This is a genomic window from Luteimonas yanweni, from assembly GCF_039548475.1.
GTDB lineage: Bacteria > Pseudomonadota > Gammaproteobacteria > Xanthomonadales > Xanthomonadaceae > Luteimonas.
Window position 1 is genome coordinate 1 of record NZ_JBCLVC010000018.1, and the last position, 56,502, is coordinate 56,502.

The following is a 56,502-nucleotide window of genomic DNA, read 5'->3' on the forward strand; positions in this document are numbered from 1 at the left end:
TGCCGATCAGCAGGCAGATTGAAGAGCTTACGACCCAGAACGTCATGCTGTTTCCCGGGAAGTACGCCATGACCGGCGCGAACGCGACGCCCCGGACAATGTAGATGGCGGTGATTGCGCAGAGGGCGGTACGGCGCAACGGCAGCTTGCGAATCACGCCGGCTCCGGACAGGGCGTAAGCACTCCACACAGCAAGAACGCCGGCAATGACCAGGGTAACGACGGTGGGATACCAGTGGCCGGCCAAATGCAGCTGCGCCATCTGCTCTCCGGCGCCCAAGAGCCGAAAGAGCGGAGCGCCTACCACCAGACACGCCAGATGCATGAGCGCGGCGAGCCCGCTAAGGGCGGCGCCCACTACCAGAAGCTTGTTGGTCGAACTGGCCATGTAGCTCCCCAGCGGCCTAACACCAGAGTTAAGCCGAGCAGCGTAGTGCAGCGAAACACATGGCAAGCTTTACCTGCCATGTGTTTTGCGGAACGAAGCGGATTCGGCTTGAACGACTCGTTAGGCCGCCGCTGCCCAGCACCTGTGCCTGACCTGCGGTGACCCAACCCCTGAGCCGAACAGTACAACAAGTCTGGCCGGTCAGCCCGGGGCTGGAATCTGCCAGGCCGAAGGGATGATGTTGCAGCTCGCGCGGCCCAGAAGTCTCACCGCACCTTGGCCGAAGCCGGTGCGGCAGGTCGGATCTTACGGAGAGTCGCGCCTGTCCGAAGCCGAGGTGCTGCAGCGCTGACTGCCGATGCCTGCACCGCGCGTGCGAGGTGCAAACGCTGCGGATAGACAAGGCGCTACAGATCGCCTGGAACCCGGCAACAACAGTGCGGGAAACAAGGCCTAACGCCTGAGTTAAGCCGCGCCGCGAAGCGGCGTCGGCTTGGATCGAATTGTTAGGCCTCAACCAGCGTGGTTCGCCGACCTTTTGAACGATCGGCTATGGCTCACGTTGCTTCATACGATCGTCAGCAGTGCTGACAAGGTCGCTGCATATCTCAGCATTCTTACCCGTAAACGCCTCCGAAAGCCCCAAGCCTATTCGCGCTCCCTCAGTAAACTGATCCGCTGTTAGGATTACGCGCATGCCCACACGATTTACCTCAGGAACACCGTCTTGAGCCCGTACATGGCCAAGCATTTGTTTTGAAGCGAGTTCAAACATCGCCTTGGCACGTCCCGGTTCATCGCAATGCCTCAGTCCACCGGCGATCACCAGATCTCCCTTGCCCAGTTCAAGCACTTCGTTAATTGAATCAAAGTCATCATGTTCTTGTGCGGAAATGGTTGACGAGGAATCTGCGGCTGCTTGCGCCGCCACCGCAGCTTCCAAAGCTCCGCCGGCTGTTTCATCTATTGCCCCATGCTGCCCTTGCTGGCCTGCTGAGCTGTCGACGGGAGTCGGAAACTTTGCGCGGCACGCCTCGCGAACCGTGACGACGGCCGCCTCGGACGTTGAACCGCTGACATTTTCTAGCACACAGTCTTCGTATCTGTCGTACTTGTCGCTGGTGCAGCCGGCAACGATGAAGAGGGCAGAAGCAGCGATGAAAAACCCTTGCCTTTCTTTAATTGGCATACCTTGAGACCTCCGTTGGGGCCTAACACCTAAGTTAAGCCGAGACGCGTAGTGGAGCAAAGCACATGGCAAGCTGTACCTGCCATGTGCTGTGCGTAACGAAGCGGCTTCGGCTTGAACGCATTGTTAGGCGGCTGCCGTCTACTTGGCCAACTCATCTGACACGTACTCTGAGATCTCTCGCGTGTTCCTGACGAACTCCGCCTCAAGATCGACCCCGCATTTGTTGGCCAGCACCATGATCGACCAAAGGCAATCCGACAGTTCATGGCCGAGCTTTGCCTGATGCTCATCGATCGTTCGGACACCCGCGTGAGCCTGGACTAGCTTGGCCAAGTCACCGACGTCTCCCATGAATCCAAGAGCGAGCTCCTGAGTGCTCCAGGCGCGACCCCAACGCTTGACCTCTAGTTGCTCGTAGAGGTCGTTGAGCTGGAGCGCTGCTTTTTCGAGATCGCTGAATTTCATCTTATGCCGCCTAACACCTAAGCTAAGCCGCGCCACAGCGGGGCGTGAAGCACATGGCAAGCTGTACCTGCCATGTGGTTTGCGCCCCGATGCGGTGTCGGCTTGAGCGCATTGTTAGGCCGCCGTTTGACAGCATAGGCAGTCCTAAACTTTGCACTTGTGGCGTGCCATTGAGCTTGCGATTGCCTCATAGCTCTCCGGTTGACTCACCAGTGCGCTACTCAACTCCGCGCAGATCTTGCGGTGCGACATTCTCTTCAGTGTGCCACCGAGAGAGCGGTCTTGGAAAGTAACTTGGAGCGCGGGCTCCCTTACTATTTTGTCCGGCCTCTCGAGCGGTCCCTGGCGAAACTCCATGGAGGCCGTCGGCAGGGAAAGATTGAGCTGGCCTTGGCCCATTGACTCATCGGCCACGTGGGCCTCCACGTCGCCTTGCGCTTCCGATGCTTGAGCCTTCCGAACTCGCACTTCAGGCCGGATCTCCTGATCCGAAACTCCGGATGCAACAGGAGGTTCGCGTTCTTTGTCTGGAGCTTTGTCCCGCTCTATCCAGACAACTTGCAACGAAGCGACCTCGGTGCCAATTGTTGCTCTTCCAGCTCGGTCAGCGAAGATGAGCAACAAGACGGCGCCACACACCATTGCCACAGCAGCAATCGCGGAAACAGCTCGGTCTGAGCAATCACTTGTCGATGCGAATCGAGACAGTCCCGCAGCCCTCCATGGCGGCCTAACGCCTGAATTAAGCCGCGCCGCGAAGCGGCGTCGGCTTGAATGAATTGTTAGACCTCGCAGGTTAACAAAGTAAGTGCAACACCCACGCCACCCGGAAAGGAAAAGGTGAGCTGGCAGACTGGGGAGGACTTCTCCGGCAAGAGACGATCCTTCATGTACAGCCAGCTCACCCAAGGTGAAAGATACACGCTGGGCGTCCTCAATCGACACGGCCTCACCGGCCGCGCCATCGCCCGAATCATGGACCGCGACCCGAGCACGATCAGTCGCGAGCTGCGGCGCAACGCCTGCCACGCCACCGACGGCGCCTACCGGCCCAGCAAGGCCCAGGAGCGAACCAACGGCCGGCGGCGGCGCTCCCGGCGCGTGAAGCAGCATGACCCCGGTGTTTTCGAGGCCATCGAGGACCTTCTGCGAAGCGAGCACTGGAGCCCCGAGCAGATCGCGAACTGGCTGGCCGACAACAACGTGGCCAGGATCAGCCACATGACCATCTACCGCCACGTGCGCAGCGACGCCAGGCGCGGTGGCACGCTCCGGAGCTGCCTGCGCCAAGGCGGCAAGCGCCGACGCAAACGCACGTTCGGCCCAGAGAAACGCGGCCGCCTGCAGGGCAAGCCGATGATCGACACCCGACCCGAAGCCGTCGAGACTCGCGACGAAGTGGGCCATTGGGAGGGAGATACCGTCATGGGCTCGGTCACCGAGCGCGACTGCCTCCTGACCCTGGTCGAGCGCAGCACCGGCCTGGCTCTGGTCGCCAAGCTGCCGCATCGAACGACGACTGCAGTGAACCGGGCTGCGCTGAAGCTGATCCGCGAAAGCGGCCTGCCGTTCAAGACCATTACCTGGGACAACGGCACCGAGTTCCATGGCTACAAGGAACTCGAGCAGACCGCCGACATCCGTTGCTACCTCGCCTACCCGCACCGCCCATGGCAACGCGGCAGCAACGAGAACTTCAACGGTTTACTACGACAGTACTTTCCCAAACGAAGAAGCCTTGCCAAAGTACGACAAGGCCACTGCGACACCATCGCCCACAAGCTCAACCACAGGCCCAGGAAACGATATGGCTACAAGTCCCCGATCGAGCGACTCGAAGAACTACTCGGGGTGTTGCACTTCGCTTGTTAATTCACCCCTATGCAATCCTGAGGCCCATAAATGAGATCATGCACTTGCCACGCATGAGCACAAACCCGTCCGGAGACGATCCTCCTGGTCCGAGATGCGGGCTATCAAACTCGCGGAGTTCGTCGCCTGGCCGGTACAGATCTCTCATTTGTATCCAGCCCCTATGGGCGTACGCGAAAGGCACCTGCGGCACCGCCGGATTGCGAGCGGCAAAGCGCAGCCCCAAGCTTTCAAGTTCCGAGACTGAGTAGTTTTGAGCGAGAAGGCGGTAACCCGATGGCAATGGCTCGCAGCTGCCTTTGGCACTCGTCTCAGGATCGACTATAACTGCGGCAAGGAAAAGTGAGATTGCCCAGATCTTGGTCATAGGCCTAACACCAGAGTTAAGCCGAGCAGCGTAGTGAAGCGAAACACATGGCAAGCTTTACCTGCCATGTGTTTTGCGTAACGAAGCGGATTCGGCTTGAACGACTTGTTAGGCCGCCGCTGCCCGGCACCTGCGCCCGATCCGCGACGGCCCAACCCCTGCGCCGAACAGTACAACAAGTTTTGCCGGAGAGAGTGGCCTGGCACCCGGCGCGAGCGGAGCCAAGACGGTCAAGTCGCGCGGCCAAGAACTCCCACCGCGGCCCGCACGAAGCCGACTCGGCAGGTCGAATCTTGCCGAGGGTCGCGCCTGTCCAAAGCCGAGGTGTGCACGCGTGCCTGCCGATGCCACTCATCGCGCGTGCGAGGTGCAGAAGCCTTGGATGAGCGAGATGCCAGAACCCGCTTGGACCTTGCCACCGACAGTGCGGGACACAAGGCCTAACACCTAAGTTAAGCCGGGACGCGTAGTGGAGCGAAGCACATGGCAAGCTTTTTCTGCCATGTGCTTTGCGGAACGAAGCGGCTTCGGCTTGAACGCATTGTTAGGCCCCACCCGCGTCGTCAGCGGCCTCTGGTCTTGGTGGGAAAAGTCCGCGCAACTCTGAGAAGTCGCCGTTTGAACGTTGTGCGACATCTGACCATGCCTTTGCGAATGCAGGTCTCTTGAGGTTTGAGGCGATCCCATCCTGCCAGAACTTCCATGTCTTATCTGATACTCGGCCAGTCTGGCGGAGGAAAGCCTGCTGATTGCAGAGGTCAAAATATCTATAGAACTCGTCGAACTTGTCGGACTGCTCAGCGTCACTGAGAGACTCGCCGAGCAAGGCCTTAACTGGAAGAGTCGCTGCGATATCTCGATACTCTTTGGCGAGCGAATCTTCGAAGGTCGTGATGGCTTGTCTTTTCGAAAGCACCAGTTGCCATGCTGCCACCATCACCGCTACAGCGGTGGCAACATTTGCGACTGCGGAGAGAACTTCGAGCATCTACGTACCCTTAAGTGGGGCCTAACACCAGAATTAAGCCGCGCCGCGAAGCGGCGTCGGCTTGAATGAATTGTTAGGCGGCAGACTGTCAATCATATGGATAACTGACACTGCGCCAGTCACAAAGCAGCCTGCCGCTCTCTACGCCTTGTCGGATGGCTTCAATTTTGCGGCTGTCCGCAGCATAGACGGTCACCCGGGAGCCCCCAGATGCTTCCGGGACGAGCTTGTAGCCCATGGGCGTGCCATGAAAGACACCGTCTGTTCGCACTGCCACCCAGCTAGAGCCGTCGGCCCAATCACCGACTTCGAGCGTGTAGTCGTAAGTGCTGGAAACGCCGACCATCGAGCCTCCGACAGGCGATACTGTTGTAAGGGTCTTCTGATCCTTGCCGCATCCACTTGCGACAGCCAACCGGGTTAGTTCAGCGGGAGGGAGCGCGGAAACAAACTCTACGAGCTTCTTCTCCTTGCGGAGCTGAAGCTCAACCATTTCCTCTGTTGGACGGTCGGCAAGCGTCACACAACCAGGCAACGCTGCCACCAGTACTAATACCGCGACTTGCTTCATAACTGTCCCCTGTCGCCTAACACCAGAATTAAGCCGTGCCGCGAAGCGGCATCGGCTTGAATGAGTCGTTAGGCGGCGCACCAGAGTGCAATGCCGCCGATAACGAACAATACCAGCCACGACAAGTGCTTGCCTCGGGTGAGGAGCAACGGTAGGACCCCGGACGCGACGAAGGTGAGTCCGATGATTTGGAGCATGCCGGACACTGTGAGGTCGCCGCGACCGGCATGCACCAACAGCGCAGCAAAGCCGAACCACGCAACGGTGGTGATGTGCCAAGCGAAGCGCAACGTTCGGGTCGTGAATTCAGAGCTGCCGAATAGTTTTGGCAGATCACTGCGGTGAAATAGGCGGGTGAGGATGTAACGCTCGCCGAGGACAGAGTGGGCCGCGCCGAGTGCTACGGCGAAAACTGCTGCGGTGTTGAGAAGTCCTGCCATAGCCGCCTAACACCTGAGTTAAGCCGAACCGCGTAGTGGAGCCAAAGGCATGGCAAGCTGTACCTGCCATGCCTTTGGTGTAACGAAGCGGTTTCGGCTTGAACGAATTGTTAGGCCTCACAGCCGCATGCCCAGCCATATGACTGCCTCCGTAGAGCCAGACACGATGGGTGTGAGAACCTTTGACGAGAATGTACCAGCCTGGACGTGGTTAACGGAATGGTCGTGGTGCTGCCGCTCCTCCGCGACTATGGCTGAGATGGCGGCAACGGCTGCCGGGTCGCTGCTGCGCAAGTTGACGAGCTGTTGCTCTAGATGCCGAAGCACTACGCTCTCAACGGCTACCGTTGTGGCTGCAATGGCGTTTGCCCCGAGCAAACCGGAAATGGCCCCAAGTACGAACCCGCCAACGCCACAGAGCCAATAGCTGCGACAGCGGCGCTGCCCGCGACGCTGCAGCTCAGCAGCAAATATTGCTCGATGCCGTTGCTCGTGTGCGCGGAACTCGGCGAGCTCTGGGGTCATCTGGCGCGCAGTGAACCGGGCCATGATGATCTGGGCTGTGTAGATGCAGGTGGCGCCATGCTCGCCAGCATGATTGACCCTAATGATGCGGTTACCGAGGTCTGTCATGTGAGGCCTAACACCTGAATTAAGCTGCGCCGCGAAGCGGCGTCGGCTTGAATGAATTGTTAGGGCTCACTTGCCCGAAACCTGTGACCAATTGGTTCTCCAGAGAACCGCAGGACCAAGGCATCTATGAGAAGCAAGCAACCCGTGACTAGCGCCAGCACTAAAGCGTAACCGGACAAGACAATCAAGGCGTCGCATAGCAGCGCAACAAGGATCACGAAAAGCGTAGCGCCACTGACCGGCAGGCGCTTAGCAGCTGCTAAGACTGCATGAAATATGCCGAATACGTTCAGCCAGCCCGCGATGCACGAGCCGATGAACGCTGTCGCGGTACGTAGATCGTAGCTGTACGCAATCACCGCAAACAGGAGCGCAGGGCCTGCGACAGTCTTTAGTAACCCGGCTTGCGGCATACGTGCCATGTGAGCCCTAACGCCTGAGTTAAGCCGACTTGCGTAGTGGAGCCAAAGCCATGGCAAGCTTTCCTGCCATGGCTTTGGTGTAACGAAGCAAGTTCGGCTTGAACGAATTGTTAGGCGACGGCCTTGACGGTGGCCGTTTGCCCGTTGGCTTGAACGGACGCAATGCCAGCGTCGCGTGAGGCAGCCGACACATACATTTGGCTGGTTCCGATCACCTGGTGATTGGCAGCCTTAAGCGTGAAGTAGGACTTTCCGTTGCTCGATTCCTTCTTCTCGTACCGGGAAACGTCGGCTGAGTTTGACTGCACAGATGCAATGCCATTCTCTGCCGAGTCCTTTGACTTGTAGAGCTCGCTTGTGAGGATGGTTTCAGCGTTGCCAGCTTTTAGAACGAAGCGGAACTGCCCATCTGAGCTATTACCAAGTTCGAACCAACCTGCCATGCCGTTCTCCTTGTCTTGCGGTGGTGGAAATCGAGTTGCGGTGAAGTGTGTGAGACGCCTAACACCAGAGTTAAGCCGTGCCGCGAAGCGGCATCGGCTTGAATGATTTGTTAGGCATTAGCTCACTGGAGCTCGTATCTGACAAACCTGTTCCATTCCTCAATCGAATCTTGCGCCGCTCGCTGGTGGTTGCGGATCGCACGATCTTGCTCTTCTACGAAGTCATCAATGCAACTTTTGTATCGCTCCACTTCCATCTTGAAGTTCTGGATCTCAAAGTCAGAGTTGAACTGGTGCGGCTTGTAGGGCTTCGAGCAATAGTCAGATGGCGGAACCCTATCCGCCTGAGCCGGTAGTGCTGCAATAGCTAGCACAAGCCCGATTGCCAGATTTGCGAGTCGCATGAAACCTCCCCCTGAGGCCTAACACCAGAGTTAAGCCGTGCCGCGAAGCGGCATCGGCTTGAACGACTCGTTAGGCCGCCGTTCCCTGGCACCTGCGCCCGACGTGCGGCAGCCCAACCCCTGAGGCGAACAGTACAACAAGCGCCGTGTCTGGTGCTGCCGAAACGCACCATGCGCGCGGCCAAGAACTCTCACCGCGCACGGCCCGAAGCCGACCCGGCAAGTCGAATCTTGCGAAGAGTCGCGCCCGTCCGAAGCCGAGGTGCTGTAGGGCTGACTGGCGATGCCTGCACCGCGCGTGCGAGGTGCAAACGCTGCGGATAAGCGAGGCGTTACAGATTGCCTGGAACCCGACAACAACAGTGCGGGAAACAAGGCCTAACGCCAGAATTAAGCCGTGCCGCGAAGCGGCATCGGCTTGAATGAATTGTTAGATTTGTCACCCTTGACCTATACGATGCGGTCGTATGCTTTTTTAAGGAGAGCAAGGATTGCGGGCGCAGCAGATATTGATATGACTTTAAGGTAATCCTTGCCTTCAGCCCACCTCCAGTCGCCAAGTTCAAATGGGTCAAAGACAAGGATGTAGAACAGTGATACAGCCGCCCAAGCAACTGAAATGAATGTCCAAGACCGAAATGATTGAGGTTGCCGGCGCCACCACCCGACTCTTGTGGCGCTTGGTTTTGAATGGCTACTAACTTTTCTGATGGCGTCAGCCAGCTTCTTCATTTCTGGATTGTCTTCAGACCAATCCCAAGACTTCTTTTTCTTTATTTCATCCTCAGTAGCCTGAAGTCTGTCAAACACATCCATTACTGACTCTGGTGGTTTGTCTTTGGAGTCGTATTGGCCGCTGGCTTTATAGTCTTTTGATATTTGATCGTAGGCAGGCTGTAGGCTATGAGATGGCGCGACGCCAATTGCTAAGTAGGATCGCCACGACTTGCCAATTTTCTCGTCGTCTTCTTGCGTTAGTTCTCTGCTTTCGCATCCCAGCCAGTCTTCTATTACTTTCCAGTCATTTTTAGCGGATTGCTTTGCAGAGGGGTCTTTAGCCAGATCTCGGAGCATCGTGATGAACAGAACGCCAGAGTCAGCCATGAAGTCTGAGCCGGGATCCAAGTTGATCGTTCTGCTTTTGCGGTCGTATGTCATGCCGCCCCCTCGACAATGATTAGACAAATCTAACGCCAAGTAAGCCCCAAAAATGAGGCGGTAAAGTCCACTGGCCGGATTACCGCCCGAAAATGCAGCGGTAACGCATACCGCCCCAAAAACGCCGGTATGCACAGCATCGCACCGATGCCCGCCGCAGCCCCGGCTCCCCGACCCCTACCGTCGAATATCAAGCAACTCCACCTCGAACACCAGCGAGGCCCCCGGCGGGATCGCCCCGCCAGCGCCTTTCTTCCCATACCCCAGGTCCGCCGGAATCAACAGTTCGCGCTTCCCGCCCACCCGCATCCCCGCCACGCCGTCATCCCAGCCGCGGATCACCCGGCCGGCGCCCAGCATGAACACGAACGGCTGCCCGCGATCCACCGAGCTGTCGAACTTCTCCCCGCGCCTGTCGGCGGCCGCCTGGTCGTACAGCCAGCCGGTGTAGTGCACGCTGACCTCGTCGCCGGCCTTGGCAACGGCGCCGCTGCCTTCAATCACGTCAATGCGCTGGAACTCGCCGACGTCGCCGCCGGTATACGGCGCTGGGGTCTTGCCGCAGGCGGCGAACAGGATCAGGCAGGAGAGGACCGCGGCGGCGCGGCTGGGGCGGATCGACATGCGGGGCGGCTCCGTGTGGACAGTGCCGCGAGGGTATCCCAGCTACCGCGGTCGCGGGCCGGGCGTACGGTGTCCGCGCACTCAGCGCTTGAGCGCGGCGGGCGGCACGTCCAGTTCGATCGACAGCGCCAGGTGGTCCGAGAACGCTGCGGGAAAGGCCTGCATGTCGCGGCAGCCCAGGCCGTCGCTCACCAGGATGTGGTCGATCGCCTTCTGCGGCTTCCAGCTGGGGAAGGTGTGCACCATGCACGCCGGCGGCTGCAGGCGGGTCTGGCGGAACAGCGCGCCCATCTCGGGCTGGTCGACGGTGCAGTTGAAGTCGCCCATCAGCACCGCATGCGGGGTGTCGGCCAGCAGTTCGGCGATGAAGGACAGCTGCGAGGCCCGCGACTGCGCGCCCAGCGAGAGGTGCGCCACGGCGATGGTCAGGCCGTCGTCGCCTTCGCCGAACTTCGCCACCAGCACGCCGCGGCCGGTGATGCGGCCGGGCAGCGAGTGCACGGCAATGTCGAGCGGCTCGAACTTGCTCAGCAGGCCGTTGGCGCTGGAGGCGAACTGGCCCACGCGCCGGTTGGGCTGGTGGGTCCAGTAGTCGAAGCCGCCGCGCTCGGCCAGGTAGTGGGTCTGGTTGGTGAAGCCGGAGCGCCAGCTGCCGGGGTCGGCTTCCTGCAGGCCCACGATGTCGTGGCGGCCGGCCAGCTTGGCGATGGTGTCCAGCATGCCGCGCTTGTTGCCCATGGGCAGCACGTGCGACCAGCTGCGGGTGGCGTAGTCGCTGTAGCGGCGGGTGCTGGAGCCCGCCTGGATATTGGCGCTGAGCAGCTTCAGCCGCTGCGGTCCGGCAGCGGCGTCGGCGTCGGTGCCCGGCGCGGGTCCGGGCTGCGCGGGAGCCTGGTTGTCGATGTCAGTCCGAGCCACCGGCCTGGGCCGCCGCGCGCTCGCGCGCGACCAGCTGGTCGGTGATGCGCAGGACGTCCTCGAGGCTGCGGCCGCGAACGCGGTACTTGCCGTTCACCACCACGGTGGGCGTGGCGTCGATGCCGCTGCGGACGATGAACTGCTTGGTGCGGGCGATCTTGGCCTTCACCGCGAAGCTGTCGACGGTGCCCTTCAGCTGGCCCGCGTCGGCGCCCTGCTTGGCCATCCAGGCGATGATGTCTTCGGTGCTGGCGTCCGGGCGCAGGCTGCGCTCGATGTGCATGGCGTTGAACAGCGGCCCGTGCAGTCGGTCCAACACGCCGATGGCCTCGGCGGCGAAGAACGCCTTCGGGAAGTTGTCCTGCTCGTAGAACACGGCCGGCAGGTAGGTGAAGCGGACGTCGCCGGGCAGGCGCTTCTTCCAGGCGGCGACCAAGGGGTCGAATGCGGCACAGTGGGCGCAGGAGTAGGCAAACACTTCCACCACTTCCACCTTGCCCTCCAGCGGCGCGAAGGGCTGGCCGCCGGGGATTTCGATGTAGTCGGTGCCGGCCACCAGGGCCGGGCCCTGGGTGGCGGCCTGCGAGGCGGCGGCCACGGCGGCGTCCGCCGCGGGGTCGGCCGGGGCGCGGTCCGCAGGCTGGCCGGCATCGCTGGCCGCGGGTGCTTCGCCAGCGGCGGCCGGGTCCAGCGCGGGCTCGTCCGCGGTGGCGGACTCGCCCGCAACGGGGGCGGCGGCGGGAGCGGTGGCCGTTGCGGGCGCGTCGGCGGTCGTGGGCGACTCGCCGCCGCAGGCGACGAGCAGCACGCTCAGGAGCAGGGGGGCGAACAGCAGGCGCGTGTTGATCATGGTGTGGGCTCGTCTGGTGCGGAAACGCTGGGATCGGATGTGGCCGCGCGCGCGCGCGCGACCAGCAGGTCGGTGATGCGGAGCATGTCGCCGAAGTTGCGGCCAAGCGCGCGGTAGCGGCCGTTGACGATCATCGAGGGCGTGCCCTGGATGCCGGAGGCGACGATGAAATCGCGCGCCGAGGCCATGCGCGCCTCGGTGCCGGGCGAGCGCATCGCGGCCGCGGCGGCTGCGCGGTCCAGGCCGAGTCCGCCGAGCAGCGTGGCGAACTCGTCCACCGACGCGCCGCGCTGCGGCAGGGACTGTTCGGCGTGGATGGCGCGGTAGACGGCTTCATGCGTCCCTGCGGGCGCGTCCAGTGAATCCATGGCGAAGTATGCGCGGGCGTAGGTGTCGGCCGGCGTGAACGCGGCGGGCAGGTAGCGGAAGGCCACGTCGTCGGCGAGGGTGCGGCGCCAGCGGGTGATGTGCGGCTGGAAGTCGTTGCAGACGTGGCACCAGTACGCGAATACCTCCACCACCTCGACCTTGCCGGGCTCGGCTGCGAGCGGCTGGCCGTTGGCGATGGCGACGTAGTCGCGGCCTTCAACCAGGCCGTCGTCGGCATGCGCCGCGGACGGCAGCGCCGCGCAGGCGGCAAAGGCCAGGGCGAGCAGGGCGGGAAACAGGCGCTGGATCATCGGCATCGGTCCTCGAAACACGAAGCGCCGGCACAGGGGCCTGGCCGGCGCTTCAATTCACGCATGGCGGATGGCGCCGACCCGCGGCCGGCCGCGGTCACGGCGCCTGCTGGGCGTCCGTGGCAGGCGCTTCGGCCGCGGCGTCGCCGGCGTCGGCCGGAGCGGCCTCGGCATCGGCCGGGGCGGCTTCGCCGTCCACCGGGGCCTCGGGCGCGGCGTCGGCCGGCGCGGTGGCGGGCGCCGCCGGTGCCGGCATCTTCGCGATCGCCGCCAGGGTGGCCGCGTCGGGGCGCGTGTGCAGGCCCTGCATGTAGCTGGCCAGCGCGCTGATCTCTTCGTCGCTCAGCTCGGCCGCGACCGAGGCCATGATGTCGAACATGCCGGTATCGCGCTCGTTGGTGGTGCCGGCGCGGTATTCCTCCAGGCGACGCGCGGTGTACCAGGACTGCTGGCCGCCGACGTGCGGGTAGGCCGGGCCCGGGTTGCCGGCGCCCGACGGGCCGTGGCACGCCATGCAGGCCGGGATGCCGCGCTCGAAGTCACCGCGGCGGAACAGCTGCTGTCCGACCTCGTAGAACTTCATGCCCTCGTAGGGGCCTTCGGTGATCAGGGTGTCGTCGGCGATGCCGGCCGAGGACCCCTGGTTGGCGTAATGGGCGCCGACGTCGCGCATGTCCTGCGCCGACAGCATCGAGGCGAAGGGCTGCATGATCGCGCTGGTGCGCTCGCCGCTCTTGAACAGCGCGAGCTGGCGCGCCATGTACTTCTCGCTCTGGCCGCCCAGGTTGGGATAGATCTCGCCGATGGTGGCCTTGCCGTCCAGGCCATGGCAGGCGGCGCAGGTGCCGGCCAGCGTGGCGCCGTTCTGGGCGTTGCCCGGCGTGGTCTGCGCCAGCTCGGCCAGGGCGTTCACGGCCTCCAGCGGCAGGGTCTCGACCGGTTCGGCTTCTTCGAGCGGGGCGACCGTGGTCTGGGCGAAGGCGACGGCACCGACCGCCAGGGCGGTGAATCCGGCGAGGAGGTAGCGGCGGGCGTGACGCATCTGGCTGGACTCCGGGAATCAGGATTGCGGGCAGCGGAAGCCCGCGGTCGCAAGGCCGGTCATTATCCAGTCGCCGGAGCGGGGTGGTCAAACCCGCCCTGGTCGCCCGGTCGTGCGATCCTGTGTCCCATGGCCAATCCCCTTGCCCGCGCCGAATACATGATGTCGGCGCACACGCCCCGCCAACTGCCCCCCGAGGGCGGTTTCGAAGTCGCGTTCGCCGGCCGTTCCAACGCCGGCAAATCCAGCGCGCTCAATGCCCTGTGCCAGCAGAATGCGCTGGCGCGGGTGTCGAAGACGCCCGGGCGCACCCAGCAGCTGGTGTTCTTCAACCTGCCCCAGTACGAGGGCAAGTACCTGGTGGACCTGCCCGGCTACGGCTATGCCAAGGTGCCCAGGGACCTGCAGGCGCACTGGCAGGCCTTCCTGGATGTCTACTTCAAGAAGCGCGAGGCCCTGCGCGGCCTGGTGGTGGTGATGGACATCCGCCATCCGCTGAAGGACTACGACCGCAACATGCTGGCCTATGCCGTGGGCCGCGGCCTGCCGGCGCACGCCCTGCTGACCAAGGCCGACAAGCTCTCGCGCAGCGCGGTCGGCAACGCGGTGCTGGCGGTGAAGCGCGACCTGGCCAGGGAATTCGGCGATACCGTGGGCGTGCAGGCGTTCTCCGGCGAGTCCAAGCTCGGCGTCGACCAGGCCCGCGGCGTGATCTGCAGCTGGCTGGACATCCCCGCCAACTGAGGCACGGCGGCCGCTCAGGCCGCGATGTCGAACAGGGTGCCGATCAGCCCCGAGGCGGCCATCGCGGCCGCGCCCCAGAACATCACCCGCAGCGCGCCGCGCACCGGCGGCGCGCCGCCGAGCAGCGCCGCCCCGGCACCGGTCAGGCACAGCCCGGCCAGGGTCGACGCCGAGGTCGCCACCAGCACCTGCGCATGCGGTGCCAGCATCGCGGTGGCGATCGGCAGCGCCGCGCCACCGATGAAGGCCGCCGCCGAGGCCACCGCCGCCTGCAGCGGTCGCGGCTGCGAGAGTTCGTGGAACCCCAGTTCGTCGCGGGCGTGGGCGGCCAGCGCGTCGTGCGCGGTCAGCTGCACGGCCACTTCGCGGGCGAGGGCCGGCTCCAGGCCGCGTTCGCGATAGATCCCGGCCAGCTCCTCCAGCTCGCGCGCCGGATCCTCGCGCAGGCCCTCGCGTTCAAGCGCGAGGTCGGCGCGCTCGGTGTCGGCCTGGGAATGCACCGAGACGTATTCGCCCGCCGCCATCGAGAACGCCCCGGCCACCGTGCCGGCCACGCCGCTGGCCAGGATCACGCCGGCCGGCGCGCCGGCGGCGGCCACGCCCACCACCAGGCCGGCGATCGAAACCACGCCGTCGTTGGCGCCAAGCACCGCCGCACGCAGCCAGCCGGCGCGGCCGGCGCGATGATATTCGGGAGGTGGCACGGCATGGACTCCTCGGGTCGATTGCGTCGATGGCGGCGACGCTGCAATCCGGCAGCAGCCCCGGATGTTCGCGGGCCAAGGGATATAGTGGCGCACTCCGCGCATGACCGTGAATGGTCGCGCTGCCAACCAGCGTCGATGAGCCCGCCACGTGACCGATCCGAACCCAGCCACCCCCGACGCCCCGATCCGCTCGCGCGATGAACTCGTCGCCTACCTGGCCGCCGGCGGCAAGCCGCCCGCGGACTGGCGCATCGGCACCGAGCACGAGAAGTTCGGCTTCCGCCTGGACGACCTGCGCCCCCCGGCCTACGAGGGCGATCGCGGCATCGGCGTGCTGCTGGAGGGCCTGACCCGCTATGGCTGGGAGCGCGTGGAGGAGCACGGCAAGGTGGTGGCGCTGCTGAAGGATGGCGCCTCGGTCACGCTGGAGCCCGCCGGCCAGCTGGAGCTGTCGGGCGCGCCGCTGGAGACCATCCACGACACCTGCCGCGAAGTGGGCAGCCACCTGTTCGAGGTCAAGGCGGTGGCCGACGAGCTGCGCCTTGGCTTCCTCGGCATGGGCTTCCAGCCGAAGTGGGCGCGCGCCGACATGTCCTGGATGCCCAAGGACCGCTACAAGATCATGCGCGCCTACATGCCCAGGGTCGGCGACCTCGGCCTGGACATGATGACCCGCACCTGCACGGTGCAGGTCAACCTGGACTTCGCCAGCGAAGCCGACATGGTGAAGAAGTTCCGCGTCTCGCTGGCGCTGCAGCCCATCGCGACCGCGCTGTTCGCAGACTCGCCGTTCACCGAGGGCAAGCCCAACGGCTACCTCAGCTACCGCTCGCACATCTGGACCGACACCGATCCCGACCGCACCGGCATGCTCGACTTCGTGTTCGAGGACGGTTTCGGCTTCGAGCGCTACGTCGATTACCTGCTCGACGTGCCGATGTACTTCAGCTACCGCGACGGCGCGGACGGTATCAAGAAATACCACGACGCCAGCGGGCAGTCGTTCCGCGACTTCATGGAGGGCAGGCTGCCGGTGCTGCCGGGCGCGCTGCCGACCATGGCCGACTGGACCGACCACATGACCACCGCCTTCCCCGAAGTGCGGATGAAGAAGTTCCTGGAGATGCGCGGTGCCGACTCGGGTCCGTGGAACCGCATCTGCGCGCTGCCGGCGTTCTGGGTCGGGCTGCTGTACGACGACGCGTCGCTGGACGCGGCCTGGGACCTGGTGAAGGACTTCAGCCTGGCGGAACGCCACGCGCTGCGCGACGGTGTGCCCAGGCATGCGTTCAAGCTGCCCTTCCGCGGCGGCACCGTGCGCGACCTGGCGCTGCGCGCGCTGGAGATCTCCGCCGCGGGCCTGGCCCGCCGCGCCCGGCTCAACGAGCAGGGCCAGGACGAGCTCCACTTCCTCGACCCGCTGGTCGAATTCGCCCAGGCCAACGAGACCCCGGCCGAGCGAAAGCTCGCGCTGTATCACGGCGAGTGGCAGGGCGATATCGATCGCGTGTTCCGCGAGTTTGCGTACTGAGCGGAGCAGAAACGCTCTTCCCACACACCCTGCCGGTGTAGCCTTCAGGCATGAATATCACTGCCGGAAGCCCCGACCTGCCGCTGCGCGAGCAGCTCGATTTTGCCGATACCGACGCGCTGCTGCGCGACGACGTGCGCCGCCTGGGCGCGATGGTTGGCGAGATGCTTGCCGAGCAGGTTTCGCCCGCGCTGCTGGACCAGGTGGAGTCGGTGCGGCGGGCGGCGATCGCGCGGCGCGAGGGCGGGGAGCCGGTGGATGCGCTGGCGGCGGAGCTGGCGCGGGTGTCGCCCGGGAATGCCGATGCGCTGGTGCGCGCGTTCTCGGCCTGGTTCGGTGCGATCAACCTCGCCGAGCGGGTGCATCGCATCCGTCGCCGCCGCGACCACCAGCGCAGCGACGAGGGCCCGCAGCCCGGCGGGCTGGAGGCCGTGCTCGCATCGCTGCATGCCGACGGCGTCGGGCTCGATGAACTGCAGGCACTGCTGCCGCGGCTGTGGGTCGAGCCGGTGTTCACCGCGCATCCCACCGAGGCCGTGCGCCGTGCGCTGCTGGCCAAGGAGCGCGTGATCGTCGAGCGGCTGGTGGCCGACATCGACCGCGGACGCACGCCCGAGGAGCGGCTGAGCGACGAGTCGCGCATCCGCCAGGCGCTGGCCACCACGTGGCAGACCTCCGAAGCGCCGATGCTGAAGCCCACGGTGACCGACGAGGTCGACCACATCGGCCACTACCTGGGCGTGCTGTTCCGGGTGCTGCCGGCGTTCTACGAAGTCTTCGCCGACGCCGTGGAGTCTGCATGGGGCGAGCGCATCGAACTGCCCGACGTGCTGCGCTTCGGCACCTGGGTCGGTGGCGACATGGACGGCAACCCCAACGTCGGCGCCGCGACCATCGAGGCCGCGCTGGCGGCGCAGCGGGCGCAGGTGCTGGGCCAGTATCGCGACGAGCTGCGCGCGCTGGGCCAGGTGCTGACCCAGACCCGCGACCGCGCGGGCGTGGATGCCGGGATCGAGGCGCGCCTGGCGGCCTACCGCGACCTGATGCCCGACGCCGCCGCGAAGCTGCGCGCGCGGCAGGCCGACATGCCCTACCGCCAGCTGATGGAGCTGATGTCGGCGCGGCTGGAGGCGACGGCGAACGAAGACGGGGCCGCGGCTGCGCATGCCTACGCGGGCGCGCCGGCGTTCCTCGCCGACCTCGACATGATCGACGCCAGCCTCGCCAACCACCGCGGCGAGCATGCCGGCCGCTTCGCGCTGCGGCGGCTGCGGCGCCGGGTGACGAGCTTCGGCTTCCACCTGGCGGCGCTGGACCTGCGCCAGGATTCGGCGGCGCACGATGCCGCGCTGGGTGCGCTCGAGGGCATCGGGGACTGGTCGGACCAGTCGCTGGACAGCCGGCTGGCGCGCCTGCATGCCCTGATCGAATCGCCGCGGCCGGCGGTGCCCGGCGCGGAGGCCGCAGCGTCGGCGCTGGACGTGTTCCGCACGGTGACGTCGGCGCGCGCGCGCTACGGCGCCAACGCCTTCGGGCCCTACATCGTCAGCATGAGCCGCACCGCCGCCGACGCGCTGGCGGTGCTGGCGCTGGCGCGCATCGCGGGCTGCGTGGAGGACGGCGAAGTCCCGCTCGACGTCGCCCCGCTGTTCGAAACCGTCGACGACCTGGAAGCCGCTGCCGGCGTGATGCGCGCGCTGTTCGACGATCCCGTCTATCGCCGCCACGTGCGCGCGCGCGGCGACCGCCAGGTCGTGATGCTGGGCTATTCCGACAGCGCCAAGGACAGCGGGCTCATGGCCTCGCGCTGGGCGCTGCAGCGCGCCCAGGTGGACCTGATGCGCCTGGCGCGCGAGGCCGGCGTGCGCCTGGTGTTCTTCCACGGCCGCGGCGGTTCGGTCAGCCGCGGCGGCGGCAAGACCGGGCGCGCGATCATCGCCGCCCCGCGCGGTACCGTCGGCGGCCGCCTGCGGGTGACCGAGCAGGGCGAGGTGATCCACCGCAAGTACGGCATCCGCGCGCTGGCGCTGCGCAACCTCGAACAGATGACCGGCGCCGTGCTGCGCGCCAGCCTGCGCCCGCGCCCGGCGGAGGCGCGCGTGCGCGGCTGGCGCGCCATCGCCGACGTGCTGGCCGCCGATTCGCGCGCCTGCTACCGCGCACTGGTGCACGAGGATCCCGGCTTCAACGCCTACTTCCGCGCCGCCACGCCGGTCGACGTGATCGAGCGCCTGCAGATCGGCTCGCGTCCGTCGCGCCGGCGCGACGGCGGCATCGCCAACCTGCGCGCGATCCCGTGGGTGTTCTCGTGGTCGCAGAACCGCTCCGGCCTGACCGGCTGGTACGGCGTGGGCCATGCGCTGGAGCGCGGCATCGCGCTGCACGGCCTGGAGACGATGGCCGAAATGGCGCGCGACTGGCCCTTCTTCGCCGCCATGCTCGACGACGTCGAGATGCTGCTGGCCAAGTCGGACATCGATATCTTCGAGCGCTACTCGCGCCTGGCCGGTGATGCGCATCCGGCCTTCTTCCCCGGTATCGCCGCCGAGTTCGCCCGCACGCGTGACGCGATCCTTGCGATCAAGGGCCAGGCCGACCTGCTGGACGACGATTACCGCCTGCGCCTGTCGATCCGCCTGCGCAATCCCTACGTCGACCCGATCAGCCTGCTGCAGGTGGAGCTGCTGCGCCGCTGGCGCGAAGGCGGCCGCGAGGAAGGCGAGCTGCAGCGCGCGCTGTTCGCGACCGTCAACGGCATCGCGGCGGGCATCCAGAACACCGGGTGATTCAGGACGCCGGGGCGCTGCCCTGGCGGACGCGGAAGGCGGCCGATGCCAGCGATCTCAGCGCGATCACCGGTTCCAGGACCAGGCCGCTCTCGCCCAGGAACTCTTCAATCGCCCGTGGTTCGTGGTCCACCGCCAGCAGGTCGTCGAAGTACAACAAGGTGCCTGGCTGCAGGCTCGTCGCGAGCCTGCGCAGCACGAAGATGGTGGAGGAATACAGGTCGGCGTCGAGGTTGACGACCAGGTGTTCGTGCGCCGGCAACACGAAACCGGGGAGCGTGTCGCTGAACCAGCCCTTGTGGAGGTGGACGCGGGCATCCTCGATCCGGGGCAAGTGGCCCAGGGTGTCGAACTGCCCCTGCTGCCAGTTCCAGCCCGACTCGGGCAGGCCCTCGAAGCTGTCGAAGCCATGAAGCTCGCTGCGAGGATGTCGAAGCGCGCGACTCCAGTGGCGGAGGCTCTCGCCACGATACACCCCGAATTCCAGGTACAGCGTCTGGCGGTCGGCGACCTCGGCGGCCAACGCGTCGAAGAGTTGCTCCCGCGTCCACGCAAAGCGGGTAAAGCCGAAACCCTGGTTCTTCATCCAGCTCGCAAGCTGGATGTAATGCGTGGCGGTCACCATGCGTGTGCGCAAGCTGCGGGGCATCAGCGCCGTGCCGACGGTCAAGCAGTACTTGAAGCCTTCTTCGAGCCGGTCCGACCACCGCGCTTGCAGGCTGTTCATGGTGTTCTCGTAATCCGTTGCCCCCCGGCCTCAACAACGTTGTCCAGCGGCGGGATCGGTCACTGCCTGGCCGCTGGAGGCGAGTGGGGCGGTCGGCGGGATCGCTGGCGCGGCAAGGGGTATCGTGTGCTCCAGCCAGCAGACACGGGAACAGGCAATGACCGACAGTGAACTTGTCTTCCACACCAATCCGATGTCGCGCGGGCGCATCGTGCGCTGGATGCTCGAGGAACTCGGCGTCCCGTACCGCGCGGTGGTCCAGGACTACGGCACGTCGATGAAGTCGGCGGAGTACCTGGCGATCAATCCGATGGGCAAGGTGCCGGCGCTGCAGCACCGCGGGGTCGTGGTCACGGAGGCGGCGGCCATCTGCGCCTACCTCGCCGACGCCTTCCCGCAGGCGGGCCTGGCCCCGGCGTTCGACGATCCGCTGCGCGGCACCTACCTGCGCTGGATGTTCTTCGCTGCCGGCCCGGTCGAGGCCGCGGTCACCGCCAACGCCCTGGGCCAGCTTCCGCCGCCGGAGAAGGCCGGCTTCGTCGGCTACGGCAGCTACGGACAGACCATGGATGCGCTCGAGCTGGCCGCGGCGTCGGCCTCTCCGTGGCTCCTGGGCGATCGCTTCAGCGCGGCCGATGTCTACGTCGGCAGCCAGGTCGATTTCGGCCTGGCGTTCAAGTCGATTCCGGAGCGCCCGGTCTTCGTCGCATGGGCCGAGCGCCTGCGCGAACGCAAGGCCTACCAGCGTGCGCGCGCCATGGACGACGCGCAGCTTCCGGCCAGGGCTTGAGGGCACCGCGATGACAGCAGCCGGCACATCGGACCAGGTCGCCAGCGGGCCGGTGGTGGCCGCGCTCGACGCTTCGCTGCTTACCCGTGATGTCTGCCGCTATGCCGCATGGGCGGCGCAACGCCTTGCCGCGCCGCTGGACTGCTTGCACGTGGTGGAAACGCGCCGCGCGCGGAGCAAGGCGGGTCCGGTGGCCGAGATCGCGCTGGACGCAGGTACCGCGCTGCTCGACGAGGCCGGGTTTCTGGAGGCCAGCGGTGCGCTCGCGGGAGACGCCCGTGGACGCCTTCTGCTGCAGCAGGCGACCGCGCTGGCACGGCAGTCGCGTGACCTCCCGGTGCGCGCGCTCATGGGCCACGGCCAGCTGGTGGAGGTGCTCGACAGCGCGTCCACCGGCGCCGCGCTGGTGGTCATGGGCCGCCGCGGCGAGCAGTCCGAGTTCGAGAAGGCGCGCCTGGGCAGCCAGGTCCAGCGCGTGGTGCGGGGCGTGGAGCGCCCGCTGCTCGTGGCGCTGCGCGGTTTCAGGGAGATCCGGACCGTGCTCGTGGCCTTCGAGGGCAGCGAGCGCGGACGCCGCCGCCTGGAGTGGGTCGCGCGCAGCCCGCTGCTGGCCGGCCTCGACATCCACCTGGTGCTGGTGGGCGATGGATCCGCACGGCCGGCACTGGACTGGGCGCTGCAGACGCTCGCCGACGCCGGCATGACGGCGGTGGGCAGGATCGTGCAGGGTGATCCGCAGGAGATGATCGGCCTGCATGCCGACGCGGTGCGCGCCGACCTGCTGGTGATGGGCGCCTACGGCCGTTCGCGCATCCACCAGCTGCTCATGGGCAGCACCACCTCGATGGTGCTGCAGGAGACCCGGATCCCGGTGGTGCTGCTGCACTGAGCGCTGCGTTGTCGCAGGGCGGGTCGTGATGACGGCCGCTGCCTCTGCAGCGCGCGCAACGCGTGGGAACAGGCCTCAGGAGGCGCCGGCCGGCAGCCCTTCGCAGGAGCGTGCCAGCAGCGTGGCGAAATCGATGCCGGTGCAGAAGTCGGCGAAGCGCAGGTCGTCGAAGCGCACCTGGTGCACGACCTTGCCGCCCTGCGCTTGGTTGAAGCGCGCGTCCAGCGCCGCCATCACATCGCTGCGGACCAGCAGCGGATGGTTGCCTTCGGCCAGGCGGGTGACCAGTGCGTCTGGACGGGGCAGCGGCGGTGACTGTTGCACGCGGCGGAGGTGCGGTGCCGCTGCGTCCATGGCCTCCCCTGCGGCAGCCCGGCGCGGCTCCGGAATGGTGGACACCGGTGGAAGTTCGAGCACGAAGCTTGCCAGCGGCACCCTGCCCACCACGTTCACCGCCTGCCAGTCGTGGAGCACGCCGGCGGGCGTGTGCAGTGCCACCGGCACCGTCTGCAGGTTATCGGCACCGTGCTCGCGCAGGACGTCGATCAGCTCGCGGTGGAACAGCGGCGTCAGCGCGCGCACCAGCATCAGCGGCGAGGACGTTTCGCAGCGGGCCTGGATCGGCGCGGCCGGAAGCCGCGCCAGCGGCAGGCCGGCGTGCCAGCCGTCGTGCGGACCGAGGTCGAGCGTGTGGATGAACTTGGGCAGGAGCAGGTCGTACATGTCCGGCGCTACCGGGGGGCTGTCTGGCCGCCATCCCGGAACAGCCACAGCATCGCGCGCCGGTAGGCATCGCCGATGCTCGCGGCGTGGGTGCCTTCGGGGAGCACGAGCAGTTCGACGTCCCACGGCGCATCGGGTCGCTGCTGCCAGGTCGCCGACCATTCGGCGGCGTTGCGGACCCGCTCCGGCGTATCCCGCGCGCCGCTGGCGACGACCAGTCGCAGGTCGTCGCGCCGATGGGTGGCGGGCGCGTCGAACAGCTGTCCGCGCGCGGGCGCCAGCGAGGGATTGCTGGCGATCCGTGCCCAGAACAGGTCCGGATCCCGGATCGCGGACCAGAGCACGAAGTAGCCGGCCCGCGACTGGCCGACGAGCACGCGGCGCGCGGGGTCGGCGCGGTAGCGGCGCTCCACTTCCGGCAGCAGCTGCTCGCGCAGGAAGTGGTGGTGGGCTTCGGCACCGCCCTGGTCGGGCGCGGTGTCGGCGCCGGCGGCGGTGAAGTCGAAGTGGCGCTTGTTGACGGACGGATCGAAGCCGCCGTAGGCAAGGCCGACGATGATCGCTTCCGGCAGGCCTTCGTCGTAGCCCAGGAACAGGTGGGTCGGGGCGAGGAGCGGGAACAGGCTGTCGCCGTCGAGCAGGTAGACCACGGGCCAGCGGCGGCCGGGATCGGCGTCGTAGCCCTCGGGCAGGCGCACGTGGACGTGGTGCGTGCGGCCGGTGGCCTCGGCGACCAGGGGGAAATAGCCACCGGCGAGGGCAGGGAGATGGGCGAGCGCGGGCCGGTCGCCCGGACCTGCCCTCTCCGCTGCCGTCGCGCAGCCGCCGATGCAGGCTGCCAGCAAGGCCACCACCATGGCTTCAAGGAACGGTTTCATGTCGGGAATCTAGCACCCGCGCAGCCCCGAGGTGGATGCCGACACGCCTTGGTCATATACTACCCCCCACTATCTGGAGCAGGACCGGCGTGCCCCATTCCCCGGAGGAAAAGAAGAAGGTCCTCGCCCGCATCCGCCGCATCCGCGGCCAGTGCGAGGGGCTTGAGCGCGCGCTCGAGGCCGGCGCCGAGTGCGGACCGGTGCTCCAGCAGATCGCCGCCATCCGCGGCGCGGTCAACGGGCTGATGAGCGAGGTGCTGGAGTCGCACCTGCGCGAGCAGTTCGGACAGGCCGCGCACGACGACGACGAGCGCGCCGGTCGCGTGGCGGAAATGACGGGACTGATCCGCTCCTACCTGAAGTGATCCATCGCACCGGAGTCGCTGCGCCACGCGCGGCGGCCCACCCCCACCGTCGCATTGCAGGAGTTGTGACCATGAAGACCCGTGCCGCCGTTGCCTTCGAAGCCGGAAAGCCGCTCGAGATCGTCGAGCTCGACCTGGAGGGCCCGAAGAAGGGCGAAGTGCTGGTGAAGATCACCCACACCGCGCTCTGCCACACCGATGCGTTCACGCTGTCGGGCGAGGATCCGGAAGGCGTGTTCCCGGCGGTGCTGGGTCATGAGGGCGCGGGCATCGTGGTGGAGGTGGGCGAGGGCGTGACCTCGGTGAAGCCCGGTGACCACGTGATCCCGCTGTACACCGCCGAGTGCGGCGAATGCCTGTTCTGCAAGAGCGGCAAGACCAACCTGTGCGTGGCCGTGCGTGCCACCCAGGGCAAGGGCGTGATGCCCGACGGCACCACCCGCTTCAGCTACAACGGCCAGCCGGTGTACCACTACATGGGCTGCTCGACCTTCGCCGAACACACGGTGGTCGCCGAGGTCTCGCTGGCCAAGGTGAATCCGGACGCGAACCCGGAGCACACCTGCCTGCTCGGCTGCGGCGTGACCACCGGCATCGGCGCGGTGCACAACACGGCCAAGGTGCAGGAAGGCGACACGGTCGCCGTGTTCGGCCTTGGCGCGATCGGCCTGGCGGTGATCCAGGGCGCGAAGCAGGCGAAGGCCGGGCGCATCATCGCCATCGACACCAACCCGTCGAAGTTCGGGCTCGCGCAGGAGATGGGCGCGACCGAATGCGTCAACCCGGGAGACCATGACAAGCCCATCCAGCAGGTGATCGTGGAGATGACCGGCTGGGGCGTGGACCACAGCTTCGAGTGCATCGGCAACGTCGAGGTGATGCGCGCGGCGCTGGAGTGCGCGCACCGCGGCTGGGGCCAGAGCGTGATCATCGGCGTGGCCGGCGCGGGCAAGGAGATTTCGACGCGCCCCTTCCAGCTGGTCACCGGCCGGAAGTGGCTGGGCACCGCCTTCGGCGGGGTGAAGGGCCGCAGCGAGCTGCCGGGGATGGTCGAGGACGCGATGAAGGGCGACATCCAGCTCGCGCCGTTCGTGACCCACACGCTGCCGCTGGAGCGCATCAACGAAGCCTTCGACCTGATGCATGAAGGCAAGTCGATCCGCACCGTCATCCGGTACTGAGCCGGCGACGTGAACGAAGGCGGCGGGAGGGACACGGCCACTGCCACGGGCACGGGCACGCCCACGGGCACGCGCCGCGTCCTGGTGGCCGGCGCCAGCGGCCTGGTCGGGCGCGCACTGGTCGCGCGCCTGTGCGCCGATCCCGGCGTGGCCGAAGTGCATGCGCTGCTGCGCCGCCCGCTGCCGCTTTCGTCGCCGAAGCTGCGGCTGCACGTGGTCGATTTCAGCCGCCTGCCGCAGCTGCCGCCGCTGGACGAAGCCTTCCTCGCGCTCGGCACCACGATCCGCGTGGCCGGCAGCCGGGCGGCCTTCCGTGCGGTGGACTTCGACGCCAATCTCGCGGTGGCCCGCGCGGCGCTGGCCGCGGGTGCCACGCGGATCGGCCTGGTCAGCGCGATGGGCGCGGACTCCGGCTCGCGCGTGTTCTACAGCCGAAGCAAGGGCGAGCTCGAGGACGCGCTCTCGGCGCTGCCGCTGGATGCCCTGGTGATCGCGCGGCCCTCGTTGCTGCTCGGCGACCGCGACGTGCTGGGCCAGCCGCGGCGCCGGGGCGAACACCTGGCGGCCGGCCTGGACCGCTGGCTGCGGCCGCTGCTGCCAGCGCGCCTGCGCGGCATTGCCGCGGAGGATGTCGCTGCCGCGCTGGCCGATGCCCTGCCACAGGCCCGCGGGCGCAGGATCCTCGGGTCCGCCCACATGCAGGGCGCCGTGCTTGGCTGAACCGCCGCCGCGACCATCCATCCACATCCACGCACCAACCTTCCGGAGAATCACCATGGAACGCATCGAACACCGCGCCAGCTTCGGCGGCTGGCAGGACGTCTACCGCCACCGCTCCGAGGTTCTCGGCTGCGACATGACGGTGGGCGTGTACTTCCCGCCGCAGGCTGCCGACGGCCCATGCCCGGTGCTGTACTGGCTCTCGGGCCTGACCTGCAACGAACAGAACTTCATCACCAAGGCCGGCGCGCAGCGCTACGCCGCCGAGCACGGGATCATCCTCGTCGCGCCCGACACCAGCCCGCGCGGCAACGACGTCGCCGATGCGGAAGGCTACGACCTCGGCAAGGGCGCGGGTTTTTACGTCAATGCAACGCAGGATCCGTGGTCGAAGCACTACCGCATGTACGACTACATCGTCGAAGAATTGCCGGCCTGGGTCGAAGCCGATCCGTCGGCCAGCGACCGCCGCGCGATCAGCGGGCACTCGATGGGCGGGCATGGCGCGCTGACCATCGCCTTGAAGAACCCCGGTCGCTACAAAAGCGTCTCGGCGTTCTCGCCGATCGTCGCGCCGTCGCAGGTGCCGTGGGGCGAGAAGGCCTTCGGCGCCTACCTCGGCGACGACCGCGAGGCGTGGAAGCAGTACGACACGGTCGAGCTGGTGAAGACCGCGAAGGAAAGGCTCCCGCTGCTGGTCGACCAGGGCGACGCCGACGAGTTCCTCGACAACCAGCTGCGTCCGCAGCTGCTGCAGGCCGCCTGCGAGGCCGCCGGCCATCCACTGACCCTGCGCATGCAGCCCGGCTACGACCACAGCTACTACTTCATCGCCAGCTTCATCGGTGACCATGTCGCGCACCATGCGGCGGCGCTTCGGGGCTGAGACGCAGCAGCCTTTTTGCTCAGGCTTCTGCCTTTACCCGGTTCGCCAGCCAGAAGTCCGTATACGCGAAGCGGTCATCGCGCAGCACGGTGTCGCCGCGCTCGAGCGTGAGCGGTGCGCTGAACATCGGGCCGTCGCAGACGCAGGTGTGGAACTCGCCGTTCTCGCCGCAGGGGTCGATGTCGGGCGGCAGGGTGTCGAGCAGGGCCGCGTCGAAGTTTCGGCCGGCGAACGCGGAGTCGAGCTGCCGGGTGTCGACGCAGCACAGGGTCGCGCGCAGCCCGCCCGCGATCATGTCGCGCGCCAGCGCCGAGGTGTCACGGCCGAAGAGAGGGAAGGCGGCGGTCCAGCCCAGCCGCGTGCACAGCGCCTCGCGCCAGGCGCGGATATCGGCCAGCAGCAGGTCGCCGAAGGCGAGGCGGTCGATGCCCGGCCAGCGCGTGCGCGCGGTGTCCAGCGCCGCCGCGAAGGCCGCTTCGTAGCACGCGTTGTCGCAGGCTTGGGGAATGCGCGATTCGATCAGCGGCAATCCCGCCGCCGCGGCCTGCGCGCGCAGCACGTCCACGCGAACGCCCTGCATGGACGCACGTTCGTGGCCTTCGGTGATCGTGCAGAGCAGGCCGGGCACGTCGACCCCGTCGCGCCGCATCGCATGCAGCGCCCAGGCCGCGTCCTTGCCGCCGCTCCATGCGAGCAGCACGGGCCGGCGGTCCACGTTCAGCCGGCGCGGACGTCGCGCAGTTCCCAGGCGGAGCCGGCCAGCAGGCGCATGCGGTGCTTGAAGACGTCCCCACGCAGGCTGGTATTGGCCACCAGCTCTATACGCTTCTCGCGCTGGACGCCCTCCACGGTGGCCGCGGGATCGGTGGCGCCGAGCAGCGGGTCGACCTCGTCCGGCTCGTCCTGGGTGGCTCGCCAGCGTTCGAACAGCTGGTCGCCGCGCAGCGCCTCCTGCAGGTCGCGGGCGAAGCCCTCGGCACCGTGCGCGGTGAAGGCAAGTTCGCCCGCTGTACGCGCGGCGGCCGGGTCGGGGATGGCGATGAAGTAGCGGGTGGCCATGGCGGCGTCCGTGGTGTGGCGATCGGGCAAGCTTAGCGACCCGCCGTTAACCTCGCGTTGCGCGGCCTCACGCGAAGGCGTGGTCCCTGGCCGCGAAGCCCACCACCACGGCGCCACGGCCGACGTTGACCATGCCGGTGGTGCTCATCACGCTCTCGAACACGTCCACGTTCTGGTCGACGCAGGCGTCGCGCAGGCGTTCGTAGCCGGGAAGGCCGCGCATCTCGTCCAGGTGGCCGCCGTAGCAAAGCGTGACCGTCGGGGTCATCAGCCCGGCCTGCACGCGGCGCGTGGCGAAGTCGAACATCTTCTCCACCGCGGGTTCGAAGCCCTTGATCTTGGCCACCGGCCCGGTCTCGCCGCGATAGCCGCGCAGCACCGGCTTGATGTCCAGCGCGGTGCCGAGCGCGGCGCTGAGCATGCTGATGCTGCGGTCGCCCTTGGCGCGCGCGCGGTTGCGGATGTAGTACAGGTCTCGAGGCACCAGGTAGCCGTACGTATTCTGCGCCAGCTCTTCCAGGCGGGTGCGGATGCGCAGCGGGGCCTCGCCGGCGGCGCGCAGGCGCGCGGCCTCGACCGGCAGGATGCCCTGGGCGCAGAACAGGTTCTGGGTGTCGATCACGCGCAGCGCGAAGGGCGTGGTGTTGCCCGCCGCCGCGCGCGGCTGCTTGTAGTCGTTGAGGATCATGTAGCTCGCCTTCTGCGCGTTGGAGAAGATCGGGCTGCGTGATCCGGTAATGGTCATGCAGAAGACGTAGTCGTAGTCCACCACCAGGCGCTCCAGGAACAGGTCGCGGATCTGCTCGGGCGTGTACGGGATGGTTTCCGCGCTGGCGCCGCGCTCGGCGATGTGCGACTCGAGGAAGGCCAGCGTCCGGGTTTCGTCGCGGTGGTCGGCCTGCACGGCGTCGCCGATGCGCACGGTAATGGGCAGCAGCTCGACCTGCTCGCGCTCGAGGAACTCACTGGGCAGGTCACACGCTGAATCGACGACGAGGCCAATGCGCATATCGCCGGGCTCCTGGGAAGACGGGGCGATCCTCGCACGAGCCGTGCCGCTGGTCACGCTGCGGGCGTGACGTCGCACACTATCGGGGCGTTCGCCGGGCGCGTGCCCCGGCTCAGCGGTTCGGGGTCGGCTCGCCCCGGCGCCGGGCCTCGTCGGCTTCGAGGCGTTCGCGGTGGCGGATGAACAGCGGTACGCCGATGCCGATGCCGATCATGATCAGCGTGCCGGCGATCAGCATCCAGCCGACAGGGCGGGCGATGACTTCGACCAGGACAGGATGCATTGCGGGTCTCCCGAGGGGTTCGGGGCGATGATCGGCCGCGGCGTGCCGAGGCGTATTGACCGTGGTCAATGCTCAGTCCAGGGCGTCCAGCACCCCGTCGGCGACCCGTCGCGATGCGCGCGGGCCGAGGTGGCCGTAGTCCCAGGTGGTGAGTTCGCCGGGATCGTCGACGTAGACCAGGCAGCCGCGCAGGTCGCACAGCCGGTCCAGCGCGGAAACATGGGTGACGCCGGTGCGCCCGGCCAGCGCGGTGGCCAGCGCCCGGTCGAGGACGCCGGGTTCGGGCAGGGTCTCGCCGCGCAGGCGCTGCGGCACGCGCAGGAAGGGGGCGGCGTCGTAGCGCCGGACCAGCAGCTTCGGCAGCCACTCGCGCCAGCGCGGCGCGGGACCGACCACCACGACCTGGCGCACGCCGGCGTCCTGCATCGCGACGATGGTTTCATCGAGGTCGCGCAGGACCTGGGCGGGGTCGACGTAGTCGTTGGCGGTCCAGTAGCTGAAGAGCACCGCGTACTCGGGCTGCAGCTCGGCGATGCGTGCGATCACCCAGGCATTGCTCTCGCGGCAGAACGGCTTGGCGGATGACAGGTACGGCCTGCAGCCGCTGCGCGTGAACTGGGCCAGGCGCAGGCGATCGCCCGCGGCCTCGCGCAGGCCCGGATAAAGCAGTGCCGCGTGCGAGTCGCCCCAGATGGCCACCATCGGCCGCGCCACCGGACCGGGCGGGTCGACGCACTCGGGCAGGAACATCGCCGGCTCGCCGCTGGCGCCGGTCAGCGAACACCGGCCCTCGCGGCTCGGCGCCCGCCAGTCGTAGCCGTAGTTGGCATAGGCGCGCACGGGCTCGCCGGCGCGTGACTCGACCCCGCGCAGGCCCCACAGCGCCAGCGATGCGAGCAGCACCGCGGCCATCGCCGGCAGCAGCACGCGCAGCGCCGTGCGCGCGGGCAGGCGGCGGCGCAGCGGCCGCTCCACCAGCCACCACGTCAGGCCCGCGAGCGCGAACGCCAGCGCGACCAGGGCCAGGCGCAACGGCGCGCCGATCTCGCCGGTGGCGTGGATGCGGGCGAACGACAGCAGCGGCCAGTGCCAGAGATACAGCGGGTAGCTGACCAGTCCGATCCAGACCACGGCCGGCCGTGACAGCAGCCAGCGCAACCACGGCGCGCCCGGCATGGCGGCCAGCATCAACAGGCAGCCCGCGACCGGCAGCAGCGCGCGCCAGCCGGGGAACGCCACCTGGTCGTCGAAGGCGAAGCAGGCCGCCAGCACCAGCGCGAGTCCGCCCACCGCGGCGGCTTCGGCGAACGCGCGACGCGGCGGGGCCGCCGCCCGCGCGCCCGGCGTCCGCAGTGCCCACCACGCGCCGGCCAGAAGCTCCCAGAAGCGGGTGAAGGGCAGGAAGAAGGCGGCGCTGGGGTCTTTGCGGGTCAGCAGCAGGCAGGCGACCAGCGACAGGCCTCCGGCGAGGACGGTGGGACCGCGCAGTCCCGCGCCCAGGCGGGCGGCCAGTACCAGGAGCAGCGGCCAGGCCAGGTAGAACTGCTCCTCGACGCCCAGGGACCACAGGTGCAGCAGCGGCAGGGTGTCGGCCACGGGCGCGAAATAGTCGGCGTCGGTCCAGAACGCGACGTTGGCGACGAAGGCCGCGGACGCCGCCGCGTGCCGGCCCAGCCGGGCGTAGTCCGAGGGCACCAGCAGCCACCAGCCGGCCACCAGGCAGGCGGCCAGCACCAGCGCCAGGGCCGGGAACAGGCGGCGGATGCGCCGCACGTAGAAGGCGCCGAGCCGGATGCGCCCGCTGCCGGCGAGTTCGTCGCGCAGCAGCGAGGTGATCAGGTAGCCGGAGATGACGAAGAAGACGTCGACACCGACGAAGCCGCCGGGCACCAGGCCCGGGAACGCGTGGTAGCCGATCACCGCGAGGACGGCGACGGCGCGGAGGCCATCGATGTCCGCGCGATAGGCCAGCCCCTGCGGGTGGCCGGCGGCCGTGGTCACCGCTGGCCGGCGGCCGGATAGGCGCGCGGCAGCTCGCCGCGGGCGGCGTCGGGCTCCGCGCGCAGGTAGCGATCGCGCAGTTCGGTCTGGCGCGAGCGCATGTCGATCGCGCGGCCGTCGAACCACACCCGTTGCGCAAGGCTGGCGACGTCCAGCGGGTCGCCGTCCCAGAGCACCAGGTCGGCGCGCAGGCCGGGAGCGATCGCGCCGATCTCGCCGTCGATGCCGAACGCGCGCGCCGGCACCCGGGTCAGGCCGGCCAGGCCGTCCTCCCAGGCCAGGCCGTGGGCCACGGCATTTCCGGCCAGCTGGCGCAGCTTGCGCGCGTTGTGCGAGGCGTCGCCGGCCTGGGTGAAGCCGACCTCGACGCCGGCCGCGCGCAGCACCGCGGCGCTGTGCAGGCTGGCGTGGATGCGGTCGAAATTCGCCGGCAGGTTGTCGAGCGGATCGACGAACACCGGCACCCTGGCCGCAGCCAGTTCGCCGGCCACGCGCCAGGCTTCGCCGCCGCCGCGGATCGCGATGCGCACGCCGTGCTTCTTCGACCAGCGCAGCAGCTGGCGGATGTCGGCGGCGCGGTCCACGGCCACCACCAGCGGGCGGTCACCGTCCATGTGGCGGCGCAGGGTGTCGCGTCCTGCAGGCGTCAGCAGCGCCGCGTGCGAACCGGCGTCGATCCGCCCGCGGGCCTCGTCGACCAGCTGGTCGAGCAGCATCCACTGCGCCGCGCGCGAGCCGCCGCTGAGGCCGGAGGCGCGACTGCCGAGGTCGATGAAGAGCAGCTTCGGGCCCGCCGGCTGGTCGCCGCCGTCCAGGCGCATGGCCGCGCCCTGGCCACCGATGATCGACCCGCCGGCGCCGGTGCCTGCGGACAGCAGGGTGAAGCCGATGCCCTCGACGCGCGCCACCGGCAGCAGCAGCGAGTCCGGGTTGTAGGCAAGGGTGACGTCGAACTCGGGGCGCACCACCATGTCGTGCGCGCTGCCGCCCAGCGCGAGCGTGCCGTCTGTGGTCGCTTCCTCGCCCGACACCTCCTCGATGCCGATGCCGGTGATGCCGCCGAATAGCGTGGGCGTGACCGGCTTGCCGCCGGCTTCGACCACGGTGGCGCCGCTGGCGTCCAGCCCGGTGCCGACCGCGGCGATGCGGCCGTTGCGCACCAGCACGTCGGCGCCCTGCAGGGTGCCGCGTTCGGTGGCGGTGTGCACGGTGGCGTTGCGGATCAGCAGGTCCTGGGCGGCGGCGCCGGCCGGGCCGAGCAGGACTGCAGCGATCAGCAGCCAGGCCCGCACTGGTGGGAGCGGCCAGGCCCGCCGTGGGAGCGGCCATGGCCGCGATCGGGGTGCCATCGAATCGCGGCCATGGCCGCTCCCACAAGGGGTGGTTCCACAGAGGCTGCTTTCACAGGGGCTGCTGCCACAGGGGGTGCTGGCACGATGCTGGCGGCTCATCGGGCGCCTCCCGCGGCGGAGCCGCGGCCGAGCATGAAATCCGAACGCGGTTGGCGCGCGGGGTCGTGGCGGTCGTAGACGGTCGCGCCTTCGATCCAGACCTGTTCGGCCAGCGCGTAGGAGCTGAAGGGATTGCCGTTCCACAGCACCACGTCGGCCATCTTGCCCGGCTCCAGGGTGCCGGTGCGGTCCGCGATGCCCATGGCTTTCGCCGGATTGCGGCTCAGCCAGGTCATCGCGTGTTCGGGGCTGATATCGATACCCGCGCGGCGCGCGTTCGCGATCACCTTCGCGGCTTCCTGGTTGAGGCGCTGGATGCCCTCGTCGGAGTCGGAATGGACGATCGCACAGCCGCCGGGCGCGCGGTCGACAATGGCGATGTTCTCCTGGATGCCATCGAAGGCCTCCATCTTGAAGCCCCACCAGTCGGCCCAGAGCGCGCCGCAGACGCCGTCGCGGCCCAGGCGGTCGGCAATCTTGTAGGCCTCCACGGCGTGGTGGAAGGCCGCGACCTTGAAGCCGAACTCGTCGGCCAGATCGAGCATGGTCACCATTTCGTCGGCGCGGTAGCAGTGGATGTGGACCAGGATCTCGCCGTCCATCGCGCCGGCCAGGGTTTCGAGCTTGAGGTCGCGCTTGCCATCCTTGCCATCGTCCTTCGCGCGTTTGTCGCGGTAGTCGGCGGCGTCGATGAAGGCGGCGCGGTAGCCGGCGACGTTGCCCATGCGCGTGGCCGGGCCGCCCTTCTGGCCGTAGACGCGCTTGGGGTTCTCGCCGCAGGCCATCTTCAAGCCGTGCGGGGCGCCCGGGAACTTCATCGCCTGGTAGCTGGTGGCGGGCACGTTGCGCAGGGTCACGCCGCGGCCGCCGACCAGGTTGGCCGAGCCGGGCAGGATCTGCAGCGTGGTGACGCCGCCGGCCAGCGCGGCGTGGAAGCCGGGATCCTGCGGCCACACCGAGTGCTCGGCCCAGACCGCGGCGGTGACCGGCGAGGTCATCTCATTGCCGTCGCTGTGCGAGCGCGTGCCGGGGCTGGGGTACACGCCCAGGTGGGAGTGGATGTCGATGATGCCGGGCGTGACCCACTTGCCGCTGCCGTCGATGCGGATCGCATCCGCCGGCACATCCAGGCCGGTCCCGACGGCGACGATGACGCCATCGCGCATCAGCACGTCGGCGCCATCCAGTCGTGCGCCCGCACCGTCGAGCACGGTGGCGCCGCTGACCAGCACAGGCGCGCTGGCGATTCGCCGGTAGGTGCTGGGATAGGCGTCGCCGGGCGAGCCGGACGCGCCGGTCGCGGCGGCCGCGGAGTTCCTGCGGTCGCCGGCATCCCCGCGGTCACCCGCCGCGCTGGTGGTTGCGCAGCCGGTGGTCAGCGCAAGGGTGAGCGCCGCGGCGAGCGCGGCCTGTGCCTTCAGTGTCATCGGTGTTCCCCGTGGTTCGCCACCCACCGTATCCGCGCCGGAGGCCTTGCGGCAATGGCCGGAAGTCGGGGGGCGGTCATGGCGGGTATCGCGGCCATGGCCGCTCCCACAAAAGGTCCATGGCCGCTCCCGCAGAAGGGACAGGGTGCTCGCGCGGCGGCCCTGTGGGGCGCAGCAGCCGCGATCCGCGCGGTACCCCTGTGGGAGCGGCTATAGCCGCGATCCGTCATGCCAGAATCAACGCAAACAAGGAGGAACGGATGAAGGAAAAAGAACACATCGTCGAGAACTGGCTGCCGCGCTACACCGGCGTGCCGCTCGACGGCTTCGGCGAGCACATCCTGCTGACCAACTTCGGCGGCTACCTGGGCCACTTCGCGCGCCTGACCGGCGCCGAGGTGGTCGGCATGGACCGCCCGATGCCCAGCGCCACCGCCGACGGCATCACCATGATCAACTTCGGCATGGGCAGCCCGAACGCGGCCACCATGATGGACCTGCTGTCCGCGATCAGTCCCAGGGCGGTGCTGTTCCTGGGCAAGTGCGGCGGGCTGAAACGGAAGAACCAGCTCGGCGACCTGGTGCTGCCGATCGCCGCCATCCGCGGCGAGGGCACCAGCGACGACTACCTGCCGCCGCAGGTCCCGGCGCTGCCGGCGTTCGCGCTGCAGCGCGCGGTCTCGACCTCGATCCGCGATGCCGGCCTCGACTACTGGACCGGCACCGTCTACACCACCAACCGCCGCGTCTGGGAGCACGACGCCGCCTTCAAGGAGCGCCTGCGCGCGATGCGCTGCATGGCCATCGACATGGAGACCGCGACCATCTTCGCCGCCGGCTTCGCCAACCGCATTCCAAGCGGCGCGCTGCTGCTGGTCAGCGACCAGCCGATGATCCCCGAAGGCGTCAAGACCGAAGCCTCCGACGCGCAGGTGAGCACGCGCTTCGTCGAGGGCCACATCCAGACCGGCATCGAGGCGCTGCGCCTGATCCGCCGCCACGGCAAGTCCGTGCGCCACCTGAGGTTCGACGAATGAACGATGCAACTGCGCTGCCCACGGCGGGCGAGGTGGTCGGTTTCTGGCGCGGGGCCGGCTACGAAAAGTGGTTCCGCGGCGGCGACGCCTTCGACGAAGAAGTGCGCCTGCGGCTGGAGGCCGCGCACTTCGCCGCCGCACGCCGCGAGCTGGAAGGCTGGATGGAGGACGCCGAAGGCGCGCTTGCCCTGCAGATCCTGCTCGACCAGGTGCCGCGCAACATCTTCCGCGGCAGCGCGCATTCCTACGCCACCGATCCGCTGGCCCTGCACTACGCGCGGCGCATGACCGAAACCGGGCTGGACCAGGAGGTCGAAGAGGGCCTGCGGATGTTCTGCTACCTGGCCTTCGAGCATTCAGAACGCATCGCCGACCAGGAAGACGCCGTGGCGCTGATGCGCGACCTGGGCGAGATGGCACTCGACTACGCGGTGCGCCATTTCGACGTCATCGAGCGCTTCGGCCGCTTCCCGCACCGCAACCACGCCCTCGGCCGCGCGAACACCGCCGAAGAGCAGGCCTGGTTGGACGCCGGCGGCGGCTTCTGAACCCGTGTGGGAGCGGCCACGGCCGCGATCGCCGCTATAGCGGCTCCCACAGGAATGGGAGCGGCGCTTCGGGGCGGGTGTTGTGGGAGCGGCCATGGCCGCGATCGCCGCTATAGCGGCTCCCACAGGGGCATCAGTAACGCGGGATGCTGCCGTCGACGTGTTCGGACCAGGCGTCGATACCGCCTTCGACGCTGTAGACCTCGCGGAAGCCGAGCTGGCGGAAATGCTCCGCCGCCTGCGCGCTGCGGCCACCGTGGTGGCAGACGAAGGCCAGCGGGGTGTCCTTCGGAAGGTCCTCAAGCGCGCCGGGGCCGGCGTCGAGGGTTGAATGCGGCACCGGCACGGCGGCCTGCGCGCGCTCGTCGGCCGGGCGCACGTCGACGAGGCGCAGGCTGCCGTTGGAGGCGCGCGCCTGTGCGTCGACCGGCGCCAGCGCGCGCACCGCGGGCGGCGCGTTCGGGTTCTCGATCACCAGGCCCTTGCCGCGGGCGTCGTCGGCCCAGTCCACGATCAGGCCATCGGCGCGGCGCGCGGCGGCCACGTCCACCTGCACCGGGATGCCGTTGCAGTCCACGGTGATGGCGTTCGCGTTCGGGGTGGCCAGCGCCAGTCGCGTGCGGAAGTCCGGGGCGATGTCGATCTGAACGGCAAGGTCGCCACCGGCATCGTCGATGGCCTTGCGCAGCATCGGGTGCGCGGCCGGGGTGATGGTGATGGCCGGCGGCGTGCGGTCCGGCGGCGGCAGGCCGACGGCGGCGTGCAGTTCGCCCGAGTTCGCCATCTGCTCGATGATGTCGCTGCCGCCGACCAGCTCGCCGCCGATGTAGAGCTGCGGGATGGTCGGCCAGTTGCCATAGGCCTTGATGCCTTCGCGGATCTCGCCATCGGCCAGCACGTTGATATGCGCGTAGGGGACTTCCAGCGACGACAGCGCGGCCACCGCCTTGGACGAAAAGCCGCACTGCGGCGCCTGCGGATCACCCTTCATGAACAGCACGATGCGGTTGGCTTGCAGCAGCTCGTCGATGCGCTGGCGGAGTTCGGGGGCAAGGGACATGGCGGGCACCGCGGTGTTGTGTGTGGGCCGCATAGGGTACTCCCCGCGCCTCGGCACGGCCTTGACCCGCATCATCGACACGCGGCGTGCGACACGCGACACCGACACGCGACACCGACACGCGCCAGGCGGCAGGCAGCAGGCAGCAGGCAGCAGGCGGCAGGCGACACGCGGCCTGGCCGTGGGCCAAGGGCCAACTTTTGCGGGCCGGGCCTTTGTGGGAGCCGCTACAGCGGCGAATGCGGCAAGCCACTGCAGCCCCGATTCCCATGCCACCATTCCCGGATGCCCCCAGATTCCCGCGATTCCCGCCATCCCACGCTCCACGCCGTTCCCGGCCATCCCCACGCCTGGGCCTGGCTTGCGCTGCTGCTGCACGCCGCCGTGGCCATGGCCTGGTGGCAGCTTGGCTGGCGCTGGGGCCTGCCGCTGCTGCTCGTGCTTCACCTCGGCTTCGTCTGGGGCACGTTGCGGCCCGGATCGAGGCTGTTCGGCCCTGTCGCGACCCGCTTCGACACCGCCGCGCCGGAGGTCTGGCTGACCATCGACGACGGCCCGTCGCCGGACACGGCGGCGATCCTCGACCTGCTCGATGCCCACGGCGCGAAGGCGACCTTCTTCCTTGTCGGCGAACGCGCACGGGCACTTCCCGACCTGGTGCGTGACATCGCCGCCCGCGGCCACGGCATCGGCAACCACAGCCACACCCACCCGCAGGCCCGCTTCTGGGCGCTGGGCCCCGGCGCGATGCGGCGCGAGATCCTCGACTGCCAGCAGGTCCTGACCGGGATCACCGGGACCGCGCCGCGCTGGTTCCGCGCCGTGGTCGGCCACGCCAATCCCTTCGTGCACGCGCCCCTGCGCGAGGCCCGCCTGGCCCGCCTGGCCTGGAGCGCCCGCGGCTACGACGCCGTCGAATCCGACCCCGCGCGCATCACCGCCCGCATCGCGCGCGACCTCGCGCCCGGCGCCATCGTGCTCCTGCACGAAGGCGCCCCGCACGGCCGAAGCGTCGAGATCATCGCCGCGGTGCTTGGCGAGGTGCAGCGTGGGGGCTGGCGGGTGGTGGTTCCGGAAGGGTGAGGGCGCTTGATCCGGCAGCCCTGATCCCACGACCCGGCGATCAGTCCCGTTCCGCCACGATCAGCCAGTTGTTGAACGGGGTGTTCCCGTACAGCGGGCGGAATGCGACGCGCAGCCCCGCGCCACCCAGCCGCGATTCCAGTTCCGCCCGCGTCGGATAACGCTTCGGCACCTCCTGCATCCAGCCCGCGAGGTGCGCCAGGCGATCGGTGATGCGCGTGGTGCGGCCGCGGCGCGTGTCGTCTCCCAGCCCGCTGCGGATCACCAGCCGCGCGCCGGGCGTCAGCATTGCCGCGGCGTCGGCCAGCAGCGCGGCCTGGGCCTCGGCGTCGAGGTACTGCAGCACGTCGAGGATCGCCACGCTGCCCGCGTGCGGCGGCCAGCCGTCGGCCAGGTCGACCACGTCGAAGCGCGCGCCTTCGGCGAGGCCGCTGCGCGCGGCGATGGCCCGGCCGCGATGGATCTTGTCGGCGTCGATATCGACCCCGTGCCAGGGCATCGACTGCCCGTCCATGCGCAGTGCGTGCAGCAGCAGGCCCAGCCCGCAGCCGAGGTCGAGGACCGGCGCCGTGGTGCCGCGCAGCGCATCGAGAACGCCGGGATACAGCGGGTCGGTGCGCAGCTTGGACAACGTGTAGAAGTAGTCGTAGCGGTTGCCATAGAAGCGTGGCGGCAGGAAGGCGCGCGCGATCGTGCGTGCTTCGTCCGGTGGGAAGGGTGCGTCGGCGGAGCGTGCGGTCATGGCGTCGTCCTTGGCGGCTGCAGCAGGTGGCGGGCGACCGGCAGGGCCAGGCGCGTCCACTCGGCGTACAGGGTGGCGGAAGGATGCAGGCCGTCATCGGCCAGCATCGCGGACTCGGCGCCGCGCGTCCGGCTGACCGGCGCGATGTCGACGAAGGCGACGCCGCGCGCCTGGCAGAGGGCGTGCGCGGCGGCGTTGTAGGCATCGAGTTCGCGCGCGATCGCGCCGCGGTCGCGCCCGGACGCGGCGCCGAACGGGGTCACGCCCCAGTCGGGGATCGACAGCGCCAGCACGCGTCCGCTGCGACCTCCGGCAAGGCCGATGCTGCGCTCGAGCAGCGCGGTGAACCCGCGCGCGTAGTCGTCGACATCGCGTCCGCGGTACTGGTTGTTGACGCCGGCCAGCAGGCTGGCGAAATCGAACGGACCCGGCGGGTCGGCGGCATCGATGGCAGCGTCGAGTTCGTCGGTGGTCCAGCCGGTGGCGGCGATGGTCAGCGGGTCTTCGAGCGCGATGCCTTCGGAACGCAGTGCGCGGGCGAGCTGGTGCGGCCAGCGGCCAGCGGGCTCGACGCCTTCGCCGATGGTGTAGGAGTCGCCGAGGGCAAGATAGGAGAGCGGCATCCCTGTCAGGCCGTCGCGGGATTGATCGCGGCTGTAGCCGTTCCCACAGGTGCCGCCTTCGTGGCGGCGCGGCGCGCCAGCACACGGTCGATGCGGCGGAACACTTCGCGCAGCTGCTCCGGTTCGGGCAGCAGGGTGACGCGGAAGTGGTTGCGGTAGGGGACGTTGAAGCTCGACCCGGGCACTACCAGCACGTGCTCGGACTCAAGCAGTTCGAGCGCGAAACCGTGGTCGTCGAAGCCCTGCGCCGCGGCACCGACCACGGCCGGGAACGCGTACAGCGCGCCTGCGGGCACGCGCAGCTCCAGGTGCGGGCTGGCCGCGCAGGCCTCGGCCACGATGCGCCGCGCCTCGTGCAGGCGGCCGCCGGGCGCCACCAGCGGGCCGATGGTGTCCAGCCCCGACAGCGCGGCCGGCACCGCGAACTGCCCCGGCACGTTGGCGCACAGGCGCAACGCGCCCAGCAGGTCGATGGCCTGGCGGTAGCCGCGTGTGGCGTTCGCATCACCCGACAGCAGCGCCCAGCCGATGCGCCAGCCGCAGGCGCGGTGCACCTTGCTCAGGCCGCCAAAGGACAGGCAGGGCACGTCGCCGGCGATCGGCGCCAGCGGCTCGAAGCGCGCGCCGTCGTAGGTGATGCCGTCGTAGATCTCGTCGGCCATCAGCAGCAGGTCGTGGCGGCGGGCGATCGCGGCGATGCGCTCCAGCAGCGCGCGCGGATAGCTCGCGCCGGTGGGGTTGTTGGGGTTGATCAGCACGATCGCGCGCGTGCGCGGCGACACCAGCGCCTCGATCTCGTCGGGGTCGGGCAGGAAGCCGTTTTCCACCCGGCAGCGGTAGTACACCGGGCGGCCGTCGTTGAGGATGGTCGAGGCCGACCACAGCGGATAGTCGGGCGAGGGCAGCAGCACCTCGTCGCCGGGATTGAGCAGGGCGCGCAGGCTGATGTCGATCAGTTCGCTGACGCCATTGCCGATGAAGACATTGTCGGCCGAGGCGCCGGGGGTGCCGCGCGCGGCGTGGTGCAGGGCGATGGCCTCGCGCGCCGCCGGCAGGCCCTGCTGGTGCGCGTAGGGATCGGTGTCGTGGATGTGGTCGGCGATCGCGCGCTGCATGTGCTCCGGCGCGCGGAAGCCGAAGGCGCCGGGGTTGCCGATGTTGAGCTTGATCAGCACGTGGCCTTCGGCCTCGAGCTCGCGGGCGCGGCGCGCGAGCTCGCCGCGGATCTCGTAGCGCACCTCGGTCAGGCGTTCACGGGTGGCGAGCGGCGGCTTGGACATGCGGGACGGTCGGCGCGGGCGGACGGCAGAGACTAGCGGAATTGCCGATGTGAGTCGCCGACGCCGAAGTGCGGGCATTCCGGGACGGCCGTGGGCGGCTGCGGCTCCAGCAGCAGGGCCATCAGGCTTTGCGCCGCGTGGCGGGCGGCCTTGTCAAGCTCCGCGGCGGGCGTGGTATCGCCCACCTCGTAGGTCACCGTTGGCGCGCCGAGGCGGCAGAACGCCCAGTTCTTGAACACCGGCGAGCGGGCGGTGGATGGCTTTTCCTCGATGTCGAAACCGGCCTGCATGGCCGTGATCCACGCGTGCAGCACGCCGCCCGGCGCGCGCGATGGATCCTCGGTCACGGTGTAGAACACGTCGCGGAAGGTGGAGTGGAAATCGATGGCGAAGGCCACGCGGCCTGCGTCGATGCCGCGGGCGTCCAACAGGTCGCGCAGCGCGCGCGTTTCCGGCTGCGCGAATGGCCCCCAGTCGCGGTTGAGGTCGACGCCGTTGGCGTTGCCGCGCCAGTGGCCCTCGACCACGCCGTCCGGGTTCAGCAGCGGCACCACGAGCACGCGCACCCGTTCGCGAAACGTGCGTGCCTGCGGCGTGTCCGCGGCCAGGGACTCTATGAATCCGGTCAGCGCCTGGGTCCCGGTGTTCTCGGGTGGATGCTGGCGCCCGAGCACTAGCAGCACCGGTGCGTCGGTGTCGGCAACGGCGCCGAACTCGAAAACATGCAGCGGGCGGCCCTGGACCGAACTGCCGAAGGTGCGTGGCTCGACGCCGAGCCGCGCGGCGACGTCTGCCGACCACGCCTCGAAGTCCCCGGGCAGGAACGGCGGCTGTGCCGACACGTGCAGCGCGCCCGTTTCGAGCTGCAGCTGCAGATGGGCGACGCCGTCGTCATCGACCCGGTACTCGTCGCCACCGGCCTCGCGCCACTCCCGGCCGTCGGCGCTGAGCTTGGGCACGTAGCGGTGGCGATGGCCGTGGGCATAGGCGAAGCGCAGCTCCAGCGTGCGCGGCGCATCGGCGTGGATGCGGAAGCCATACCAGGCGCTGGGATTGACCGGCTCCGTTTCCGGGGCGATGTCGATGCGGTAGCGGCCTTCACCCAGGCGCTCCACGCCGGACAGCCGCGCCGCGGGTAGCAGGTTGTCGAAGCGGATGCCGTCCGCGTCGAAGCGCCAGGCCTTTCGGACCTGGACCGCCACCTGCGGTACGTCCGCCGGAGCGGCGGCGGGCGGCACGGAGGCCGCCGCCTCCGGCGGATCGATCGGCTGGTGCGACGCACAGCCGGCCACGAGCAACGCCAGCGCGGCGGGCAGCCAGCGGGCGGCGCGCGTGGCCGCGTGGCCGCAGCGGTGCCGGCGTTCTTCGGTGGAAGGCGTCATCTGGAATCCAGTCGGGGGCAGTGACGCGCGATGGTCGCAGGCGCACCAAGGGCTGCCAAGCCGGCAGCGCTGGCGGGCGCTAGAATCGCGGCCATGATCTTCCATCGCCCCAGCGCTTGAATCCCGCCCCCGCCGAACTGCAGGCCATCGGCTGGCGGGCCGGCATCGATCCGCGCTGGCAGGAGGCGATGGACGCGCATCCGCAGGCGCGCCCTGCGCGGGTGGTCGAGCAGCATCGCTCGGGCTACGTGGTGGCCACCGGTCCCGACGACGGCGTCGCGGTGGAGTCGCTGCCCGAGTGGCAGCGGCCGGTCGGATACCGCAAGGGCACGGTGGCGCCGGAAGACCGGCCCGCAGTCGGAGACTGGGTGCTGGTCGAGGACGGCAAGCGCATCGTCGCCCTGCTGCCGCGCCGCAGCGCGATCAAGCGCGGCGCCGCCGGCGAGCACTACCGGCAGCAGCTGATCGCCGCCAACGTCGACGTGGCCTTCGTGGTCTGCGGGCTGGACGGGGACTTCAATCCGCGCCGCATCGAGCGCTACCTGCTGCTGGTGCAGGGCAGCGGCGCGCAGCCGGTGGTGGTGCTGACCAAGGCCGACCTGCCGGGTGCCGACCCGGCCGCGGCGCACGCTGCGCTGTCCGCCATCGAGGCCCTGGGCGTGCCTGCGGTGGCAGTGAACGCGAAGGACGCGGCGGCGGTCGCGGCGCTGTCGCCCTGGCTGCGTCCGGGCGACACCGCCGTGCTGGTCGGAAGCTCCGGCGCCGGCAAGTCCACGCTGACCAACACCCTGCTCGGCAGCGACCGGATGAAGACCGCCGCTGTGCGCGAGCACGATGCCCGCGGCCGCCACACCACCACCCATCGCGCGCTGCTCCCGCTGGCCACCGGCGCCTGCCTGATCGACACGCCCGGCATGCGCGAACTCAAGCCCACCGGCGAGGAAGAACTCGCCGACGGCGGCTTCGCCGACATCGAGGCGCTGGCGGCGCAATGCCGGTTCCGCGACTGCGCGCACGGCCGCGAGCCCGGCTGCGCGGTGCGCGCCGCGATCGCCAGCGGGGCGCTCGACGAAGGCCGCTTCCTCAACTACCTGAAGCTTGGCGGCGAACTCGCCGCCGCCTCGGACCGCCTGGCCTCGCGCCTGGCCGACCGGCAGGTCGCGAAGCTGCCATCGCGCACTCCACAGAAGCGGCCGGACGACCGGTCCGGCAAGCGCTGAGGCGTGGACGCCCGGTCGCCCGAGCTCGCAGGCCACGCCGCGCTCGACGCGCGCATGGTCGCGGCGGCGCGCGGGATCCGGGTGCTGACCTTGGCAAGCTGGCCGGCGACGGTGCAGCAGGAGTTCCTTGCCGGCCTTGCGCAGGGCCGGCTGCGGCTGCCGCGGGTCGGCTATCCCCGCCATGACTTCAGCGATGCCCGCCGCGAACTGCAGGCGATCATGGATGCCGCCGACCCCGCGCATCCGCTCGGTCGCTACCTGGTGGACTCGGCGCGGCAGTGGGACGTGGCCGCGCGCATGCTCGAAGCGCTGGGCACGCCCGCGGCCGGTGCGCTGTCGGTGGCGCTGTACGGCCGGCCGGACGACCCGCTGCCTGGCGGCGGGCCGAGCACGCGCGAGGCCGCGCGCCATTTCATCGCCATCGCCAACGAGCTCGACCGCGAACTGCTGGCGCCGGAGGAGCAGGTCGCGATCTCCGCCACCGCGCTGCAGCTGCAGCTGCAGAACGCGCTCGACGCCTTCTTCGGCGGGCGCGTGGTGGCGGTGGAGCTGGACCCGGACATGATCGCCAAGGCTGCGGCCGGCGCCTACCGCATCCGCCTGCGCACCGGTGCCGCCTACACCGATTACGACCGCCGCCAACTGTTGCACCACGAGGCGCTGGTGCATTCGCTGACCGCGCTCAACGGCCGCGCGCAGCCGCTGCTGCCGAGCCTGGCGATGTCCTCGCCGCGCATCACCGCCACCCAGGAGGGCCTGGCGGTGCTGGCCGAACAGATCACCGGCAGCATCGACATCGAACGCATGAAGCGCATCAGCCTGCGCACCGAGGCCATCGCGATGGCGATGGAGGGCGCGGACTTTCTGCAGGTGTTCGGCTACTTCCGCGACGCCGGCCAGGACGCTGCGGAAAGCTTCTCCTCGGCCCAGCGCGTGTTCCGCGGCGTGCCGGTGACCGGCGGCGCGGCCTTCGCCAAGGACACGGTCTACCTGCGCGGGCTGGTGGAGGTGCACACCTTCTTCCGCCACGCGCTGCGCGACGGCCGCCTGCGCCAGTGCCGGCGCCTGTTCGCCGGCAAGATGACGCTTGACGACGTGCAGGCCTTCGATCCGCTGTTCGATGCCGCGGTGCTGGCGCCGCCGCGCTGGCTGCCCGACTGGGTGGCGCGCGCGAACGGCCTGGCCGGACAGCTGGCGTTCTCGCTGTTCGCAAACCGGATCCGGCTGGACCGGCTGTCCGGTGCCGCCGCGCCGGGCAGCGCTGCCTAGGCCCCGCCCGGGCGCGTGTCGCGCAGGGCCTTTGCAAACACCACCAGGAAGCGGCGCGCGGCCTCCGATGGCGGGCGGTCCTCGAGGTGCACGCACTGCACCTTGAAGCGCAGCGGCGGCGAGAACGGCCGGTGCGAGGTGGCGGGGCCCGTGGCTGCGCGCGCGGTGAACTCGTCCACCACCGCCACGCCCACGCCGTGGCGCGCCAGTTCGGCGGCGATGTAGAAGGTCTGGTTGGAAACCACTTCGTTGACCGTGATGTCCTGGCGCTGGAGCTCGCGGTTGAGCAGTTCGCCCACCGGCCCGCCCGTGGTCAGGCCCACCAGGTCCTGGCCGTCGAGGATCCGCAGCGGCACGTGCTCGTCGACGCCGGGAAGGGCCGCAGTCTGGAATAACAGCATCAGCTCCCCGGTGTCGATGTCGCGACGTTTCATTCGTGGGTGCATGGGCGGGTCGTAGGCGATGGCGATGTCGCAGCTGCGTTCGTACAGTGCCTGGAACAGCGCATCGTGGTGCAGCGTCTGTACGTCGAAGGTGACGTCCGGGTGGCGCGCACGGAAACGCGCAATCGCCAGCGGCGCGACGTGCAGCCCCAGCGAAGGCACGACCGCCAGGCGGATGCGGCCGCCGGCGAAGCTGCGCAGGTTGCCGACCGTCTTCTGCAACGAAGTCAGCCGGTTGAAGACCTCGGAAACTTCGACGAACAGCTCGTGTGCCTGGTCGGTGGCGACCAGCCGCCCGCGCACCAGGCGAAACAGCTCCAGCCCCAGCTGCTGCTGGGTGTGCTGCAGCACCTTGCTGACCGAGGGCTGCGAGACGTGCAGCGCGCGCGCGGCGGCGCTGATGGAGCCGGAGGTATAGACGGCGTGGAAGACTTCGATCTGGCGAAAGCGCATTGTCGGCCGGCACTCCAGGGTGGCACCGTCATGATCGCCGCCGGTTGCCCGTATGTCGCGTGACTAAGGTTGTGCAACGACGCCTTCGCGACGCGGGTCGGCGGCGCCCTGCAGGACGCCGTCGGTCCGGGCCACGCCGTGCAGGCCCGAGTCCTCCCCGGCGCCCGCGACGATGTCGATGCCGCGCCCGGACAGCGCCGCGCGCAGCGCCGGGGAAAAAGCGCCGGCCTCACCGTTGAAGCGTTCGCCGCGCGCGACCAGGTTGGGCAGCGCGACCGCCTGTTGCAGCGGCAGGTCCCAATAGAGCCATCCGACCAGGGCCTTGGCGACGTAGGCGGGAATCGCGTTGCCGCCCGGCGAGCCGATCGCGCCGACGAAACCGCCGTCGCGGTCGAGCACGATCACAGGCGACATCGATGAGCGCGGGCGCTTGCCGGGTGCGATCGCGTTGGCGGCAGTCGTGCCCGGACCCCAGGAGAAGTCGGTCAGCTGGTTGTTGAGCAGCATGCCGCCGACCACGCGCCCGGAGCCGAAATAGGATTCGATGGTGGTGGTCATCGACACCGCGTTGCCCGCGGCGTCGACCACGACGAAGTGGCTGGTGCCGGCGGGCTCGTGGGTGGCGTCGGCCCCGTGCGCGGTCGCGGCGGGCGGCTGGCCATGCGCGGGCCGGCCGGTGGCGGCATGCGCGCCGATCAGCGCGCGGCGCGCAGCGACATAGTCCGGATCAAGCAGGCCCGCTACCGGCACCTGCGTGAAGCGCGGGTCGCCGACGTAGTGGTCGCGGTCGGCGTACATCAGGCGGCTGGCTTCGGCGAAGAGGAACCAGGCCTGTGGATCGTCGGGGCCGCGTTCGGCGATGTCGGTGCCGTCGAGCAGCAACATGAGCTGCAGCAGGCCGACGCCGCTGGCGGGCGGCGGTGCCGCGCAGATCACCCAGGCGCGCAGGGGACGGCAGATGGCGTCGCTGCGTTCGGCGCTGCCTTCGCGCAGGTCCGCCAGCGTCATGCGCGCGCCGTGCGGCGGCTGCGCGACGCGCGCCACCAGTGCGTCGGCCAGCGGCCCCGAGCGCAGGGCATCGGCGCCGCGCACGGCTATCGTGCGCAGGCTGGCGGCATAGGCCGGATTGTGGAAGGTGTCGCCGACGCGTAGCGGGGTGCCGTCCGCTGCGGCGAACAGCGCCACCACGTCGGATGCCCCTGCCTGCGGAAACGTGCCGGCGATGTGGCGATGCAGGCGCGGCGTCACCGCGAAGCCCTGCTCGGCCCGCGCCGCCGTGGATTCGAACAGCGTGGACCAGTCCAGCAGGCCGTGCGCGGCGTGTGCGAGCTCCAGCGCGTGCAGCGCGCCGGGTACGCCGGTGGCGTGTCCGCTCAGCATCGCGTCGGCGCGCACCAACATGTGCCCGTTGCCGTCGGTGAACATGCCGGGCACGGCGGCCGCTGGCGCGCGCTCGCGGCCGATCCAGCTGTCCACCCGGCCCGAGTCCGCGTCGTAATGCAGCACGATCGCGCCGCCCAGCAGGCCCGAGCTCTGCGGCTCGACCAGGCCCAGCATGGCCTGCACGGCGATGGCGGCATCGATCGCGCTGCCGCCACGGCGCAGCACGTCCACGCCGGCTTCGGTGGCGAGCGGGTGCGCGCTGCTGACCAGGCCTGCCGCGGGCGTGTCCGCCACGGCGGCCGGCGGTGGGGGCGCGGGTGTGCCGGCGCCTGCGCCGGTGCCGCAGGCGACCAGGCAGAGCACGGACAGCGAGGCAAGCGCGCGGTATGCCGTGGAGAGCGATGCGTGCAGCAGGGACGAGGTCAAGGGCAGGTTCCTGCGGAGGCCGGCGACGGGTGCGTCGCCGGCGGGAGGAGGTCCCGAGGCTATCGCGATCGCACGCCGGGCGCCCCACGCTTTGCGGAGGTGTCCGATAACGCCAGGTTATGGCCGCGCCCATAGCCCCGCCGCATACCCGTCCGCAGGAAAGCTGGGCGACAGCCGGGCCGGCCTCGGGCAGTGTCGAAGCGCTGCCCCGCCGACAAGGAGACCACCACATGCGCAGGCAATCCAGGCTGTTCCGCGTGGCGCTGTTCGCGCTCTGCCTGGCCGCCGGCTCGGCGGCGCCAGCGCAGACGCGGCAGTTGCTCAACTACGAACAGATCCACAAGCCCGTGGTCGCCGAGGGCGGCATGGTCGTCAGCCAGAGCGCGCATGCCAGCAGGATCGGGGCGCAGGTGTTGCGCGATGGCGGCAACGCGGTCGACGCCAGCGTGGCGATGGCCTTTGCCATGGCCGTGACCCTTCCGCGCGCCGGCAACATCGGCGGCGACGGCTACATGCTGGTCCATCCCGCGGGCGGGGCCGCCGCGGTCGCGATCGACTTCCGCTCGATGGCGCCCGCGCTGGCCACGCTCGATGCCTACATCGATGGGGACGGAACCCTGAAGGGCCACTCGGCCGGCATCCGCGCCGCGGGCGTGCCGGGCACCGTGGCGGGTCTGGCGCTGGCGCACGAAGCGCACGGCCGCCTGCCCTGGAAGCAGTTGCTGCAGCCCGCGATCCGACTGGCTGCGGATGGGATGGTGCTCAGCCGCGACGAGGCCTTTGCGCTGGACTGGGGCCGGGAGCGACTGGCGCGCAGCACTGCGGGCGCGAAGGTCTTCCTGCACCCGGACGGATCCGCGCTGCGCGCGGGCGAGCGCCTGGTGCAGGCCGACCTGGCCTGGTCCCTGCGCCAGATCGCCGAACACGGCGCTGATGCGTTCTATCGCGGCGCGATCGCCGAGCGGATCGACGCCGGCATGCGCGCCCACGGTGGGCTGCTGCGCAAGGCCGACCTGGCCGCGTATCGCGCCATCGCGCGCGAGCCGCTGCGCGGCAGCTACCGCGGCTATGCGCTGCTGACCATGCCGCCGTCCAGTGGCGGCGGGCCGGGGATCGCGATGACGCTCAATATCCTGGAGCACTTCGACCTGGCGACGATGGGAGCAGGCTCCGCCGATGCGCTGCACGTGCTGGCCGAGGCGACCAAGCGCGCCTGGCGCGACCGTCGGGCCCACGCCAACGATCCGGCGGCGTCACCCGTGCCGCTGCAGGGCTTTGTTTCAAAGGCCTATGGCGCGGCGCGGGCGACGGAGATCGCGATGGACCGGGCGACGCCTGCGGCCGCGGTCGACGCGGGCGACATCTGGGCCCATGAAGGACCGGACACCACCCATTTCTCGGTGGTGGACGACGAGGGCAACGCGGTCAGCACCACTTACACCATCGGCGCCGACTTCGGCTCAGGGGTGATGCTTGAAGGCACGGGTTTCCTGCTAGGCAACCTGATCGGCAACTTCTCGCTGCAGGCGCAACTCGATGCCGCCCGCGAGGGCCGTGAGCCGCCGGCGAACGCATTGCGGCCGGGCAGCCGCCCGGTGTCGAGCATGTCGCCGACGATGCTGCTGCGCGATGGCCGGCCGTGGCTTGTGACCGGCAGTCCGGGCGGCAACACCATCCCGGGCACGATCGTGCAGATGATCGTCAACGTCGTCGACTTCGACATGAACATCGCGGAGGCGACGTCGTTCCCGCGCATCCACCAGCAGGTCACCGCGCGTGGCGAGCTCGACATCGAGCGCGGGTTCAGTCCGGACACGCTGCGCATCCTGCGCGAGCGCGGCCACGAGCCGGAGCAGGGACAGACCATCGGCAGCACGCAGACGCTGCTGTTGGAGGCGTCCCACGTGGAAGGCGCGGCCGATCCCCGGCGCCCGGGCGCGGCTGCCTTCGCGCAGTAGGCGCGCAGGCATAACCTCCCGCTATGGGATGGGGCAGAAAAACGAGGGCTGGCGAAACGGCAACGCCGCTAAAGTCGAATAAGGGGAGCGCGCCTGCGCGCCGGTTTGATGTCTTCGGAGGGAACACCACATGCACCATCGCCTGACCAAGCCGACGCTGCTCAGCGTCATCCTCGGCGCGACGCTCCAGAGCATGGCGTTTGCACAGCAGCAGGATGTCGCGGAGCCGGATACGCCGCCGCTGCAGACAACCGCCACCGCCACTGCCACCGCAAAGGAGCTGGACGCCGTCGTGGTCGTGGGCAGCCGGCTTGCGAGCACGCGCACCGAGGGGCCGTCGCCGGTCCTGATAATGGACGAGGAGAAGATCGAGGCGACCGGCGCGATCTCCGGCGACGAGCTGCTGCAGTCGATCCCGCAGGTCGGCGACATGATGTTCAACAACGCCGACACCTCGGCCAACCTCAACGCCGCGCGCGGCGATGTCGGCTCGATCAACCTGCGCAACCTCGGCACCGGCAACACCCTGCTGATGGTGAACGGGCGGCGCATGGTCCCGCATCCGGGCACGCAGACCGAGGCGCTGGTGCCGCGGCAGACCGCCAACATGAACGCGATTCCGCTGTTCGGCACCCGCCGGGTGGAGACCCTGCTCGGCGGTGCGTCCGCGCTGTACGGATCCGATGCGGTGGCCGGCGTGGTCAACGTGGTGCTGGACACCCACTACCAGGGCTTCCAGGTGCAGGGCCAGTACGGCGGCTCCGAAGACGTGGACTTCCGCCAGGGCAACATCAACTTCAAGGCCGGCAAATGGTTCAACGATGGCCGCACGCGGGCCACGGTAGTCGGCGGCTGGACGCACCGCACCGATCTCCCGGCCACCGAGCGCGACTACAGCGCCAACATGGACCGCCGCGCGCAGATGGACGGCACCGACTTCGAGGGCGTCACCGCCTTCGACGACCGCATCACCGGCACCGCATGGGGCGTGTTCCAGACCATCGACGGCGTGCGCGTGTACGATGCCGACAACGGTTCGATCACCAGCGCCAGCGGCTATTTCCACATCGACCCTGTGGGCCACCACGGCTGTACCGCGCAGATCACCGACGATGTCTGCGTCAATTCCGGCGCGCAGAGCACCGACGCCGACCGGCCTCTGCGCTTCAGCCCGAACCACCAGCGCAACATCCTGGGCGAGGTCGACCGCATGAACGTGTTCGGCACGCTCGAACACGATCTGGACGACAACTTCGTCGCCTTCGCGGAGCTGGCGTACTACGAGTCCCGCTACAAGGGCATGCGCGAGCAGGCGGCGGCGCTGGGCGCGGCGCCGATCATCGTGTCGAAGACCAACTACTGGAACCCGTTCGGCGCCATGTACCTGCCCGACGGTTCGCTCAATCCCAACCGCCTGGCCGGCATCGACGCGCCGGAGGAGGGGCTGGACGTGCGCATGACCAGCTTCCGCGCCACCGACACCACGCGCCCGTACACGGTCGATGACGACCAGTACCGGTTCCTGGCCGGCGTCCGCGGCATGGTGGGCGGCTTCGACTGGGAAGGCGCGGTGCTGTACTCGGAGGCCAACACCACCGACACCCAGCACGGCTCGATCAGCAGCACGCTGTTCACCGAGGCCCTGGCGTGGAGCACGCCCGATGCCTACAACCCCTTCCACGGCGGCAACCTCGCCGACTGGGGCGCGCCGCCGGATTCCGCGCGCAACCAGGCGGCGATCGACCACTTCACGGTTCCCGTGGTCCGCAAGAGCAAGGCGACGCTGTTCCAGGTCGATACCCGCTTCATCCGCGAGGACCTGTTCGCGCTGCCCGCCGGCCACGTCGGGGTCGCCTTCGGCGCCGAGTGGCGCCGGGAAACCCTGAAGGACGACCGCGACCCGCGCTTCGACGGCACCATCACCTATACCAACCCGATGAACGGTGCGATCACCAGCGACGTGCTCGGCGCCAGCCCGTCGGGCGACAACTCCGGTGACCGCGACGTCGGTTCGCTGTACGCCGAGTTCGCGATCCCGCTGGTGTCGCCGTCGATGGGCGTGCCGCTGGTGCGCGCGCTGGACCTGCAGGTCGCCGGGCGCCACGAGCGCTACTCGGACTTCGGCGGCGTCACCAAGCCCAAGGTCTCGCTGGCCTGGGACATCGTCGACGGCCTGATGGTCCGCGGCAACTGGTCGGAGAGCTTCCTCGCGCCCAACATCCTGCAGCTGTACGCCGAAGGCACCACGGTCAGCAACAGCCGCACCGACTACTACGTCTGCGAGGCCGACATCCGCAACGGCACCATCGACGGCGTGCACCGCTGCGGCCGCAGCTACAGCACCATGGCGATCCGCAGCGGCAACCGCGACCTGCAGCCGGAGACGGCGGAAACCTGGTCGGCCGGCGTCGTGTTCCAGCCGCGCTTCCTGCCCGAATCCACCCGGATGACGTTCACCGCCGACTACTTCGAGATCCAGCAGGAAGACGTGATCGGCATCCTGGGCGAGGCCACCCAGCTGGCGCTGGACTACCTGCTGCGCATGGAGGGCTCGTACAACCCGGCGGTGGTGCGGCTGGAGCCCGACCAGGCCCGGATCGACCTGTTCGACGGCACCGGGCTGGCGCCGGTGGGCATGGTCGACTACGTGGATGACGTCTACATCAACCGACTGCCGCGGACCACGCGCGGCATCGACTTCGGCGTCGACTGGCGCCTGCGCACGGACAATGCCGGCACCTTCTACTCCAGCCTCAACGCGACCCGCCTGATCGAGATGTCGCAGGACCCGACCGAGGACGAGCTGCGCATCATCGCCGCCCAGGAAGCCGGGGTCATCGATGACAACTTCGACATCCGCAACGCCGGCAACCTGCTGGGCGTGAACGGCAAGCCGGAGTGGCGCGCCACCTTCAGCGCCTCGTGGCGCAAGGGCGGCTGGGGCCTGGGCACCTTCGTCAACCACACCGACGCCTTCGAATCGACCGGCGCGGTCTCCAACCTCGGCAATTACTACCCGGTGCCGAGCTGGACGACGACCAACCTCTGGGCCGAGCATCGCTTCAGCGGAACCGAGGGCTTCCTCGATGGCACCCGCATCCGCCTGACGGTGCGCAACATCGGCGATCGCCAGCCGCCGCTGACCCCGAGCGCGCTGGGCTATTCTTCGCTGCACAATGCGCTCGGGCGCGGTTACTACCTGACGGTGACCAAGTCCTTCGACTGATCGCCGTCCACGCGCGCGCCGCCGCCATGGATGGCGATGGCCTGGCGCACGGTCCCGGAATCCCCTCGGAGGCACCATGAAGCAACGCAGCAGGGCCGGTCGCGCCCTGGCACTGTTCGCCGTCGTCCTGGCCTGCTGCGCCTGGCTGCCGTCCGCGGCGGCCGAGGGCATCGAGGACCGGCTGCGCGGGCTGATGGACGAGCACGGCACGGTAGGCCTGGCGGTGGTGGTGGTCCGCGACAACGCCATCGTCTACAGCGGCAGCCTGGGCTGGAAGGACCTGGAGCGGCAGGTTCCCCTTGAACAGGATGACGCCTTCCGCATCGCCTCCATCTCCAAGTCCTTCGTGGCCACCTCCATCCTGCAGCTGGTGGAGCAGGGCCGCCTGTCGCTGGACGACGAGGTTGGCGGCCTGATCGGCTTCCCTGTGCGCAACCCGGCGTTCCCGGAGCGCCCGGTCACGCTGCGGATGCTGCTCAACCACACTTCGTCGATCACCGACGGCGAGCAGTACGGCAGCCTCGATGCCATCGATCCCGGAGCAGGCGGCGCGTGGCGGGAGCGCTATGCCGACCGCGCGCCCGGTGAGCGCTACGAATATTCCAACCTCGGCTACAACATGGCCGGCGCGATCGTCGAGCGCGTGTCCGGCGAGCGCTTCGACGCCTACGTCCGCAAGCACGTGCTCCAACCGCTCGGCCTCTACGGTGGCCACCTGGTGGACGCTTTGGACCGGGACCGTATCGCCTGGATCTACCGCTGGCGCGAGGGCGATGGCTTCGTGCGTTCGGAGGCGGCCTACGCGCCGCTGGCCGAACGCCTGCAGGGCTATGCCATGGGCCGCGACGCCCCCCTGTTCTCGCCCACGGGCGGGCTGAAGATCCCGGCGCCGGACCTGGCGAAGTACATGCTGATGCACATGAACCACGGCCAGTGGAACGGCGTGCGCATCATCAGCCCGGCGAGCGCGGTGGCGATGCAGACGCCCACCGTCGCCATCGACGACGGCAGCGGCGGCTACGGCCTGGCCATGCGCACCGACCGGACCCTGGTGCCCGGGGTGGTGCTGACCGGCCACACCGGATCGGCCTACGGCCTGTACAGCTCGATGTTCTTCGATGCGGAGAGGAAGTACGGCTTCGTCGTGATCACCAACGGCAGCCGCGGCGAGGAGGCGTTGCGGACGGCGGTCAACCGGGCGCTGCACGAGCACTTCATCGCCGGCCTTGAGGAGACGCCGGCCGCGCCCGTCGTCTCCGGCGCGGCCACGATGGACGCGGCGGGCATGGTCGACATCCGCAGCCTGGTGCCGGACATGTCGCAGGCGATCGCCTATGCCGGCAGCGACAACTTCGTCGGCGCGCCGGTGGACGGCTACGAAGCGCCGCGCTGCTGGCTCAAGCGCGAGGCGGCCGAGGCGCTGGCGCGGGTTGAGGCCTCGCTGCGCGAGCGGGACATGCGCCTGCACATCTTCGACTGCTACCGCCCGGTGCGCGCGGTGACGCACTTCATGCGCTGGGTCGGCGATGCCGGCGACGTCGCCACCAAGGCCACCCATTACCCGGACCTGGACAAGCAGCAGCTGCTCGACGGCTACATCGCCGAGGTTTCGGGCCACAGCCGCGGCCACACCGTCGACCTCACCGTGCTGCGCTGCGACGATCGCGGCCTGGACTGCGCGCCGCTGGACATGGGCACCGGCTTCGACTTCTTCGGCACCCGCGCCCATACCGATTCGCCGGAGGCCAGCGCGCAGCAGCGCGCCAACCGCCACCTGTTGCGCGACGCGATGGCCGCCGGCGGCTTCGCCAACTATCCGATGGAATGGTGGCACTACAGCTTCCAGACCGGCGTGGCACCGGGGCCGCTGTACGACGTGCCGGTCAACTGAAGAAGTTGATGAACCCGGTGATGATCAGCGCGTTGCTGAAGTCGATGAAGAACGCGCCAACCAGCGGCGCGACCAGGAACGCGCGCGGCGCCGCGCCGTAGCGCTCGACCAGGGTGCGCATCACCGCCATCGCGTTCGCAGTGGTGCCGAGCATGAAGCCGATGAAGCCGCCGCCCATCACCGCGGCGTCGTAGTCGCGACCCATCATCCGGAACACCACCAGGCAGAATGCCGCCACCATCGCCACCTGCAGGCCCAGGTTGACCAGCAGCGGCATCGCCAGGCCGGCCAGTTCCCACAGCTTGAGGTTCATCAACGCCACCGACAGGAACAGCGCCAGGCTGACGTTGCCGATGAGGTCGGTGGTCGGCACCGACATGCCGATCCAGCCGGTGGCGTCGTCGATGTTGCGGATCACCGCGCCGACCAGCATCGCGCCGACGTAGGCGGGCAGGGTGATGCCGGTGGTCGAGATCAGGTCGCTGACCCAACTGCCCAGCCACATCGCCACCAGGATCACCACAATGCTCTTCAGCGCGCCGTATTCGCGCTGGGCTTCGGTCAGCGGCGGGCCGGCGGCCTGGAGGTCCTCGGGCGAGGTGTGGTCCTGCGGCCGCGAGGACACCAGTTTGAAGCGCCGGATCAGCACCGTGATCACCGGCCCGCCGATCAGTCCGCCCAGCACGATGCCCGACATCGCCGCGGCCACCGCGATCGATTCCGCGCCTTCCACGCCGGCCGCTTCGAACAGCGGCGCGAACGCCAGCCCCGTCGCCGGGCCGCCGGTCAGCGTGGTCGAGCCTGCGAGGACGCCGAAGAGCGGGTGCAGGTCGAAGCCCATCGCCACCGCCATGCCGAGCAGGTTCTGCGCCACCGCGAACACGGTGGCCAGGGCCAGGAACACCATCACCTGCTTGCCGCTGATCTTCAGCAGGCGCAGGCTGGCGTTGAGGCCGATGGTGGTGAAGAACGCGATCATCAAAGGGCTCTGCAGCCCGGTGTCGAGCACGAACAGCGTCGTGCCGCGGTCGTGGGCGATCCAGGCCGCGATCGCGAACACCAGTCCGCCGATCACCGGCGGCGGCAGGTTGTAACGACCGAGCACGGGGATCACGCGGCACAGCGCATAGCCAATGAACAGCGCGATGCCGGCGAGGGCGAGGGTCTGGACGGCGTCGAGTTGCAGCATGGCTTCCTTCTCGGTCTCAGGCCGCCCGCGGGTGGCGGGCGGTGCTCAGGGGCAGGTGCCCGGAGGCGGACGATGCTGGAGCATGCGGCCCGGCAGGGCATGTGCCGCATGGCCCTCGTCGATCACCGGTATTCCGTTGACGAACAGGTGCACGACGCCCGTAGACAGCACGTCCGGCCGGATGTAGTCGGCCTTCGGCGCGTAGGCCTCCGGGTCGAACACCAGCACGTCTGCGAACTGCCCGGCGCGCAGGAAGCCGCGATCGGCGATGCCGAACGTGGTCGCGGTCAGCCCGGTGGAGCGGTGGATGAAAGCGGCCAGGTCGATCACACCCTCACCCACGACGAAGCGCGCGTACTTCTCGGGAAAGGTCGCGTACTGGCGCGGGTGGCCATCGCCGCCGTCGGAGGCGGTCAGCACCCAGGCTTGGCGCATGAGCAGGTCGACGTCATCGCGGCGCATGTTGAACGAGGCAATGCGCTGCGCCGAGCCGGTGCGCCCGGTGCCGCCTTCGCGGATGATGCGCAGCGCGGCTTCGACAGGGTCGAGGCCGGCCTCGACGGCGAACTGCTGCAGCGTGCGCGCACTCCACGGCCAGCCGGTGCCGGTCATCAGGATCGCGTCGGCACCGCCGCGGCGCTTGAGGTTGTCGCGGATGCCGTCGCGGATGCGGGCGGCAGTGACCGGGTCGTCGAGCCGCTCGAACAGCGCCGGACGCCCGCCGTCCACCGCCCAACGCGGCAGCAGCGCGGCGCCAAGGCTGGTGGAGGAGGCCAGCCACGGATACTGGTCGGCGGTCACGCGCTGGCCTTCGGCGCGCGCGCGCTCGATGCGCGCGACGATGTCGCCTGCGCTGCCGTGGACGTCCGCGCCCAGCGCCTTGATGTGCGCGATGTGCACCGGAAGCCGTGCGCGCCGGCCGATTTCCAGCACTTCCTCGATCGAGCCCATCAGGCCCAGCGAGTAGCTCGATTCGTCGCGCTGGTGGGTGTCGTAGATCCCGCCGCGGACGCCGGCTTCGTGCGCGAGCGCGACCACCTCGTCGGTCGAAGCGAAGCTTTGCGGCGCGTAGAACAGGCCGGCGGAGAGGCCGAAGGCGCCCTCGCACATCGCGTTCGCGACCAGGCCGCGCATGCGCACCAGCTCGGCGTCGTCGGGTGCGCGTGCATCGTGCCCAAGCACGCGTCGGCGCACGGGGCCCAGGCCGACGTAGGCGGCGACGTTGGTGCCGGTGCCCGCGGCTTCCAGCGCCGCGCGCTCGGCGGCGATGTCCGGTGTGCCGCCGCCGTCGATGCCGATGAAGATCGTGCTCACGCCCTGGTGCAGCCAGGGCAGGAGGCGCCGCATCGCCGGATCCTGCGAGCGCAGGTAGGTGTCGGGATGGGTATGCGGGTCGATCAGCCCCGGCGACACCACGTGGCCGCTGGCGTCGATCTCGCGCGCCGCGCGGTAGCGCCGTCGCAGGCCGGGTCCGACTTCGAGGATGCGGTCGCCGCGGATCGCGATGTCGGCGCTCCGGCCGGGCCCGTCGCCACCGTCGAACAGCAGGCCGCCGTGGATCAGGGTGTCAGCTTCATTCCTGGCCTCGACTGCGGACGGCTGCTGCGGCTGCGGCCGACTGGCGCATCCGGCGAGCAGCAGCAGGCAGGCAACCATCAGGCCGCGGCCGGCCCTC

At 69.0% G+C, this 56,502-nt stretch carries 52 protein-coding genes and 2 pseudogenes (2 of these 54 cut by a window edge); 18 read left to right on the forward strand and 36 right to left on the reverse strand.

All coding sequences use genetic code 11. The features are described from left to right. The 3 genes from WCE39_RS13515 to WCE39_RS13525 all read right to left on the reverse strand — a co-directional run. The coding region (locus tag WCE39_RS13515) for a hypothetical protein (RefSeq protein ID WP_343277208.1) at positions 1-388 on the reverse strand (388 nt) is incomplete at its 3' end. A 550-nt stretch (positions 389-938) separates the two neighbouring features. Continuing rightward, positions 939-1,577, reverse strand: coding sequence for a hypothetical protein (locus tag WCE39_RS13520; RefSeq protein ID WP_343277209.1), 639 nt, complete (start codon positions 1,575-1,577; stop codon positions 939-941). A gap of 141 nt (positions 1,578-1,718) precedes the next feature. Then, positions 1,719-2,045, reverse strand: coding sequence for a nucleoside triphosphate pyrophosphohydrolase family protein (locus tag WCE39_RS13525; RefSeq protein WP_343277210.1), 327 nt, complete (start codon positions 2,043-2,045; stop codon positions 1,719-1,721). An 888-nt stretch (positions 2,046-2,933) separates the two neighbouring features. Between WCE39_RS13525 and WCE39_RS13530 the strand changes: the two genes are divergently transcribed. Further along, positions 2,934-3,917, forward strand: a complete 984-nt coding sequence (locus WCE39_RS13530) for an IS30 family transposase (protein ID WP_343277211.1) — start codon at positions 2,934-2,936, stop codon at positions 3,915-3,917. 911 nt (positions 3,918-4,828) lie between these two features. Here WCE39_RS13530 and WCE39_RS13535 read toward each other — a convergent pair. From WCE39_RS13535 to WCE39_RS13590, 12 genes and pseudogenes are all read right to left on the reverse strand, one after another. Continuing rightward, entirely contained in the window at positions 4,829-5,272 is a 444-nt protein-coding gene (locus WCE39_RS13535) for a hypothetical protein (RefSeq protein WP_343277212.1), read from the reverse strand. An 88-nt stretch (positions 5,273-5,360) separates the two neighbouring features. Next, the gene (locus tag WCE39_RS13540; protein WP_343256198.1) at positions 5,361-5,843 is read right to left on the reverse strand and encodes a hypothetical protein; all 483 of its coding nucleotides are present in this window, start codon (positions 5,841-5,843) and stop codon (positions 5,361-5,363) included. Positions 5,844-5,911: 68 nt separating this feature from the next. Further along, positions 5,912-6,283, reverse strand: coding sequence for a hypothetical protein (locus tag WCE39_RS13545; protein ID WP_343277213.1), 372 nt, complete (start codon positions 6,281-6,283; stop codon positions 5,912-5,914). Between the two features lie 117 nt (positions 6,284-6,400). Further along, on the reverse strand, positions 6,401-6,916 hold the full coding sequence (locus WCE39_RS14335; RefSeq protein ID WP_452299599.1) for a demethoxyubiquinone hydroxylase family protein: 516 nt from the start codon (positions 6,914-6,916) through the stop codon (positions 6,401-6,403). Positions 6,917-7,448: 532 nt separating this feature from the next. Then, positions 7,449-7,781 (reverse strand): YegP family protein, encoded by a 333-nt coding sequence (locus tag WCE39_RS13555; RefSeq protein WP_343277215.1) that lies wholly within the window; start codon positions 7,779-7,781, stop codon positions 7,449-7,451. 122 nt (positions 7,782-7,903) lie between these two features. Beyond that, positions 7,904-8,185, reverse strand: a complete 282-nt coding sequence (locus WCE39_RS13560) for a hypothetical protein (RefSeq protein WP_343277216.1) — start codon at positions 8,183-8,185, stop codon at positions 7,904-7,906. A 450-nt stretch (positions 8,186-8,635) separates the two neighbouring features. Next, positions 8,636-9,478, reverse strand: coding sequence for a hypothetical protein (locus WCE39_RS13565; RefSeq protein WP_343277217.1), 843 nt, complete (start codon positions 9,476-9,478; stop codon positions 8,636-8,638). Positions 9,479-9,520: 42 nt separating this feature from the next. Then, a complete protein-coding gene (locus WCE39_RS13570) occupies positions 9,521-9,967 on the reverse strand; it encodes an FKBP-type peptidyl-prolyl cis-trans isomerase (RefSeq protein WP_343277218.1) in 447 nt (148 codons plus the stop codon). An 81-nt stretch (positions 9,968-10,048) separates the two neighbouring features. Beyond that, positions 10,049-10,789 (reverse strand): endonuclease/exonuclease/phosphatase family protein, encoded by a 741-nt coding sequence (locus tag WCE39_RS13575; RefSeq protein WP_343277291.1) that lies wholly within the window; start codon positions 10,787-10,789, stop codon positions 10,049-10,051. A gap of 82 nt (positions 10,790-10,871) precedes the next feature. After that, a complete protein-coding gene (locus WCE39_RS13580; protein ID WP_343277219.1) occupies positions 10,872-11,735 on the reverse strand; it encodes a thiol:disulfide interchange protein DsbA/DsbL in 864 nt (287 codons plus the stop codon). Then, positions 11,732-12,415, reverse strand: a complete 684-nt coding sequence (locus tag WCE39_RS13585; RefSeq protein WP_343277220.1) for a thiol:disulfide interchange protein DsbA/DsbL — start codon at positions 12,413-12,415, stop codon at positions 11,732-11,734. The genes WCE39_RS13580 and WCE39_RS13585 overlap by 4 nt, the downstream gene beginning before the upstream one ends. 232 nt (positions 12,416-12,647) lie before the next feature. Further along, positions 12,648-13,457 (reverse strand): annotated as a pseudogene (locus tag WCE39_RS13590) (c-type cytochrome); the annotation flags it as partial. Positions 13,458-13,586: 129 nt separating this feature from the next. On the opposite strand from WCE39_RS13590, the gene yihA reads away from it, so the two are divergent. Continuing rightward, entirely contained in the window at positions 13,587-14,201 is a 615-nt protein-coding gene (yihA, locus tag WCE39_RS13595) for a ribosome biogenesis GTP-binding protein YihA/YsxC (RefSeq protein WP_343277221.1), read from the forward strand. 14 nt (positions 14,202-14,215) lie between these two features. On the opposite strand, the gene WCE39_RS13600 is transcribed toward yihA, so the two are convergent. After that, positions 14,216-14,905: a VIT1/CCC1 transporter family protein gene (locus WCE39_RS13600; RefSeq protein WP_343277222.1), complete on the reverse strand. Its 690-nt coding sequence runs from the start codon at positions 14,903-14,905 to the stop codon at positions 14,216-14,218. A gap of 138 nt (positions 14,906-15,043) precedes the next feature. On the opposite strand from WCE39_RS13600, the pseudogene WCE39_RS13605 reads away from it, so the two are divergent. Then, positions 15,044-16,439, forward strand: a pseudogene (locus WCE39_RS13605) (glutamate--cysteine ligase). Between the two features lie 50 nt (positions 16,440-16,489). Then, positions 16,490-19,225 carry a phosphoenolpyruvate carboxylase gene (ppc, locus tag WCE39_RS13610; protein ID WP_343277224.1) on the forward strand — a complete coding sequence of 912 codons (2,736 nt, stop codon included), beginning with the start codon at positions 16,490-16,492 and terminating at the stop codon, positions 19,223-19,225. A gap of 1 nt (position 19,226) precedes the next feature. Here the strand turns inward: ppc and WCE39_RS13615 are convergent, their stop codons facing one another. Next, positions 19,227-19,952, reverse strand: coding sequence for a TylF/MycF/NovP-related O-methyltransferase (locus WCE39_RS13615; RefSeq protein ID WP_343277225.1), 726 nt, complete (start codon positions 19,950-19,952; stop codon positions 19,227-19,229). Positions 19,953-20,109: 157 nt separating this feature from the next. Between WCE39_RS13615 and WCE39_RS13620 the strand changes: the two genes are divergently transcribed. Both WCE39_RS13620 and WCE39_RS13625 read left to right on the forward strand, forming a co-directional pair. Next, positions 20,110-20,742, forward strand: coding sequence for a glutathione S-transferase family protein (locus tag WCE39_RS13620; protein ID WP_343277226.1), 633 nt, complete (start codon positions 20,110-20,112; stop codon positions 20,740-20,742). Between the two features lie 10 nt (positions 20,743-20,752). Beyond that, positions 20,753-21,631 carry a universal stress protein gene (locus WCE39_RS13625; protein WP_343277227.1) on the forward strand — a complete coding sequence of 293 codons (879 nt, stop codon included), beginning with the start codon at positions 20,753-20,755 and terminating at the stop codon, positions 21,629-21,631. Positions 21,632-21,706: 75 nt separating this feature from the next. On the opposite strand, the gene WCE39_RS13630 is transcribed toward WCE39_RS13625, so the two are convergent. Together WCE39_RS13630 and WCE39_RS13635 are read right to left on the reverse strand one after the other, a co-directional pair. After that, positions 21,707-22,354 carry a hypothetical protein gene (locus tag WCE39_RS13630; RefSeq protein WP_343277228.1) on the reverse strand — a complete coding sequence of 216 codons (648 nt, stop codon included), beginning with the start codon at positions 22,352-22,354 and terminating at the stop codon, positions 21,707-21,709. An 8-nt stretch (positions 22,355-22,362) separates the two neighbouring features. Next, complete coding sequence (locus WCE39_RS13635) at positions 22,363-23,232, reverse strand: alpha/beta hydrolase (RefSeq protein ID WP_343277229.1); 870 nt, start codon at positions 23,230-23,232, stop codon at positions 22,363-22,365. 89 nt (positions 23,233-23,321) lie between these two features. On the opposite strand from WCE39_RS13635, the gene frmR reads away from it, so the two are divergent. The 4 genes from frmR to fghA all read left to right on the forward strand — a co-directional run bounded on the left by frmR (position 23,322) and on the right by fghA (position 26,384). Beyond that, complete coding sequence (frmR, locus tag WCE39_RS13640) at positions 23,322-23,597, forward strand: formaldehyde-responsive transcriptional repressor FrmR (protein ID WP_343277230.1); 276 nt, start codon at positions 23,322-23,324, stop codon at positions 23,595-23,597. A 71-nt stretch (positions 23,598-23,668) separates the two neighbouring features. Continuing rightward, entirely contained in the window at positions 23,669-24,778 is a 1,110-nt protein-coding gene (locus tag WCE39_RS13645; protein ID WP_343277231.1) for an S-(hydroxymethyl)glutathione dehydrogenase/class III alcohol dehydrogenase, read from the forward strand. Positions 24,779-24,787: 9 nt separating this feature from the next. Continuing rightward, complete coding sequence (locus WCE39_RS13650; protein WP_343277232.1) at positions 24,788-25,498, forward strand: NAD(P)H-binding protein; 711 nt, start codon at positions 24,788-24,790, stop codon at positions 25,496-25,498. Between the two features lie 55 nt (positions 25,499-25,553). After that, entirely contained in the window at positions 25,554-26,384 is an 831-nt protein-coding gene (gene fghA / locus WCE39_RS13655) for an S-formylglutathione hydrolase (protein ID WP_343277233.1), read from the forward strand. A gap of 19 nt (positions 26,385-26,403) precedes the next feature. Here fghA and WCE39_RS13660 read toward each other — a convergent pair whose 3' ends face one another. From WCE39_RS13660 to WCE39_RS13690, 7 genes are all read right to left on the reverse strand, one after another. Then, entirely contained in the window at positions 26,404-27,099 is a 696-nt protein-coding gene (locus WCE39_RS13660; RefSeq protein ID WP_343277234.1) for a Dph6-related ATP pyrophosphatase, read from the reverse strand. A 2-nt stretch (positions 27,100-27,101) separates the two neighbouring features. Next, entirely contained in the window at positions 27,102-27,443 is a 342-nt protein-coding gene (locus tag WCE39_RS13665; RefSeq protein WP_343256156.1) for a hypothetical protein, read from the reverse strand. A 67-nt stretch (positions 27,444-27,510) separates the two neighbouring features. Further along, entirely contained in the window at positions 27,511-28,452 is a 942-nt protein-coding gene (locus WCE39_RS13670) for a DegV family protein (protein ID WP_343277235.1), read from the reverse strand. Between the two features lie 112 nt (positions 28,453-28,564). Next, entirely contained in the window at positions 28,565-28,735 is a 171-nt protein-coding gene (locus WCE39_RS13675) for a hypothetical protein (protein WP_343277236.1), read from the reverse strand. Positions 28,736-28,807: 72 nt separating this feature from the next. Beyond that, positions 28,808-30,736: an acyltransferase family protein gene (locus tag WCE39_RS13680; protein ID WP_343277237.1), complete on the reverse strand. Its 1,929-nt coding sequence runs from the start codon at positions 30,734-30,736 to the stop codon at positions 28,808-28,810. Next, positions 30,733-32,085 carry an amidohydrolase family protein gene (locus WCE39_RS13685; protein ID WP_343277238.1) on the reverse strand — a complete coding sequence of 451 codons (1,353 nt, stop codon included), beginning with the start codon at positions 32,083-32,085 and terminating at the stop codon, positions 30,733-30,735. Before WCE39_RS13685 ends, WCE39_RS13680 begins: the two co-directional genes overlap by 4 nt. A gap of 98 nt (positions 32,086-32,183) precedes the next feature. Next, positions 32,184-33,614, reverse strand: coding sequence for an amidohydrolase (locus tag WCE39_RS13690; RefSeq protein WP_343277239.1), 1,431 nt, complete (start codon positions 33,612-33,614; stop codon positions 32,184-32,186). Between the two features lie 260 nt (positions 33,615-33,874). Here WCE39_RS13690 and WCE39_RS13695 point away from each other — a divergent pair, with 260 nt between their 5' ends. Then, the gene (locus WCE39_RS13695) at positions 33,875-34,651 is read left to right on the forward strand and encodes an AMP nucleosidase (RefSeq protein WP_343277240.1); all 777 of its coding nucleotides are present in this window, start codon (positions 33,875-33,877) and stop codon (positions 34,649-34,651) included. After that, a complete protein-coding gene (locus WCE39_RS13700; RefSeq protein WP_343277241.1) occupies positions 34,648-35,199 on the forward strand; it encodes a DUF924 family protein in 552 nt (183 codons plus the stop codon). The genes WCE39_RS13695 and WCE39_RS13700 overlap by 4 nt, the downstream gene beginning before the upstream one ends. Positions 35,200-35,332: 133 nt before the next feature. On the opposite strand, the gene grxD is transcribed toward WCE39_RS13700, so the two are convergent. Continuing rightward, positions 35,333-36,259 carry a Grx4 family monothiol glutaredoxin gene (gene grxD, locus WCE39_RS13705; protein WP_343277242.1) on the reverse strand — a complete coding sequence of 309 codons (927 nt, stop codon included), beginning with the start codon at positions 36,257-36,259 and terminating at the stop codon, positions 35,333-35,335. Positions 36,260-36,544: 285 nt separating this feature from the next. Here grxD and WCE39_RS13710 point away from each other — a divergent pair, with 285 nt between their 5' ends. Next, entirely contained in the window at positions 36,545-37,342 is a 798-nt protein-coding gene (locus WCE39_RS13710) for a polysaccharide deacetylase family protein (protein WP_343277243.1), read from the forward strand. A 40-nt stretch (positions 37,343-37,382) separates the two neighbouring features. On the opposite strand, the gene WCE39_RS13715 is transcribed toward WCE39_RS13710, so the two are convergent. The 4 genes from WCE39_RS13715 to WCE39_RS13730 are packed head-to-tail and all read right to left on the reverse strand — an operon-like array spanning position 37,383 to position 41,369. Further along, positions 37,383-38,084, reverse strand: coding sequence for a methyltransferase domain-containing protein (locus WCE39_RS13715; RefSeq protein WP_343277244.1), 702 nt, complete (start codon positions 38,082-38,084; stop codon positions 37,383-37,385). After that, on the reverse strand, positions 38,081-38,707 hold the full coding sequence (locus WCE39_RS13720; RefSeq protein ID WP_343277245.1) for an SGNH/GDSL hydrolase family protein: 627 nt from the start codon (positions 38,705-38,707) through the stop codon (positions 38,081-38,083). The genes WCE39_RS13715 and WCE39_RS13720 overlap by 4 nt, the downstream gene beginning before the upstream one ends. Before the next feature lie 5 nt (positions 38,708-38,712). Beyond that, the gene (locus WCE39_RS13725; protein ID WP_343277246.1) at positions 38,713-39,987 is read right to left on the reverse strand and encodes an aminotransferase class I/II-fold pyridoxal phosphate-dependent enzyme; all 1,275 of its coding nucleotides are present in this window, start codon (positions 39,985-39,987) and stop codon (positions 38,713-38,715) included. A gap of 32 nt (positions 39,988-40,019) precedes the next feature. Next, positions 40,020-41,369, reverse strand: coding sequence for a M14 family metallopeptidase (locus WCE39_RS13730; protein WP_343277247.1), 1,350 nt, complete (start codon positions 41,367-41,369; stop codon positions 40,020-40,022). A 116-nt stretch (positions 41,370-41,485) separates the two neighbouring features. On the opposite strand from WCE39_RS13730, the gene rsgA reads away from it, so the two are divergent. Together rsgA and WCE39_RS13740 are read left to right on the forward strand one after the other, a co-directional pair. Then, entirely contained in the window at positions 41,486-42,589 is a 1,104-nt protein-coding gene (rsgA, locus tag WCE39_RS13735; protein ID WP_452299600.1) for a ribosome small subunit-dependent GTPase A, read from the forward strand. Positions 42,590-42,643: 54 nt separating this feature from the next. Next, positions 42,644-43,858, forward strand: a complete 1,215-nt coding sequence (locus WCE39_RS13740) for a flavohemoglobin expression-modulating QEGLA motif protein (protein ID WP_343277293.1) — start codon at positions 42,644-42,646, stop codon at positions 43,856-43,858. Here WCE39_RS13740 and WCE39_RS13745 read toward each other — a convergent pair. Both WCE39_RS13745 and WCE39_RS13750 read right to left on the reverse strand, forming a co-directional pair. Then, positions 43,855-44,754 (reverse strand): LysR family transcriptional regulator, encoded by a 900-nt coding sequence (locus tag WCE39_RS13745; protein ID WP_343277248.1) that lies wholly within the window; start codon positions 44,752-44,754, stop codon positions 43,855-43,857. The genes WCE39_RS13740 and WCE39_RS13745 overlap by 4 nt on opposite strands. 63 nt (positions 44,755-44,817) lie before the next feature. Next, positions 44,818-46,563, reverse strand: coding sequence for a gamma-glutamyltransferase family protein (locus WCE39_RS13750; protein WP_343277249.1), 1,746 nt, complete (start codon positions 46,561-46,563; stop codon positions 44,818-44,820). A gap of 230 nt (positions 46,564-46,793) precedes the next feature. Here WCE39_RS13750 and ggt point away from each other — a divergent pair, with 230 nt between their 5' ends. The 3 genes from ggt (at position 46,794) to WCE39_RS13765 (ending at position 53,638) form a co-directional block, all read left to right on the forward strand. Then, complete coding sequence (gene ggt, locus WCE39_RS13755) at positions 46,794-48,521, forward strand: gamma-glutamyltransferase (RefSeq protein ID WP_343277250.1); 1,728 nt, start codon at positions 46,794-46,796, stop codon at positions 48,519-48,521. Positions 48,522-48,651: 130 nt separating this feature from the next. After that, entirely contained in the window at positions 48,652-51,747 is a 3,096-nt protein-coding gene (locus WCE39_RS13760; protein WP_343255909.1) for a TonB-dependent receptor domain-containing protein, read from the forward strand. A gap of 76 nt (positions 51,748-51,823) precedes the next feature. Beyond that, positions 51,824-53,638: a serine hydrolase gene (locus WCE39_RS13765; protein ID WP_343277251.1), complete on the forward strand. Its 1,815-nt coding sequence runs from the start codon at positions 51,824-51,826 to the stop codon at positions 53,636-53,638. Here WCE39_RS13765 and gltS read toward each other — a convergent pair. After that, a complete protein-coding gene (gltS, locus tag WCE39_RS13770) occupies positions 53,631-54,827 on the reverse strand; it encodes a sodium/glutamate symporter (RefSeq protein WP_343277252.1) in 1,197 nt (398 codons plus the stop codon). The two genes, WCE39_RS13765 and gltS, sit on opposite strands and share 8 nt — an antisense overlap. Positions 54,828-54,872: 45 nt before the next feature. After that, a protein-coding gene (locus tag WCE39_RS13775) for an N-acyl-D-amino-acid deacylase family protein (protein ID WP_343277253.1) crosses the window boundary here: on the reverse strand, positions 54,873-56,502 show its 3' portion. It continues 2 nt past the right edge of the window; the window shows 1,630 of its 1,632 coding nt (coding positions 3-1,632); only part of the start codon is in view: it crosses the right edge, with 1 base visible at position 56,502; it ends in the stop codon at positions 54,873-54,875. Next, on the reverse strand, positions 56,501-56,502 hold a 2-nt sliver of the coding sequence (gene dgcA / locus WCE39_RS13780; protein WP_343277254.1) for an N-acetyl-D-Glu racemase DgcA. The gene runs 1,006 nt beyond the window's last position; just 2 of its 1,008 coding nucleotides fall inside the window; its start codon lies beyond the right edge, outside the window; the stop codon is cut by the window's right edge — 2 of its three bases fall inside, at positions 56,501-56,502. The genes WCE39_RS13775 and dgcA overlap by 4 nt, the downstream gene beginning before the upstream one ends.

Coding starts and splice junctions, on each gene's coding strand:
- WCE39_RS13635 (WP_343277229.1), bottom strand. CDS start 23,232: ATGAAACCGTTCCTTGAAGCCATGGTGGTGGCCTTGCTGGCAGCCTGC.
- WCE39_RS13540 (WP_343256198.1), bottom strand. CDS start 5,843: ATGAAGCAAGTCGCGGTATTAGTACTGGTGGCAGCGTTGCCTGGTTGT.
- WCE39_RS13685 (WP_343277238.1), bottom strand. CDS start 32,085: ATGGCACCCCGATCGCGGCCATGGCCGCTCCCACGGCGGGCCTGGCCG.
- WCE39_RS13530 (WP_343277211.1), top strand. CDS start 2,934: ATGTACAGCCAGCTCACCCAAGGTGAAAGATACACGCTGGGCGTCCTC.
- WCE39_RS13535 (WP_343277212.1), bottom strand. CDS start 5,272: ATGCTCGAAGTTCTCTCCGCAGTCGCAAATGTTGCCACCGCTGTAGCG.
- WCE39_RS13690 (WP_343277239.1), bottom strand. CDS start 33,614: ATGACACTGAAGGCACAGGCCGCGCTCGCCGCGGCGCTCACCCTTGCG.
- WCE39_RS13520 (WP_343277209.1), bottom strand. CDS start 1,577: ATGCCAATTAAAGAAAGGCAAGGGTTTTTCATCGCTGCTTCTGCCCTC.
- ppc (WP_343277224.1), top strand. CDS start 16,490: ATGAATATCACTGCCGGAAGCCCCGACCTGCCGCTGCGCGAGCAGCTC.
- WCE39_RS13700 (WP_343277241.1), top strand. CDS start 34,648: ATGAACGATGCAACTGCGCTGCCCACGGCGGGCGAGGTGGTCGGTTTC.
- grxD (WP_343277242.1), bottom strand. CDS start 36,259: ATGTCCCTTGCCCCCGAACTCCGCCAGCGCATCGACGAGCTGCTGCAA.
- WCE39_RS13715 (WP_343277244.1), bottom strand. CDS start 38,084: ATGACCGCACGCTCCGCCGACGCACCCTTCCCACCGGACGAAGCACGC.
- WCE39_RS13555 (WP_343277215.1), bottom strand. CDS start 7,781: ATGGCAGGTTGGTTCGAACTTGGTAATAGCTCAGATGGGCAGTTCCGC.
- WCE39_RS13675 (WP_343277236.1), bottom strand. CDS start 28,735: ATGCATCCTGTCCTGGTCGAAGTCATCGCCCGCCCTGTCGGCTGGATG.
- WCE39_RS13620 (WP_343277226.1), top strand. CDS start 20,110: ATGACCGACAGTGAACTTGTCTTCCACACCAATCCGATGTCGCGCGGG.
- WCE39_RS13670 (WP_343277235.1), bottom strand. CDS start 28,452: ATGCGCATTGGCCTCGTCGTCGATTCAGCGTGTGACCTGCCCAGTGAG.
- fghA (WP_343277233.1), top strand. CDS start 25,554: ATGGAACGCATCGAACACCGCGCCAGCTTCGGCGGCTGGCAGGACGTC.
- WCE39_RS13560 (WP_343277216.1), bottom strand. CDS start 8,185: ATGCGACTCGCAAATCTGGCAATCGGGCTTGTGCTAGCTATTGCAGCA.
- WCE39_RS13740 (WP_343277293.1), top strand. CDS start 42,644: ATGGTCGCGGCGGCGCGCGGGATCCGGGTGCTGACCTTGGCAAGCTGG.
- WCE39_RS13760 (WP_343255909.1), top strand. CDS start 48,652: ATGCACCATCGCCTGACCAAGCCGACGCTGCTCAGCGTCATCCTCGGC.
- WCE39_RS13730 (WP_343277247.1), bottom strand. CDS start 41,369: ATGACGCCTTCCACCGAAGAACGCCGGCACCGCTGCGGCCACGCGGCC.
- WCE39_RS13525 (WP_343277210.1), bottom strand. CDS start 2,045: ATGAAATTCAGCGATCTCGAAAAAGCAGCGCTCCAGCTCAACGACCTC.
- WCE39_RS13630 (WP_343277228.1), bottom strand. CDS start 22,354: ATGTACGACCTGCTCCTGCCCAAGTTCATCCACACGCTCGACCTCGGT.
- WCE39_RS13585 (WP_343277220.1), bottom strand. CDS start 12,415: ATGATCCAGCGCCTGTTTCCCGCCCTGCTCGCCCTGGCCTTTGCCGCC.
- ggt (WP_343277250.1), top strand. CDS start 46,794: ATGCGCAGGCAATCCAGGCTGTTCCGCGTGGCGCTGTTCGCGCTCTGC.
- WCE39_RS13665 (WP_343256156.1), bottom strand. CDS start 27,443: ATGGCCACCCGCTACTTCATCGCCATCCCCGACCCGGCCGCCGCGCGT.
- WCE39_RS13695 (WP_343277240.1), top strand. CDS start 33,875: ATGAAGGAAAAAGAACACATCGTCGAGAACTGGCTGCCGCGCTACACC.
- yihA (WP_343277221.1), top strand. CDS start 13,587: ATGGCCAATCCCCTTGCCCGCGCCGAATACATGATGTCGGCGCACACG.
- WCE39_RS13545 (WP_343277213.1), bottom strand. CDS start 6,283: ATGGCAGGACTTCTCAACACCGCAGCAGTTTTCGCCGTAGCACTCGGC.
- WCE39_RS13580 (WP_343277219.1), bottom strand. CDS start 11,735: ATGATCAACACGCGCCTGCTGTTCGCCCCCCTGCTCCTGAGCGTGCTG.
- WCE39_RS13625 (WP_343277227.1), top strand. CDS start 20,753: ATGACAGCAGCCGGCACATCGGACCAGGTCGCCAGCGGGCCGGTGGTG.
- gltS (WP_343277252.1), bottom strand. CDS start 54,827: ATGCTGCAACTCGACGCCGTCCAGACCCTCGCCCTCGCCGGCATCGCG.
- WCE39_RS13765 (WP_343277251.1), top strand. CDS start 51,824: ATGAAGCAACGCAGCAGGGCCGGTCGCGCCCTGGCACTGTTCGCCGTC.
- WCE39_RS14335 (WP_452299599.1), bottom strand. CDS start 6,916: ATGACAGACCTCGGTAACCGCATCATTAGGGTCAATCATGCTGGCGAG.
- WCE39_RS13725 (WP_343277246.1), bottom strand. CDS start 39,987: ATGTCCAAGCCGCCGCTCGCCACCCGTGAACGCCTGACCGAGGTGCGC.
- WCE39_RS13615 (WP_343277225.1), bottom strand. CDS start 19,952: ATGAACAGCCTGCAAGCGCGGTGGTCGGACCGGCTCGAAGAAGGCTTC.
- WCE39_RS13710 (WP_343277243.1), top strand. CDS start 36,545: ATGCCCCCAGATTCCCGCGATTCCCGCCATCCCACGCTCCACGCCGTT.
- WCE39_RS13720 (WP_343277245.1), bottom strand. CDS start 38,707: ATGCCGCTCTCCTATCTTGCCCTCGGCGACTCCTACACCATCGGCGAA.
- WCE39_RS13570 (WP_343277218.1), bottom strand. CDS start 9,967: ATGTCGATCCGCCCCAGCCGCGCCGCCGCGGTCCTCTCCTGCCTGATC.
- WCE39_RS13645 (WP_343277231.1), top strand. CDS start 23,669: ATGAAGACCCGTGCCGCCGTTGCCTTCGAAGCCGGAAAGCCGCTCGAG.
- WCE39_RS13745 (WP_343277248.1), bottom strand. CDS start 44,754: ATGCGCTTTCGCCAGATCGAAGTCTTCCACGCCGTCTATACCTCCGGC.